The 57671-nt window shown below is 60.7% G+C and carries 45 protein-coding genes, 3 tRNA genes and 3 rRNA genes (1 of these 51 cut by a window edge); 25 read left to right on the plus strand and 26 right to left on the minus strand.

Going from position 1 to position 57671, the window contains the following annotated elements:
- The 3 genes from GWL_RS15740 to GWL_RS15750 form a co-directional block, all read left to right on the plus strand.
- On the plus strand, positions 1 to 363 hold the 3' end of the coding sequence (locus tag GWL_RS15740; protein ID WP_008331986.1) for an SDR family oxidoreductase. The gene continues 402 nt to the left of window position 1, outside the view; the window shows 363 of its 765 coding nt (coding positions 403–765); its start codon lies off the left edge, out of view; it ends in the stop codon at positions 361 to 363.
- A gap of 141 nt (positions 364 to 504) precedes the next feature.
- Positions 505 to 1455 carry an SMP-30/gluconolactonase/LRE family protein gene (locus tag GWL_RS15745; protein ID WP_008331987.1) on the plus strand — a complete coding sequence of 317 codons (951 nt, stop codon included), beginning with the start codon at positions 505 to 507 and terminating at the stop codon, positions 1453 to 1455.
- A gap of 158 nt (positions 1456 to 1613) precedes the next feature.
- On the plus strand, positions 1614 to 2168 hold the full coding sequence (locus GWL_RS15750; RefSeq protein WP_008331988.1) for an acyloxyacyl hydrolase: 555 nt from the start codon (positions 1614 to 1616) through the stop codon (positions 2166 to 2168).
- Between the two features lie 459 nt (positions 2169 to 2627).
- Here the strand turns inward: GWL_RS15750 and rrf are convergent.
- The 6 genes from rrf to GWL_RS15780 form a co-directional block, all read right to left on the minus strand.
- A 5S ribosomal RNA gene (gene rrf, locus GWL_RS15755) occupies positions 2628 to 2740 on the minus strand.
- Between the two features lie 139 nt (positions 2741 to 2879).
- Positions 2880 to 5751: ribosomal RNA gene (locus tag GWL_RS15760) — 23S ribosomal RNA — on the minus strand.
- A gap of 283 nt (positions 5752 to 6034) precedes the next feature.
- Positions 6035 to 6110 (minus strand) — tRNA-Ala (locus GWL_RS15765).
- A gap of 7 nt (positions 6111 to 6117) precedes the next feature.
- Positions 6118 to 6194 (minus strand) — tRNA-Ile (locus tag GWL_RS15770).
- A gap of 121 nt (positions 6195 to 6315) precedes the next feature.
- A 16S ribosomal RNA gene (locus GWL_RS15775) occupies positions 6316 to 7848 on the minus strand.
- Together the 16S, 23S and 5S rRNA genes with 2 tRNA genes alongside form the textbook arrangement of a ribosomal RNA operon.
- Before the next feature lie 660 nt (positions 7849 to 8508).
- Entirely contained in the window at positions 8509 to 9285 is a 777-nt protein-coding gene (locus tag GWL_RS15780) for an enoyl-CoA hydratase (RefSeq protein ID WP_008331990.1), read from the minus strand.
- A 214-nt stretch (positions 9286 to 9499) separates the two neighbouring features.
- Between GWL_RS15780 and GWL_RS15785 the strand changes: the two genes are divergently transcribed.
- Positions 9500 to 9937: a universal stress protein gene (locus GWL_RS15785; protein WP_008331991.1), complete on the plus strand. Its 438-nt coding sequence runs from the start codon at positions 9500 to 9502 to the stop codon at positions 9935 to 9937.
- A gap of 86 nt (positions 9938 to 10023) precedes the next feature.
- On the opposite strand, the gene GWL_RS15790 is transcribed toward GWL_RS15785, so the two are convergent.
- The gene (locus GWL_RS15790; RefSeq protein WP_008331993.1) at positions 10024 to 11256 is read right to left on the minus strand and encodes a murein transglycosylase A; all 1233 of its coding nucleotides are present in this window, start codon (positions 11254 to 11256) and stop codon (positions 10024 to 10026) included.
- Between GWL_RS15790 and GWL_RS23690 the strand changes: the two genes are divergently transcribed.
- A complete protein-coding gene (locus GWL_RS23690) occupies positions 11255 to 11428 on the plus strand; it encodes a hypothetical protein (protein ID WP_008331992.1) in 174 nt (57 codons plus the stop codon). The two genes, GWL_RS15790 and GWL_RS23690, sit on opposite strands and share 2 nt — an antisense overlap.
- A gap of 32 nt (positions 11429 to 11460) precedes the next feature.
- Here GWL_RS23690 and apaG read toward each other — a convergent pair whose 3' ends face one another.
- The gene (gene apaG / locus GWL_RS15795; protein ID WP_008331995.1) at positions 11461 to 11835 is read right to left on the minus strand and encodes a Co2+/Mg2+ efflux protein ApaG; all 375 of its coding nucleotides are present in this window, start codon (positions 11833 to 11835) and stop codon (positions 11461 to 11463) included.
- 260 nt (positions 11836 to 12095) lie between these two features.
- On the opposite strand from apaG, the gene rpe reads away from it, so the two are divergent.
- The 6 genes from rpe to trpC all read left to right on the plus strand — a co-directional run bounded on the left by rpe (position 12096) and on the right by trpC (position 17779).
- Positions 12096 to 12761 (plus strand): ribulose-phosphate 3-epimerase, encoded by a 666-nt coding sequence (gene rpe / locus GWL_RS15800; RefSeq protein WP_006465098.1) that lies wholly within the window; start codon positions 12096 to 12098, stop codon positions 12759 to 12761.
- Between the two features lie 48 nt (positions 12762 to 12809).
- On the plus strand, positions 12810 to 13490 hold the full coding sequence (locus GWL_RS15805) for a phosphoglycolate phosphatase (RefSeq protein ID WP_008332004.1): 681 nt from the start codon (positions 12810 to 12812) through the stop codon (positions 13488 to 13490).
- 334 nt (positions 13491 to 13824) lie between these two features.
- Complete coding sequence (trpE, locus tag GWL_RS15810) at positions 13825 to 15321, plus strand: anthranilate synthase component I (protein ID WP_008332005.1); 1497 nt, start codon at positions 13825 to 13827, stop codon at positions 15319 to 15321.
- Entirely contained in the window at positions 15322 to 15897 is a 576-nt protein-coding gene (locus GWL_RS15815) for an aminodeoxychorismate/anthranilate synthase component II (protein WP_008332006.1), read from the plus strand.
- Positions 15898 to 15923: 26 nt separating this feature from the next.
- The gene (trpD, locus tag GWL_RS15820; RefSeq protein ID WP_008332008.1) at positions 15924 to 16961 is read left to right on the plus strand and encodes an anthranilate phosphoribosyltransferase; all 1038 of its coding nucleotides are present in this window, start codon (positions 15924 to 15926) and stop codon (positions 16959 to 16961) included.
- Positions 16962 to 16978: 17 nt separating this feature from the next.
- The gene (gene trpC, locus GWL_RS15825) at positions 16979 to 17779 is read left to right on the plus strand and encodes an indole-3-glycerol phosphate synthase TrpC (RefSeq protein ID WP_008332010.1); all 801 of its coding nucleotides are present in this window, start codon (positions 16979 to 16981) and stop codon (positions 17777 to 17779) included.
- Positions 17780 to 17849: 70 nt separating this feature from the next.
- Here the strand turns inward: trpC and GWL_RS15830 are convergent, their stop codons facing one another.
- The 8 genes from GWL_RS15830 to GWL_RS15865 all read right to left on the minus strand — a co-directional run bounded on the left by GWL_RS15830 (position 17850) and on the right by GWL_RS15865 (position 28646).
- Positions 17850 to 19256: an MFS transporter gene (locus GWL_RS15830; protein ID WP_192811588.1), complete on the minus strand. Its 1407-nt coding sequence runs from the start codon at positions 19254 to 19256 to the stop codon at positions 17850 to 17852.
- 130 nt (positions 19257 to 19386) lie between these two features.
- On the minus strand, positions 19387 to 20961 hold the full coding sequence (gene ubiB / locus GWL_RS15835; protein ID WP_008332012.1) for a ubiquinone biosynthesis regulatory protein kinase UbiB: 1575 nt from the start codon (positions 20959 to 20961) through the stop codon (positions 19387 to 19389).
- Positions 20962 to 21576, minus strand: coding sequence for an SCP2 domain-containing protein (locus GWL_RS15840; protein ID WP_008332013.1), 615 nt, complete (start codon positions 21574 to 21576; stop codon positions 20962 to 20964).
- Positions 21577 to 21765: 189 nt separating this feature from the next.
- Positions 21766 to 22722, minus strand: a complete 957-nt coding sequence (locus GWL_RS15845) for a Tim44 domain-containing protein (protein WP_008332014.1) — start codon at positions 22720 to 22722, stop codon at positions 21766 to 21768.
- A gap of 127 nt (positions 22723 to 22849) precedes the next feature.
- Positions 22850 to 23584 carry a bifunctional demethylmenaquinone methyltransferase/2-methoxy-6-polyprenyl-1,4-benzoquinol methylase UbiE gene (gene ubiE, locus GWL_RS15850; protein ID WP_008332016.1) on the minus strand — a complete coding sequence of 245 codons (735 nt, stop codon included), beginning with the start codon at positions 23582 to 23584 and terminating at the stop codon, positions 22850 to 22852.
- A 94-nt stretch (positions 23585 to 23678) separates the two neighbouring features.
- Complete coding sequence (locus GWL_RS15855; protein WP_008332017.1) at positions 23679 to 24101, minus strand: gamma-butyrobetaine hydroxylase-like domain-containing protein; 423 nt, start codon at positions 24099 to 24101, stop codon at positions 23679 to 23681.
- 81 nt (positions 24102 to 24182) lie between these two features.
- Positions 24183 to 24629, minus strand: a complete 447-nt coding sequence (locus tag GWL_RS15860) for an HIT family protein (protein WP_008332019.1) — start codon at positions 24627 to 24629, stop codon at positions 24183 to 24185.
- 15 nt (positions 24630 to 24644) lie between these two features.
- Positions 24645 to 28646: an FAD/FMN-binding oxidoreductase gene (locus tag GWL_RS15865; protein WP_008332021.1), complete on the minus strand. Its 4002-nt coding sequence runs from the start codon at positions 28644 to 28646 to the stop codon at positions 24645 to 24647.
- 345 nt (positions 28647 to 28991) lie between these two features.
- Here GWL_RS15865 and GWL_RS23695 point away from each other — a divergent pair, with 345 nt between their 5' ends.
- Entirely contained in the window at positions 28992 to 29129 is a 138-nt protein-coding gene (locus GWL_RS23695; RefSeq protein ID WP_008332023.1) for a hypothetical protein, read from the plus strand.
- Between the two features lie 69 nt (positions 29130 to 29198).
- Here GWL_RS23695 and GWL_RS15870 read toward each other — a convergent pair whose 3' ends face one another.
- A complete protein-coding gene (locus GWL_RS15870; RefSeq protein ID WP_008332025.1) occupies positions 29199 to 29690 on the minus strand; it encodes a YqaA family protein in 492 nt (163 codons plus the stop codon).
- Positions 29691 to 30035: 345 nt separating this feature from the next.
- Here GWL_RS15870 and ilvA point away from each other — a divergent pair, with 345 nt between their 5' ends.
- The 6 genes from ilvA (at position 30036) to rapZ (ending at position 36159) form a co-directional block, all read left to right on the plus strand.
- Positions 30036 to 31571, plus strand: coding sequence for a threonine ammonia-lyase, biosynthetic (ilvA, locus tag GWL_RS15875; protein ID WP_008332027.1), 1536 nt, complete (start codon positions 30036 to 30038; stop codon positions 31569 to 31571).
- Positions 31572 to 31655: 84 nt separating this feature from the next.
- The gene (queF, locus tag GWL_RS15880) at positions 31656 to 32531 is read left to right on the plus strand and encodes an NADPH-dependent 7-cyano-7-deazaguanine reductase QueF (RefSeq protein ID WP_008332029.1); all 876 of its coding nucleotides are present in this window, start codon (positions 31656 to 31658) and stop codon (positions 32529 to 32531) included.
- A 289-nt stretch (positions 32532 to 32820) separates the two neighbouring features.
- A complete protein-coding gene (locus tag GWL_RS15885; protein WP_008332031.1) occupies positions 32821 to 33435 on the plus strand; it encodes a hypothetical protein in 615 nt (204 codons plus the stop codon).
- A gap of 256 nt (positions 33436 to 33691) precedes the next feature.
- Complete coding sequence (locus GWL_RS15890) at positions 33692 to 34165, plus strand: PTS sugar transporter subunit IIA (protein WP_008332033.1); 474 nt, start codon at positions 33692 to 33694, stop codon at positions 34163 to 34165.
- 72 nt (positions 34166 to 34237) lie between these two features.
- Positions 34238 to 35176 (plus strand): HPr(Ser) kinase/phosphatase, encoded by a 939-nt coding sequence (gene hprK / locus GWL_RS15895; RefSeq protein WP_008332035.1) that lies wholly within the window; start codon positions 34238 to 34240, stop codon positions 35174 to 35176.
- A gap of 119 nt (positions 35177 to 35295) precedes the next feature.
- Complete coding sequence (gene rapZ, locus GWL_RS15900; protein WP_034351259.1) at positions 35296 to 36159, plus strand: RNase adapter RapZ; 864 nt, start codon at positions 35296 to 35298, stop codon at positions 36157 to 36159.
- 78 nt (positions 36160 to 36237) lie between these two features.
- On the opposite strand, the gene mutY is transcribed toward rapZ, so the two are convergent.
- Together mutY and mutM are read right to left on the minus strand one after the other, a co-directional pair.
- Positions 36238 to 37380: an A/G-specific adenine glycosylase gene (gene mutY / locus GWL_RS15905; protein WP_008332037.1), complete on the minus strand. Its 1143-nt coding sequence runs from the start codon at positions 37378 to 37380 to the stop codon at positions 36238 to 36240.
- On the minus strand, positions 37377 to 38198 hold the full coding sequence (gene mutM, locus GWL_RS15910) for a bifunctional DNA-formamidopyrimidine glycosylase/DNA-(apurinic or apyrimidinic site) lyase (RefSeq protein WP_034350996.1): 822 nt from the start codon (positions 38196 to 38198) through the stop codon (positions 37377 to 37379). Before mutM ends, mutY begins: the two co-directional genes overlap by 4 nt.
- A gap of 215 nt (positions 38199 to 38413) precedes the next feature.
- On the opposite strand from mutM, the gene GWL_RS15915 reads away from it, so the two are divergent.
- From GWL_RS15915 to GWL_RS15940, 6 genes are all read left to right on the plus strand, one after another.
- On the plus strand, positions 38414 to 40216 hold the full coding sequence (locus GWL_RS15915; RefSeq protein ID WP_008332039.1) for a tetratricopeptide repeat protein: 1803 nt from the start codon (positions 38414 to 38416) through the stop codon (positions 40214 to 40216).
- Positions 40213 to 40836: a lipoprotein insertase outer membrane protein LolB gene (gene lolB / locus GWL_RS15920; RefSeq protein WP_008332041.1), complete on the plus strand. Its 624-nt coding sequence runs from the start codon at positions 40213 to 40215 to the stop codon at positions 40834 to 40836. Before GWL_RS15915 ends, lolB begins: the two co-directional genes overlap by 4 nt.
- Before the next feature lie 60 nt (positions 40837 to 40896).
- Entirely contained in the window at positions 40897 to 41766 is an 870-nt protein-coding gene (ispE, locus tag GWL_RS15925) for a 4-(cytidine 5'-diphospho)-2-C-methyl-D-erythritol kinase (RefSeq protein WP_008332042.1), read from the plus strand.
- 84 nt (positions 41767 to 41850) lie between these two features.
- Positions 41851 to 41927 (plus strand) — tRNA-Gln (locus GWL_RS15930).
- A gap of 128 nt (positions 41928 to 42055) precedes the next feature.
- A complete protein-coding gene (locus tag GWL_RS15935) occupies positions 42056 to 43006 on the plus strand; it encodes a ribose-phosphate pyrophosphokinase (RefSeq protein WP_008332043.1) in 951 nt (316 codons plus the stop codon).
- A gap of 137 nt (positions 43007 to 43143) precedes the next feature.
- The gene (locus tag GWL_RS15940) at positions 43144 to 43752 is read left to right on the plus strand and encodes a 50S ribosomal protein L25/general stress protein Ctc (RefSeq protein WP_008332044.1); all 609 of its coding nucleotides are present in this window, start codon (positions 43144 to 43146) and stop codon (positions 43750 to 43752) included.
- A gap of 168 nt (positions 43753 to 43920) precedes the next feature.
- Here the strand turns inward: GWL_RS15940 and GWL_RS15945 are convergent, their stop codons facing one another.
- From GWL_RS15945 to GWL_RS15975, 7 genes are all read right to left on the minus strand, one after another.
- Positions 43921 to 45381: an SPFH domain-containing protein gene (locus GWL_RS15945; protein WP_008332045.1), complete on the minus strand. Its 1461-nt coding sequence runs from the start codon at positions 45379 to 45381 to the stop codon at positions 43921 to 43923.
- A gap of 223 nt (positions 45382 to 45604) precedes the next feature.
- Positions 45605 to 47401 (minus strand): M61 family metallopeptidase, encoded by a 1797-nt coding sequence (locus tag GWL_RS15950; protein WP_008332048.1) that lies wholly within the window; start codon positions 47399 to 47401, stop codon positions 45605 to 45607.
- A gap of 230 nt (positions 47402 to 47631) precedes the next feature.
- On the minus strand, positions 47632 to 49095 hold the full coding sequence (locus tag GWL_RS15955) for a glutamate synthase subunit beta (RefSeq protein ID WP_008332051.1): 1464 nt from the start codon (positions 49093 to 49095) through the stop codon (positions 47632 to 47634).
- Positions 49096 to 49205: 110 nt separating this feature from the next.
- Positions 49206 to 53882 carry a glutamate synthase-related protein gene (locus GWL_RS15960; protein WP_008332058.1) on the minus strand — a complete coding sequence of 1559 codons (4677 nt, stop codon included), beginning with the start codon at positions 53880 to 53882 and terminating at the stop codon, positions 49206 to 49208.
- A gap of 185 nt (positions 53883 to 54067) precedes the next feature.
- Positions 54068 to 54799: a transposase gene (locus tag GWL_RS15965; RefSeq protein ID WP_034351001.1), complete on the minus strand. Its 732-nt coding sequence runs from the start codon at positions 54797 to 54799 to the stop codon at positions 54068 to 54070.
- A gap of 171 nt (positions 54800 to 54970) precedes the next feature.
- Entirely contained in the window at positions 54971 to 55948 is a 978-nt protein-coding gene (locus tag GWL_RS15970; RefSeq protein ID WP_034351003.1) for a TerC family protein, read from the minus strand.
- 67 nt (positions 55949 to 56015) lie between these two features.
- Complete coding sequence (locus tag GWL_RS15975) at positions 56016 to 56312, minus strand: zf-TFIIB domain-containing protein (RefSeq protein ID WP_008332064.1); 297 nt, start codon at positions 56310 to 56312, stop codon at positions 56016 to 56018.
- Positions 56313 to 56488: 176 nt separating this feature from the next.
- Between GWL_RS15975 and nhaR the strand changes: the two genes are divergently transcribed.
- Positions 56489 to 57433, plus strand: coding sequence for a transcriptional activator NhaR (gene nhaR / locus GWL_RS15980; protein ID WP_008332066.1), 945 nt, complete (start codon positions 56489 to 56491; stop codon positions 57431 to 57433).
- The last annotated feature ends 238 nt before the right edge of the window (positions 57434 to 57671 follow it).

The raw sequence follows: 57671 nt of genomic DNA on the forward strand, positions 1-57671 counted from the left end.
ATCGCCTCGGCTGCATCGAGCGTGAAGGGGGTGGCCAATCGCTTCGCCTATGGCGCTTCCAAGGCTGCGGTGGTGGGATTGACCAAGTCGGTGGCGGCTGACTTCGTCTCGCAGGGCATCCGTTGCAATGCGATCTGCCCGGGCACCATCGAATCGCCCTCGCTGAACCAGCGCATCAGCACCCAGGCCAAGGAAACCGGCAAGAGCGAGGACGAAGTACGCGCCGCCTTCGTGGCCCGCCAACCCATGGGCCGCATCGGCAAGGCCGAGGAAGTGGCGGCGCTGGCGCTTTACCTGGCATCGGACGAGTCCAACTTCACCACGGGTTCGATTCACATGATCGATGGGGGCTGGTCCAACTAGGCAGGGAGCTGATGATCAGACAGATCAGACAGGTGATGTAGATCAGGACGGCATGCTTCGCGCATGCCGTTTTTTCTTTGGGGGTGTCCGGTGCTGACAGTGTTGTGGATCAGGTTTATCAATCCAGATCCTCGCGGCATAATGGGCGCTTCCTCACTCAAGCTGACAGGCAAGCCCATGTCCCTGGCCTCCCCCGTGTTTTCCGCAGACACCTTCACGACCGTCTCTCCGAAACCCATGCTGCTGGGCGAATCGCCTTTGTGGCATGCCGAGGAAGGTGCGCTGTACTGGATCGACATTCCCGGCAAGGCGGTCCACAAACGCGTTCTGGCGACCTGGCAGCATCAGCGCTGGGACATGCCGGAAGAACCGGGCAGCATCGTCAAGCACGCGCAAGGCGGACTGGTGGTGGCTTTGCGTACCGGCATGTTCCATCTCAATACGGGCAATGGTGCGCTGTCGCTGCTGCTGGAGGCGCCTTACGATACGACACGGATCCGTTTCAACGACGGCCGCTGCGACGCCTCCGGCCGCTTCTGGTGCGGCACCATCTATGAGCCGCGCGATCGTGACGGCGGTACGCTGTACTGCTTCGAACGCAATGCACTGCGCGACGCGCATCATGCGGTGGTGACCTCCAATGGCGTGGCGTTCAGCGCGGACCAGCGCCTGATGTATCACGCCAATACGCCAGCGCACCGCATCCATGTGTATGACTATGACCTGGCCACCGGTCATACCAGCCATTGCCGTCTGCTGCGCCAGTTCGACAGCGACAAGAGCGCGCCTGATTATGGCGGCCGTCCGGACGGGGCGGCTGTCGATAGCGAGGGGGCTTACTGGTGTGCCATGTTTGAAGGGGGCCGGGTGTTGCGGTTGTCCCCGCAGGGCGAGATCCTTCAGGAGATCCAGCTGCCGGCGCGGTGTCCGACCATGGTGGCCTTCGGCGGCGAAGATCTGCGCACCCTCTTCATCACGACCGGGCGCAATGGTCGCAGCCAAGCGGAGCTGGCGCAGTATCCTCTGTCTGGCGAGGTGCTGGCCATACGTGTGGACGTGCCGGGCAGACTCGAGTACAGCTATCGTCCCTGAGCCAGCGCCCGCTCTGTGGTAAGGACGCGGCAGAATCTTTCACGCGAGTATGCTTTAGTGATGATTATGAGAGAATACTGCGTCCCGCGGATGCCCTGGCGCCGCGCCGAAAACAAGCAAAGATCCTTCAAAACACTTTACGCGCTGAAAGAGAATCCATGACTAAATTGAAGAGCCTGGTCGCCAAGATCGCTTTTGCTGGCGTCGCCGCCGTTGCCATCCAGTCGCCCAGCTATGCCATCGACGGCATGTCGCTCGAATACGGCACCGGCAACAGCACGCAGCTGGCCCGTATCGGTGCCCAGTTCAACTGGGGTCCAAACTGGAATTTCTGGCAGTCCAATGGCACCCATATCGGAGGCTACTGGGATCTGTCCTTGGCCAACTGGCGCATGAACCACTACAACAACACCAGCGACAGCGGCAACCTGATCGACCTGGGCCTGACACCGGTGCTGCGCTTCCAGCGCGATGACGGCAAGGGTTTCTATGGTGAAGCAGGCATCGGTGTACACCTGTTCTCCAAGCTCTACCGCAACAATGACAAGGTCTTGTCGACGGCATTCCAGTTCGGCGACCATATCGGCGCCGGCTACGTCTTCGGCAATGGTCTGGACCTGGGCATCCGCCTGCAGCACTTCTCCAACGGCGGCATCAAGGAACCCAACGGCGGCGTGAACTTTGCCGTTGCGCGCGTGGCTTACAAGTTCTGATGATTGCAGACTGAAGTGCTGAAAATGAAGAAGCCGGCTCTGCCGGCTTTTTTATTGTCTGTCGTTTGGGTATGTTTGCCGGGTGCTTGCGGTGCCCGGCATGCGTGCGGGGATTCGGGTGGAATCTTAGATTTTTACCTGTGCATAAATTAACAGCCGTGGTGCGCAGTCAATCCGGCTGTGTATAAATCTAAGTTCCTGTTTTTCAGCAACCGCCTGGGCCAAGGGTTGACGGCCGACTGGACGCACCAAAACCAAAGATCCTGTCTGTCAATTGATGCACAAGCGTTTGCCGGTGGCCTGCGGGTCTGTGCATAACACTAAGAGAACGTGTGTACCTGATCGTCGCGTATGGGCGAGATGTCGGCTCTCGCCAGGGCCAACTGGCATCAATACAAACCGGCCGCCCAAAGCAAAAACCCTCGCTACTTTCGTAACGAGGGTTCCTGGGAGTAACAAGCCTGACGATGACCTACTTTCACACTGGTTGCAGCACTATCATCGGCGCGAAGTCGTTTCACGGTCCTGTTCGGGATGGGAAGGGGTGGTACCAACTTGCTATAGTCATCAGGCATAACTTGTAAAGTCAGTTGCTCTCACTGGAGCAGCAACTAACCCAAACTGGAAGAAGTATTTATTAGATTCTTGGGTGTGATGCACTAGGGCAAACACAATATATGCTCAACTTGTCTATAACAGAGCTAATGTTATAGGAACAAGCCGCACGGGCAATTAGTATCAGTTAGCTTAACGCATTACTGCGCTTCCACACCTGACCTATCAACGTCCTGGTCTCGAACGACCCTTTAGGGGAATCTAGTTCCCGGGAAGTCTCATCTCAAGGCGAGTTTCCCGCTTAGATGCTTTCAGCGGTTATCTCTTCCGAACTTAGCTACTCGGCAATGCCACTGGCGTGACAACCGATACACCAGAGGTTCGTCCACTCCGGTCCTCTCGTACTAGGAGCAGCCCCCTTCAAACTTCCAACGCCCACGGCAGATAGGGACCAAACTGTCTCACGACGTTTTAAACCCAGCTCACGTACCACTTTAAATGGCGAACAGCCATACCCTTGGGACCGGCTACAGCCCCAGGATGTGATGAGCCGACATCGAGGTGCCAAACTCCCCCGTCGATATGAACTCTTGGGAGGAATCAGCCTGTTATCCCCAGAGTACCTTTTATCCGTTGAGCGATGGCCCTTCCATACAGAACCACCGGATCACTATGTCCTACTTTCGTACCTGCTCGACTTGTCAGTCTCGCAGTTAAGCACGCTTATGCCATTGCACTATTAGCACGATGTCCGACCGTACCTAGCGTACCTTCGAACTCCTCCGTTACACTTTGGGAGGAGACCGCCCCAGTCAAACTGCCTACCATGCACTGTCCCCGATCCGGATAACGGACCAAGGTTAGAACCTCAAACAAACCAGGGTGGTATTTCAAGGTCGGCTCCACAGAAACTAGCGTTCCTGCTTCAAAGCCTCCCACCTATCCTACACAGATTGGTTCAAAGTCCAATGCAAAGCTACAGTAAAGGTTCATGGGGTCTTTCCGTCTAGCCGCGGGTAGATTGCATCATCACAAACATTTCAACTTCGCTGAGTCTCGGGAGGAGACAGTGTGGCCATCGTTACGCCATTCGTGCAGGTCGGAACTTACCCGACAAGGAATTTCGCTACCTTAGGACCGTTATAGTTACGGCCGCCGTTTACTGGGACTTCAATCAAGAGCTTGCACCCCATCATTTAATCTTCCAGCACCGGGCAGGCGTCACACCCTATACGTCCACTTTCGTGTTTGCAGAGTGCTGTGTTTTTATTAAACAGTCGCAGCCACCATTTTATTGCAACCCTTTTGTCCTTCTGGCGCAGGCCAGTCAAACTACTTGGGCGTACCTTATCCCGAAGTTACGGTACCAATTTGCCGAGTTCCTTCTCCCGAGTTCTCTCAAGCGCCTTAGAATACTCATCTCGCCCACCTGTGTCGGTTTGCGGTACGGTCTCGTTAGACTGAAGCTTAGAGGCTTTTCTTGGAACCACTTCCGATTGCTTCGCGAACAAGTTCGCTCGTCTCACACCCTTGAATTACGCTGCCGGATTTGCCTAACAGCCTTCTTCGATGCAAAAACCGACTATTCCAACAGTCGGACAACCTTCCGCGATCCGTCCCCCCATCGCATCTAACGACGGTGCAGGAATATTAACCTGCTTCCCATCAGCTACGCATCTCTGCCTCGCCTTAGGGGCCGACTCACCCTGCTCCGATGAACGTTGAACAGGAAACCTTGGGCTTACGGCGTGCGGGCTTTTCACCCGCATTATCGCTACTCATGTCAGCATTCGCACTTCTGATACCTCCAGCATCCTTTACAAGACACCTTCACAGGCTTACAGAACGCTCTCCTACCATATCCTTACGGATATCCGCAGCTTCGGTGACTGGCTTAGCCCCGTTACATCTTCCGCGCAGGACGACTCGATCAGTGAGCTATTACGCTTTCTTTAAAGGATGGCTGCTTCTAAGCCAACCTCCTGACTGTTTTAGCCTTCCCACTTCGTTTTCCACTTAGCCAATCTTTGGGACCTTAGCTGGCGGTCTGGGTTGTTTCCCTCTTGACGTCGGACGTTAGCACCCGGCGTCTGTCTCCCAAGCTCGCACTCATCGGTATTCGGAGTTTGCAATGGTTTGGTAAGTCGCGATGACCCCCTAGCCATAACAGTGCTCTACCCCCGATGGTGATACTTGAGGCACTACCTAAATAGTTTTCGGAGAGAACCAGCTATTTCCAGATTTGTTTAGCCTTTCACCCCTATCCACAGCTCATCCCCTAATTTTTCAACATTAGTGGGTTCGGTCCTCCAGTGCGTGTTACCGCACCTTCAACCTGGCCATGGATAGATCATCTGGTTTCGGGTCTACACCCAGCGACTGAACGCCCTATTCGGACTCGATTTCTCTACGCCTTCCCTATTCGGTTAAGCTTGCCACTGAATGTAAGTCGCTGACCCATTATACAAAAGGTACGCAGTCACCCCTTACAGGGCTCCTACTGTTTGTATGCACACGGTTTCAGGATCTATTTCACTCCCCTTCCGGGGTTCTTTTCGCCTTTCCCTCACGGTACTGGTTCACTATCGGTCGATTACGAGTATTTAGCCTTGGAGGATGGTCCCCCCATGTTCAGACAGGATTTCACGTGTCCCGCCCTACTTGTCGCAAGCCTAGTTCCACACCATCGATTTCGCATACGGGGCTATCACCCACTATGGCCGGACTTTCCATTCCGTTCTACTATCGTTGATGCTAAATCTTGCAGGCTGATCCCATTTCGCTCGCCACTACTTTGGGAATCTCGGTTGATTTCTTTTCCTGTAGCTACTTAGATGTTTCAGTTCGCCACGTTCGCTTCGTTACCCTATGTATTCAGATAACGATGACCTTACGGCCGGGTTTCCCCATTCGGAAATCTGCGGATCAAAGCTTGTTTGCCAGCTCCCCGCAGCTTATCGCAAGCTACTACGTCCTTCATCGCCTGTAATCGCCAAGGCATCCACCATGTGCACTTATTCGCTTGTTCCTATAACGTTAGCCTCTTTTGCAAGAGCGTTATAAAGAAGCGTTGAGTTTTAGCGTTTGCCGTATTCCAAAGTAAGTCTTCTAATTGCTAAGATCACTTCGTAATACTTTGATTGATACAATCACACCCATTTTTACTTTCGCAAGAACCGAAGTCCTGGCGATCGTTTAAATGAATCTTTACTTCTTCCAGATTGTTAAAGAACAAAAACAGCCATTGATCGTAAAAGATCAAACCTAAATCACTACGCCAACTTGAACGCTGACTTAGGTTTGACATTTCTTGGTGGAGGTTGACGGGATCGAACCGACGACCCCCTGCTTGCAAAGCAGGTGCTCTCCCAGCTGAGCTAAACCCCCGAAACCTTGGTGGGTCTGGTTGGGCTCGAACCAACGACCCCCGCGTTATCAACACGGTGCTCTAACCAGCTGAGCTACAGACCCGCTTGGATCAGTATCAGTAGCAAGTCATCACAGCGTTGTGCTGCAGACCGTGCTTCACCAAATAACTGTTCTTTGAATTACAGCCGATAAGTGTGGACGCTTAACTTCGTGCGCACTCTAGAAAGGAGGTGATCCAGCCGCACCTTCCGATACGGCTACCTTGTTACGACTTCACCCCAGTCACGAATCCTACCGTGGTGAGCGCCCTCCTTGCGGTTAGGCTACCCACTTCTGGTAAAACCCGCTCCCATGGTGTGACGGGCGGTGTGTACAAGACCCGGGAACGTATTCACCGCGACATGCTGATCCGCGATTACTAGCGATTCCAACTTCATGGAGTCGAGTTGCAGACTCCAATCCGGACTACGATACACTTTCTGGGATTAGCTCCCCCTCGCGGGTTGGCGGCCCTCTGTATGTACCATTGTATGACGTGTGAAGCCCTACCCATAAGGGCCATGAGGACTTGACGTCATCCCCACCTTCCTCCGGTTTGTCACCGGCAGTCTCATTAGAGTGCCCTTTCGTAGCAACTAATGACAAGGGTTGCGCTCGTTGCGGGACTTAACCCAACATCTCACGACACGAGCTGACGACAGCCATGCAGCACCTGTGTGATGGTTCTCTTTCGAGCACTCCCAAATCTCTTCGGGATTCCATCCATGTCAAGGGTAGGTAAGGTTTTTCGCGTTGCATCGAATTAATCCACATCATCCACCGCTTGTGCGGGTCCCCGTCAATTCCTTTGAGTTTTAATCTTGCGACCGTACTCCCCAGGCGGTCTACTTCACGCGTTAGCTGCGTTACCAAGTCAATTAAGACCCGACAACTAGTAGACATCGTTTAGGGCGTGGACTACCAGGGTATCTAATCCTGTTTGCTCCCCACGCTTTCGTGCATGAGCGTCAGTGTTATCCCAGGGGGCTGCCTTCGCCATCGGTATTCCTCCACATATCTACGCATTTCACTGCTACACGTGGAATTCTACCCCCCTCTGACACACTCTAGCCGTGCAGTCTCAAATGCAATTCCCAGGTTGAGCCCGGGGATTTCACATCTGACTTACACAACCGCCTGCGCACGCTTTACGCCCAGTAATTCCGATTAACGCTTGCACCCTACGTATTACCGCGGCTGCTGGCACGTAGTTAGCCGGTGCTTATTCTTCAGGTACCGTCATTAGTAGTAGATATTAGCTACCACCGTTTCTTCCCTGACAAAAGAGCTTTACAACCCGAAGGCCTTCTTCACTCACGCGGCATTGCTGGATCAGGGTTGCCCCCATTGTCCAAAATTCCCCACTGCTGCCTCCCGTAGGAGTCTGGGCCGTGTCTCAGTCCCAGTGTGGCTGGTCGTCCTCTCAGACCAGCTACTGATCGTTGCCTTGGTAGGCTTTTACCCCACCAACTAGCTAATCAGATATCGGCCGCTCCAGGAGCATGAGGTCTTGCGATCCCCCACTTTCATCCGTAGATCGTATGCGGTATTAGCTAATCTTTCGACTAGTTATCCCCCACTCTAGGGCACGTTCCGATATATTACTCACCCGTTCGCCACTCGCCATCAGGAGCAAGCTCCTATGCTGCCGTTCGACTTGCATGTGTAAGGCATGCCGCCAGCGTTCAATCTGAGCCAGGATCAAACTCTTTAGTTTAATCTCTGTTTTGTGCCATTTCTGGCTACCCCGAAGGGCATCGCTCTCTCAAAATACTGACAGGTAATTTCTTGCGAACTTACCTATATTTCTTGTGAGCATTTAATATTTAAAGTTTCCAGAACCGAAGTTCTGTCGCACTTCATTAAACGCCCACGCTTATCGGCTGTTAATTTTTAAAGATCTTGTCTGCCGCAAACGCTCTGTGCGCTGTTTGCATCGCTGCGAATCGTTTTGTTCGTCAGCAGCAGAGAAACGAGATTATGTAGCAGTTTGTTTATCGCGTCAACTACTTTTTTGCGATTCGTTTTAAATTTTTTCGTCTCGCTTAACTTTCGCTTTGACTACTTCCAATTTAAAACGCCCTACAACCTGCTTCACACCTCCTTGCTTCGCCGACCTCCGTCGCTCTGTTTTTCAACTTCGCTTCGTGTGTCGCGTCAGCAGGGGGCGAACTATAGCAATGCCCTCCACACCACGCAAGCACTTTTTGAAAAATAATTGAAAATAATTTAGCAAGAGCGCTCCACGCGCTTTCACGATCCGCTCAAGACCCTTTATTGGCGCAGGTTTCCAGCCGATATGAAGAAATGCGAAATCATTCAGAAAAAAGGGCCGCCCTGACGGGCGGCCCTTTTTACAACCTCAAAAGAGAAGTGATCAAGCGTTCTTGAACACCGCTGGTCGCTTTTCCAGGAAAGCTTTCATGCCCTCCTTCTGATCTTCGGTCGCAAAGCAACTATAGAAGAGCGCCCTTTCATACTTCATCCCCTCCGACAAGGTGGTCTCATAGGCCCGGTTGACCGAGTCCTTCACCATCATGGCCACCTGCCGCGGCATTTCGGTAATGGTCACCGCTGCGGCCATGGCTTCATCCATCAGCTTGTCGGCCGGGACGATGCGCGAAACCAGCCCGGCGCGCTCAGCCTCCTGGGCATCCATCATCCGGGCAGTCAGCGCCAGGTCCATGGCCTTGGACTTGGACACCGCCCGCGGCAGGCGCTGCGTACCGCCCGCCCCCGGGATGATCCCCAGCTTGATCTCCGGTTGGCCGAACTTGGCATTGTCGGCAGCGATGATGAAATCGCACATCATCGCCAGCTCGCAGCCGCCACCCAGCGCATAACCCGCCACCGCCGCAATGACCGGCTTGCGGATGCGACGCAGGGTTTCCCAGTTGCGGGTGATGAATTCGCCGTTGAAGACATCCATATAGTCAAACCCGGCCATCACGCTGATATCGGCCCCTGCCGCAAAGGCCTTTTCGCTGCCGGTCACGATGATGCAGCCGATCTCGTCCTGAGCATCAAAGGCCAGCAAGGCCGTACCGAGCTCGCTCATCAGGTCGTCGCTGAGCGCATTGAGCGCCTTGGGACGGTTCAGGCGAATCAGGCCAACCTTGTCATGGGTCTCGACCAGGATGTTCTCAAAGCTCATAGTGGGTCTCCTTCTTATGAATGAATCGGCAATCCGTCCGGGCGTGGCAACCACGGCACGGCAAAGCGCAAGAATAAGCCAAAAATAATGTGTCGGTCCGACCTGGCGCAATGACTGGCAAGAATTTCATGCGGGCAAGGCACCACGGGGCTATATTGGAGTCATCCCCTTGGCGCCACCGGCGCCTTCCCTATGTCTATAAAAGGAGGCCTTCATGTTCAAGACCATACTCGTGCCCACCGACGGCTCGGACCGCTCGGAAAAGGCCATTGCCACCGCCATCGACTACGCCAGGAACAGCGGTGCCCGCATCATCGGCATCTCGGTGGCCGAGCCCTACCCCTTCTCGCCGCTGGCCGAAAGCTCGATGGCCATCGATCCCGCCTTGTATGAAGAAAACGTCAAGACCCTGGCCGCACAGCACATCAAGCGCATCGAGGACGCCGCAGCGGCCGCTGGCGTACCCTGCCAGACCGAGATCGTGATGTCCTTCAATCCCGATGAAGAGATCATCAAGGCCGCGCAGCTCCATGGCTGCGACGCCATCTTCATGGCCTCCCATGGTCGCAGCGGACTGTCGCGCATCTTCCTGGGCAGCAAGACCCAAAAGGTACTGACCCACTCGACCATTCCGGTGCTGGTGCTGCGCTGATCCGGCCTCCCTCAGCAAGAAAAGCCTGATCCCTCGACAGGATCAGGCTTTTCTTTTGCTTTCTTGCCGAAGAGAAACCAGAAAAATCAGTTACCCCCGCGCGGCACCATGCCCTTGGGCAGCAACACCCACATCATGCCGCGCTGCTTCATGGCGCCGGCGCGATCCTCGGCTTCGTCGCCAAAGCCCCAGAAATAGTCGGCCCGCACCACGCCACGGATGGCACCGCCCGTATCCTGGGCCACCACCAGGCGCTGCAACGGACGGTCACTGTTGGGCAAGGTGGTCGAGAGGAATACCGGCGCACCCAGCGGCACATGCTGCGGATCGATCGCAATCGAGCGCTGCGGCGTCAGCGGGATGCCTTGCGCGCCCTTGGGCCCCTTGGAGGGGTCCGGCAACTTCTCTTCCTTGAAGAAAACGTAGCTGGGGTTGGCATTGAGCAACTCTTCCTTGCGCGAGGGATTGGCGCGCACCCAGGCCTTGATGTTCTGGGCCGATGCCTGCGACAGCTCCATCTCGCCCTTGTCCACCAGATAGCGTCCGATCGACTTGTAGGGACGGCCATTCTGGTCCGCGTAAGCCAGGCGGATGGTCTCGCGCGACTCCGGCAGATAGACGCGGCCGGAACCTTGCACCTGCAGGAAGAAGGCCTCTACCGGGTCATCCACCCAGACGATTTCCTTGCCGGCCAGACTATTGCCCTGCATCAACTCGGCGCGGGTCGGGTAAGGCACGACCTTGCGTCCGACCACCTTGCCGCGCAGCCGCAGGTTCTTCAGTTCGGGATAGACGCCGGCCATGTCGATGGTCAGCAGGTCGTCCGGCGCCTGGTACAGCGGGGTCTGATAAGGTCCGCTACGACGACGCGAACCACGCAGCAGCGGCTCGTAATAGCCGGTCACCAGTCCGGTATCGGTGCCATCGGGATTGAACAGTTGCCAGGGGGTGAAATAGGTCTCGAAATACTGGCGCAGGAAACCCAGGTCATTGGCATTGACCTGCTGGGCTGCGGCACAGGCTGCGCGCCACTCAGGCTTGCGGATCATCACCGAGCAAGAGGACTGCACCGCCGGCCAGGCTTCGCGCAGGTCGTCGTTGTTCCAGCCGGGCAATTGTTCGAAGGTCGCGGCGCGCATGGCGGGACCTGGCTGAGCGACCGGCCTGGGCGCAGGCTGGCCGGGGGTTGGCGTGGTCAGCGGGGTGGTCTGGCAGGCTGCCAGCAGGACGGCGACCGAGACCGCCATTGCGGGTACACTGAGGCGCCGCAGCGCCGAAAGTTTGGCAAAACGATTCAATGACATCGGAGACAAATTCATGTTGTGGTTGATCCTGGAGGCTTGCGCCGCCTTCTTCGCCCTGGTTTTCATCGTCTGGTGGACCATGTTCTCAGGTCGCAAGGAACACAATGGCCGCCCCGTCAGCGCCAGACAGAAAGAGCAGCAGAAACGACAGCAAGCGCGAGAGACGACAGACAACGACCCGCGCTGAAAAATCCGCCGCCCGGTTTCAGGAAGGAAAATTCAGTGCAAAGTGCGCGGCAGCGACAGCACGAACTCGGGAATGCGCACGTCGAACTGCTCGCCGTCCTCGGCCACGCAAAAATATTCACCATACATGCTGCCCTGGGGGGTCTTGAGCGAGGTCCCGCTGGTGTATTCGAACTGCTCCCCCGGCTGCAGGAAGGGCTGGTGCCCGACCACGCCCAGCCCGCGCACTTCCTGCACGTGGTTGTTGGCGTCGGTGATGACCCAGTGGCGCGAGATCAGTTGTGCCGGGACGGTACCGCTGTTGACGATGCTGATCGCATAGGCGAACACGTAGTGCGAACGCGATGGATCGGATTGTTCCTCCAGGTACTGGGTCTTGACCGTCACCGTGAACTCATACGCTGCCATGGGATTTCCTGTGTTGTTGCCGTGTTGTGAAGGGAGCTGCCGCCGTGCCTGCCCCTGGGGCATCCGCGCGACCACCCCGGATTGCACACGAATTCAGCAAGCAGCGCAAGCCGATGCGTTTCGTGTGATCCCCGGGGACTGGATCGCCAGCTCATCGGCCGGTCCGGTGCGCAGCACAGCAAGGTAGAATAGCGGTTTTGCCGCCTCCGCGCCTGTGCCCGGAGGGCAAGCGTCGATTCAGCCATCCTTTCTTTACAGCCATGCCGACCTACCGTATCGCTCCCAGCATTCTCTCCGCCGATTTTGCCCGCCTGGGTGAAGAAGTGCGCAATGTCGTCGCCGCCGGCGCCGATTTCATCCACTTCGACGTGATGGACAACCACTACGTCCCCAACCTGACCATCGGCCCGCTGGTCTGCGAAGCCATCCGTCCGCACGTGCAGGTGCCCATCGATGTGCACCTGATGGTCAAGCCCGTGGACCGCATCATCCCCGACTTCGCCAAGGCCGGCGCCAACCTCATCACCTTCCACCCGGAAGCCTCCGAGCACATCGACCGCTCCCTGCAACTGATCCGCGACAACGGCTGCAAGGCCGGCCTGGTGTTCAACCCCGGCACACCGCTGCACTACCTGGACCACGTGATGGACAAGCTGGACATGGTCCTGATCATGTCCGTCAACCCCGGTTTCGGCGGCCAGTCCTTCATTCCGGAAGCCTTGAAGAAGATCGCCGAAGTGCGCCGTCGCATCGATGAATCCGGCCGCGACATCCTGCTGGAAGTCGATGGCGGCATCAAGGTCGAGAACATCGCCGCCGCCGCCCGCGCCGGTGCAGACACCTTTGTCGCCGGTTCGGCCATCTTCGGCAAACCGGACTACAAGGCCGTCATCGACGCCATGCGCGCCGAACTGGCCCAAGTCTGATCTCCCACCCCTTCGCCAGACGCACAAACTACGAGGTTTCCAGGGCATATGAAGAATCTGACCAATATCAAGGCCGCCATCATCGACCTCGACGGTACCATGCTGGATACGGCGGCCGACTTCCATGTAGCGGTCAACCGCATGCGTGAAGAATTGGGACTGACGCCCCTGTCCCAGGAAACCATCGTCAACTTCGTCGGCAAGGGCACCGAGAACCTGATCCGCCGCGTGCTGGCCGTGGATTATGCCGAGGATGAGGCGGCGCAGTACTTCCAGCAGGCGCTCGATAGCTATACCGAGCACTACCTGGCCATCAACGGTGACTATTCCTCGCTCTACCCGGGCGTGGTCGAGGGCCTGCAAGCCCTGCGCGGCAAGGGCCTGCGCCTGGCCTGCGTGACCAACAAACCGCTGGCCTTCGCCTTGCCGCTGCTGCAGAAGAAGGGCCTGCGCGACTTCTTCGAGATCGTCTATGGCGGCGATTCCTTCCCCAAGAAGAAGCCCGATCCCATGCCCCTGCTGCAGGTCTGCCAGGATTTCGCCCTGGAAGCGGCCCAGGTGGTGGCCATCGGCGACTCCAGCAACGATGCCCAGGCTGCCCGCGCGGCGGGATGCCGTGTCCTGAATGTTCCGTATGGATACAACCACGGTGAATCTATACACGACGTCGATTCGGATGGTATAGTTTCGACGCTTGTAGAAGCAGCGCAGCAAATCTCGGTGGACTGACACCCTGTCAGCTCACCGGTCGATAGACCGAAGATCCAACCGCGACCCCACATCAATGTTTCGCAACAACAAACGTACCGCTCAACCGACAGCCGCCCCTGAGGCCTGGCTGTGGCGACGCTGGCAATTCCAGGCTCTGTAAATGACGCCTGGACCTGGCCGCCCCTGCGTGCCGGGTCGTTTGTTGTAGTACCCGCATCCCCCGTATTTCCCTTAACGACACCGCTGACGAGAGTCCGCAGCTGTCCACGGTCATCGTGTGCATCGCGCATTGCGCCTGCGCACCGCCGGTGGGCAGGCCTGGGTACCCTACAATGGCGGTCTGGAGTGAAACATGACCGAACTCGAATTCAAATCGCTGGCCGCCGAAGGCTATAACCGCATCCCCCTGATCGCCGAAGCCTTCGCCGACCTGGAAACGCCGCTCACGCTCTATCTCAAGCTGGCCCAGAGCCACAACACCGGCAAGAACACCTTCCTGCTGGAATCAGTCGTGGGAGGCGAGCGCTTCGGCCGCTATTCCTTCATCGGCCTGCCTGCTTCGACCAAGATCCGCTGCAGCGGCAAGCAGATCGAAGTGCTGAAGAATGACGTGGTGATCGAAACCGCCGAAGGCAATGCGCTGGAATTCATCGCCCAGTACCAGTCCCGCTTCAAGGTCGCCATCCGCCCCGGCATGCCGCGCTTCTGCGGCGGCCTGGCCGGCTACTTCGGCTATGACGCCGTGCGCTACATCGAAAAGCGCCTGGAAGACAGCGCGCCCAAGGACACCCTGGGCCTGCCCGACATCCAGTTGCTGCTGACCGAAGAGCTGGCCGTCATCGACAATCTCTCGGGCAAGCTCTACCTGATCGTCTACGCCGACCCCAGCCAGCCGGAAGCCTTCTCCCGTGGCCGCCAGCGCCTGCGCGACCTGCGCGCCATGCTGCGACGACCGGCCGATGCGCCCGTCACCACCGGTTCGGTGCGTACCGAGACCATCCGCGAATTCCCCAAGGACGAATATCTGAAAGCCGTGGCCCGCGCCAAGGAATACGTGATGGCCGGCGACCTGATGCAGGTGCAGATCGGCCAGCGTCTGAAGAAATCCTATGTGGATTCGCCGCTGATGCTGTACCGCGCACTGCGCTCGCTGAACCCCTCGCCTTACATGTACTTCTACAACTTCGGCGACATGCAGATCGTCGGCGCCTCGCCCGAAATTCTGGTGCGCAACGAATCCATCGGCGAAGGCCAGAAGAAGATCACCATCCGCCCGCTGGCCGGTACCCGCCCGCGCGGCTCCACCATCGAGCGCGATGAACAGCTGGCCCGCGAACTGCTGGCCGATCCCAAGGAAATCGCCGAACACGTGATGCTCATCGACCTGGCCCGCAACGACATCGGCCGCATCGCTACCACCGGCAGCGTCAAGGTCACCGACCAGATGGTGATCGAAAAATATTCCCACGTGCAGCACATCGTCTCCAACGTCGAGGGCATCCTGAAACCCGGCATGTCCAACCTCGATGTATTGAAGGCCACCTTCCCCGCCGGCACGCTCTCGGGCGCCCCCAAGGTGCGCGCGATGGAAATCATCGATGAACTGGAACCGACCAAGCGCGGCATCTATGGTGGCGCCTGCGGCTATCTCTCCTTCGGAGGCGAGATGGACGTGGCCATTGCGATTCGTACCGGCGTCATCAAGGATGGCACGCTGTATGTGCAGGCCGCCGCCGGCATCGTGGCCGACTCGGTGCCGGAAATGGAATGGGAAGAAACCGAAAACAAGGCGCGTGCCGTGCTGCGCGCTGCTGAACAAGTGCAAGATGGCCTGGACGGAGAAATCTAAATGCTGCTGATGATCGACAACTACGACTCCTTCACCTACAACCTGGTGCAATACTTCGGCGAGCTGGGCGAAGAGGTGCTGACCATCCGCAATGACGAGATCACGCTGGATGACATCAAGACACTGAACCCCGAGCGCATCTGCCTCTCCCCCGGCCCCTGCAGCCCGAAGGAAGCCGGCATCTGCGTGGATCTGCTCAAGGAATTCTCGGGCAAGCTGCCCATCCTGGGCGTCTGCCTGGGCCACCAGGCCATCGGTGAAGCCTTCGGCGGCAACATCATCCGCGCCAAGCAGGTCATGCACGGCAAGACTTCCAGGATCGCGCACACTGGTGTGGGCGTCTTCAAGGACCTGCCCACGCCTTACACGGTGATCCGCTACCACTCGCTGGCCATCGAACGCGCCACTCTGCCGGATTGTCTGGAAGTGACCGCCTGGACTGACGATGGCGAGATCATGGGCGTGCGCCACAAGGAGTTCGATCTGCAAGGCGTGCAGTTCCATCCCGAGTCCATCCTCTCCGAGCACGGCCACGCCCTGCTCAAGAACTTCCTGAGCGGCAGCGCCCACGGCTGAGACCATCACACAAGACGAGACACAACATGCCCATCACTCCGCAAGAAGCGCTGCTGCGCTGTATCGAACATCGCGAAATCTTCCACGATGAAATGCTGACCCTGTTCCGCCAGATCATGAGCGGCGAGATGTCGCCGGTGATGATCGCGGCCCTCACCATGGGCCTGCGCGTGAAGAAGGAAAGCATCGGCGAGATCGCCGCCGCCGCGCAAGTCATGCGCGAATTCGCTACCAAGGTGCCGATGGCCGACACCACCGGCCTGCTCGACATCGTCGGCACCGGCGGCGATGGCGCGCATACCTTCAATATCTCCACGGCTTCCATGTTCGTGGCCGCTGCCGCCGGTGCGCGCGTGGCCAAGCATGGCGGGCGCAGCGTATCGTCCTCGTCCGGCAGCGCCGACGTGCTCGAAGCCCTGGGAGCAGACATCAACCTGCAACCCGAGCAGGTGGCGCAATCGATCGCCCAGTCCGGTATCGGCTTCATGTTCGCCCCCAACCACCACGCCGCCATGAAGCACGCCGCGCCGGTGCGCAAGGAGCTGGGCGTGCGCACCATCTTCAACATCCTCGGTCCGCTGACCAATCCGGCCGGCGCACCCAATATCCTCATGGGCGTGTTCCACCCCGATCTGGTGGGCATCCAGGTACGCGTGCTGCAACGCCTGGGCGCACAGCATGCCATCGTGGTCTGGGGTCGAGACAACCTCGACGAAGTCACGCTGGGCGGCGCCACCATGGTGGGCGAACTGGTCAACGGCGAGATCCGCGAATATGAGATCCATCCGGAGGACTTTGGCCTGTCCATGTTTGCCAGCCGCAACTTGCAGGTCGGCAATGCCACCGAATCGAAGGAGAAGATCTTCGAAGCCCTGCGCGGGGAACCCGGTCCGGTGCACGACATCGTAGTCATCAATGCTGCCACGGCCCTGTACGCGGCAGGTGTGGCAACCTCGATTGCCGAGGGGCTGGCCACTGCGCGCGCCACCATCGCCTCGGGCGCTGCCCGTGCCAAGCTGGACCAGTTCGTGCAGGTCACGCGCCAGCTCGGCGGCAAACACTGAAACCGACAAGGAGCCCCATGTCCGACATTCTCAACAAGATCCTCGACGTCAAGGCCGAGGAAGTGCGCCTGGCCAAGAAGCAGCGCGACCTCGCCAGCCTGCGCCGCGATGTGGAAACCGACAGCGAATTGCGCTCCGAACTGCGCAATTTCGAAGAGAGCCTGCGCGGCAAGATCGCCAGCGGTCAGGCCGGCGTGATTGCCGAAGTCAAGAAGGCCTCGCCCTCCAAGGGTGTGATCCGTCCCGACTTCAAGCCGGCCGAGATCGCCGTGAGCTATGCCGAACATGGCGCGGCCTGCCTGTCGGTACTGACCGATGAACAATTCTTCCAGGGCTCGCCGGACTACCTCAAGGCGGCGCGCGCCGCGTGCGCCCTGCCGGTGCTGCGCAAGGATTTCATGATGGATCATTACCAGATCTATCAGGCCCGCTCCTGGGGGGCGGACGCCATCCTGCTGATCGTGGCCGCACTGGACCATGGCCTGATGGCCGACCTGGAAGCCTGCGCCCATGAACTGGGCATGAGCGTGCTGGTGGAAGTCCATGACCAGGCCGAACTGGAAGCCGCCTTGAAACTGAAGACACGTCTGTTGGGCATCAACAACCGCAACCTGCGCACCTTCGAGACCACGCTGGACACCACCCTGAACCTGCTGCCGCGCATCCCCCCGGAAAAGCTGGTGGTCACCGAATCGGCCATCGCCACCCCGGATGACGTCAAGCGCATGCGCGATGCCGACGTCCATGCTTTCCTGGTTGGTGAAGCTTTCATGCGCGCCCCCGAACCGGGGGTGGAACTGGCGCGGCTGTTCGCCTGATTGCATCGCTCAAGAAAAAACCTCGCCCGGCATGTGCCGGCGCGAGGTTTTTTTCATGCGGGCCCGGCGCTTAACGCTTGCCTTGCGCAGCGCGCATGCCGCCACCGATATTGCTGCCGGCGTCCCGTGCCAAGCCGCGATAGCCCATCACCGAGATCAATGTCACTACACCGGCCATCGCAAAGGCCCACTGGAAATCGCCCAACGTGAAATGCGCGCCGCTGGCATCGATCTCCTCGCCCCGCAGCGCCGCCGCGATCCGCAAGGCCAGCGCACCGAAGGCGATGCCCATCCCGATGGTCATCTGCTGCGCCACGCTCCAGAGCGTGCTGGCCGAGGATTTGCGGGCATCGCTGATATCCGCATAGGCCAGCGTGGCCAAGGTAGAGAACTGCATCGAACGCGACAGGCCATAACAGAAGATCACCCCCAGGATCACCGGCAGCGGCGCGCCTGGCGTGAGCAAGCCGCAGGCAATGATGAGGCAGCCGGCGATGGCCGCATTGTTGACCGCGACGCTACGGAAACCGAAGCGCTGCAGGATGCGCGTGGTGAACGCCTTCATGCCAAGGTTGCCGAGCGCAGTGGCCAGCAGCAGCAAACCCGACTGGAAGGCGGTCAGGCCGAAACCGATCTGGAACATCAGCGGCATCAGGTAAGGCACCGCATCCACGCCGATACGCGTGAGCGAACCGGTCAGCACCGTCACCGAATAGGTCGGGATACGCAGACTGGAAAAATCCAGCAGCGGATGTTCGATGCGCTGCATGTGGCGCCACGCACAGTAGCCGAGCACCACGCCCAGCGCCACGAAGCCGAGCGCCACCTTGATGTTGGATTCCATATGGCTGGCGATCTCGGTACCATACAGCAGCGAAGTCAGCGCCGCCCCCGAGAGCAGGAAACCGATCACATCCAGCGGCCGCTTGCTGTGACCATGTTCATTGCGCACCACCCGCATCACGGCAATGAAGGCAGCAATCCCGAACGGGACGTTCATCAGGAAGATCCAGTGCCACGACGCATAGGTGGTGATGAAGCCACCGATGGAAGGCCCCACTACCGGTGCCACGATGGCCGGCCAGGTGATGGTGGCGATGGCTTTCATCAGCCTGTCCTTGCCGGTGCTGCGCACCACGATCATGCGCCCGACCGGCACCATCATTGCTCCACCCAACCCTTGCAGCACACGCGCGGCGGTGAACTGCCACACATTCTGCGAGTAACCGCACAGCACGGATGCCAGCGTGAAGATGGCAATGGCCATGCCGAATACGGTGCGCGAACCGAAGCGATCGGCCACCCAGCCACTGATGGGAATGAAGACGGCCAGGGTCAGCATGTAAGCCGTCATGCCCAGGCTCAGTTCATTGGGTCCGACCCCGAAGGATTGCGCCATCTGCGGCAAGGCAGTGGCGATGATGGTGGTATCGAGATACTCCATGAAGAAGGTCGCCGCCACGATATAGGGCAGCATGCGCACACGTGCGTCGGACAGCTTGTTGTCGTTGGTTCCCACGTTCTCTGCCTCTGCTTTTCTGGTCACCCATGCGAAACGCCGGCATGTGCCGGCGCTTTGCTTGGAGAAATGATTTAACCCATTTATATCAATAGAATCTCAGCAGGTGCATCAACAACTGCACCACGATGATGCCGCCGATCAGCCCGCCACCGAAATACACGATCACGCCCAGCAGCATGTTGGTGCGGCGCTGTTCAGTCAGGAGCTTGCGGATCAGTTCGGTATTGTGCGACTGGCCTTCGCCTTCGGTATAGCGCGTCAGTGCCTGGTGCGCCAGGCGCGGCAGTTCGGGCAGCAGGCGGCTGTAGCGCGGCACTTCCACCTTGAGCTGTTCGACGAACCCGCGCCAGCCGATCTGCTCGCTCATCCAGCGTTCGAGATACGGCTTGGCGGTCTTCCACAGATCCAGGTCGGGATCGAGCTGGCGCCCCAGTCCTTCGACATTGAGCAGGGTCTTCTGCAGCAGCACCAGCTGCGGCTGCACTTCCACGTTGAAACGGCGCGAGGTCTGGAACAGGCGCAGCAACACCTGGCCGAAGGAAATGTCCTTCAGGGGACGATCGAAGATCGGTTCGCAGCAAGCACGTACTGCCGCTTCCAGCTCATCGACGCGGGTATCCTTGGGGGCCCAGCCGGATTCGATGTGGGCCTCGGCCACGCGCTTGTAGTCGCGACGGAAGAAGGCCAGGAAATTCTGCGACAGGTAATCCTTGTCGAAATCATTGAGCGTGCCGACGATGCCGAAGTCCAGCGCGATATAGCGACCAAAGCTCTCCGGGGCCACCGACACCAGGATGTTGCCGGGGTGCATGTCGGCATGGAAGAAGCCATCGCGAAACACCTGGGTGAAGAAAATCTCCACGCCATCGCGCGAGAGCTTGGACAGATCGACCCCTTCGGCGCGCAGGCGCTCGGTCTGCGAAATGGGGATGCCAACCATGCGCTCCATGACGATGACCGAAGGTGAACAATAATCCCAATACATCTCCGGCACCATCAACAACGTCGACTCGGCGAAGTTGCGGCGCAGCTGGCTGGCGTTGGCGGCCTCGCGCATGAGGTCCAGTTCATCGTGCAGGTACTTGTCGAACTCACCCACCACTTCCTTGGCCTTCAGGCGGCGGCCATCGGCCCACAGGCGCTCCAGCCAGTCGGCGGCCACGTGCATCAGGCCGATGTCATGGTCGATGATGTCGCGCATGCCGGGGCGCAGCACCTTGACGGCCACATGCTTGCCATCCTTCAAGGTGGCGAAGTGGACCTGGGCAATCGAGGCCGAGGCCACCGGAGTGCGCTCGAAGCTGGCGAAGAGCTGGTCCGGATGCGCACCCAGCGACTTCTCGATCTGCTTGATCGCCAGTTCCGAATCGAAGGGCGGCACGCGGTCCTGCAACAGGGTCAGCTCATTGGCGATGTCGGGCGGCATCAGGTCGCGCCGGGTCGAGAGCACCTGGCCGAACTTGATGAAGATGGGGCCGAGGTCTTCCAGCGCACGGCGCAAACGCTCACCGCGCGGCGCAGACAGATCGCGCCAGAAAAAGATGCGGTTGGTGATGCGGGCGATGCGCGGCGGCGCGAATTCGGAGGCGATGATTTCATCCAGACCATAGAGAATGGCCACACGGATGATCTTGAGCAGACGCAGGGAACGCAGCAGCATTTAACGACGCTCCAGTTTCTCGATGCGCTTGGACAAGCGTTCCAGGTCGTCACGCAGGCGCACGACATCGGCGGAAAAGTCCTGCAACTGGCGGGGGCGGATCAGCATCGGTTGTTCTTCCAGGAAATACTCGGCAAGGTTTTCGGTCAGCTTGCGGCCGCTGGTGCGGGCGGTCTCGAACAGGTCGCGCGCACCGGAGACGATGCGGGTGGCGGCGACATCGCCGAGCACGCGGGAGAGATCATCCTCGGCATCCCAGCGCAGCTTCTGGCTCAGTTGAGAAATCGCATTGGCGAAGTCGGCATCGCCTTCCAGCTTGACGTAGGAAACCGCGCGCTCGCGGTTGGCGGCAATGAGCGGCAGGTCGGAGAGCTTCAGGCGGATGGTGACATCGGCCACGGCAGCAGCCGGCACCTCCTGCAGGTAGCCGTCAGCGGTGACGCTCAAGCGCAGCTGCATGACACCGGTATCGATGCAGGCCACCTTGCCGGCATGGGTGATGAGCGTCTCGCGCGCCCACGGTTCCTGTGCCAGCAGGTGGTTGATCACTGCCGCGGCAGGTTTCATCGGATCGAGGTCGGAGGCAAGAGTGGACGGATCGGGCAGCACGGACATGGATTCCAGAATCGGGGTGGATCAGAGCGGGTCGAACTGACCCGGTTGACTGCGTTGGAGGGCAAGCAATTCCCCTCCACAAAAACAAAACCGCCCGCAAAAACCGGGCGGTTTCAAGTGTACCAGCTTGGCGCCCCGGCAAGGTCCGGGCACTGCAGCTTGCTTGATCCAGCGCGCCTTCGGCACGCCTCAAACCTGCTGGATACCGGCCAGCACCCAACCACCGCTGCCGTTGAGCGGCTTGGAGAGGTTCCAGATCTCGGCGAAGGGTTCGGCCGAGGCATCCGGCGCTTCCTTGATGAGGCCCTGGAAGCGGACCGTGGCCAGGTAATCGAAGGCCATGGTCTCGATGCCCAGCAGTTGCGCATCGAGCTGCACGACATCGGTGGCATTGGGCGCGGCCCCCCGTTCGGTCAACTGCATGCGCAGTTCGGCGAACATCTCGGGCGTGGTGAACTCGCGGATATCGTTGACATCGGCGCGGTCCCAGGCGGCCTGCAGGCGAATGAAATAGGTCTTGGCATTGCGCACGAAGCCGGCCGTATCGAAGCCTTCCGGAATACCCCACTGCTGGATCTGTACCGGCTGGGCCGTCGCGCCGTAGCCGCTGCCTTGCAGGGCGGTGGGCGGCGGGTTGATGTCGCGCAGGCCGGAACCGATTTCCGGGGTGGCCCCGGCAGCGCTGCCGATGGGACTGACGCGCGGCATCGGTGCGGCATAAGCCGGATTGTTGTTCTGCGCCTCACGACCACGGGCGAACAGGCGGATCAGGAAGATCACCGCCGCGCACAGCAGCGCGATCGTCAAGAGCGAGCCCAACATGCCGCCGAGCGCACCACCAATACCGAAGTGCGACATCAGCGCACCGAGACCGAAGCCCAGCAACGCACCGCCCAGCATGTTGCGCCAGGGACTGGCGGGCCTGGGCATGGGCGCGCTTTGCGGTGTGGCGGCAGGCGCCGAGGGACGATAGGGTGTGGCTGACGGCTGGTTGTAGGAGGGAGAGGACGGCGCCGCCTGGCGCGAGTAATGGGAGGATTGCTTGCCGAAGGAACCGCCACCGCCCAGGCGCCGCGCCTCGGCGGGCGACATGATGAGCGACAGCGATGTGATCGACAACAGCAGTGCGAGCAGTATTTTTTTCATGGCCTTGCCTCTTGTGGATGATGCCGGAGCAACGGGCCGTCGAGGGAGAACGTATCCGCAGATCCGGAGCAATCATTGTCGCCGGGCAGAATTAAGCCAGCCTTAATGCTGCTGCGCCCAGCATTCATTACATCTTAATGCCCGTATGCAGCGCGGCCACACCGGCAGTCAGGTTGAAGTACTGCACGCGGTCCAGTCCGGCCTGTTCCATCATCTGCTTCAGGGTTTCCTGGTCGGGGTGCATGCGGATCGATTCAGCCAGGTAGCGATAGCTGTCGGCATCGTTGGCGACCTTCTTGCCCAGCCACGGCAGGACCGAGAAGGAATAGACGTCATAGGGTTTCTTGAGCGGCTCCCAGACCTTGGAGAATTCCAGCACCAGCAGCTTGCCGCCAGGTTTCAGTACGCGGCGCATTTCAGCCAGGGCGGCATCCTTGTGGGTCATGTTGCGCAGGCCGAAGGCCACCGAGACGCGGTCGAAATAATTGTCCGGGAAGGGCAGCTTCTCCGCATCGCACAGCATGGTGGGCGTGACGATGCCCTTGTTGAGCAGACGATCACGGCCCACGCGCAACATGGATTCATTGATGTCGGTGAGCCAGACTTCGCCGCTCGGACCGGCCTGCCTGGCGAAGACCTTGGAGAGGTCACCGGTGCCACCGGCGATGTCGAGCACCTTGAAGCCCGGACGCACGCCGGCCTGGGCGATGGTGAAGGCTTTCCAGATGCGGTGCAGGCCCGCCGACATGAAGTCGTTCATCACATCGTACTTGGCAGCGACGGAGTGGAACACTTCCGCGACCTTGCGGACCTTCTCTTCTTCTTTGACGGTTTCGTAACCGAAATGGGTGGTGTTGGTCATGGCTGGGCCTGTAACAATGAAGACGACATTATAAGAGACGGGCCCGCGCAGAGCTTGCCCTGGATCAGCAGGAGGCGCTACGGATCAGCGCAGTTCAGTGCGCATGGCCACAAGCATGGCCACCGCTGGCCTCGGGCTGATGATCGCGCCCGCTGTCGCGCGTGAAGCCGGCCGCTTCCAGCTTTTGCAGATAGGCTTCCCACATCGCGGCCTGGTCACGGCCGAGCTGGTAGAGGTAATCCCAGGTGAAGATGCCGCTGGCATGGCCGTCCGAGAACAGCGGTTTGACGCCGTAGTTGCCGACCGGTTCGATGCCGTGGATCTCGACATCGCGCTTGCCGGTCTGCAGCACTTCCTGACCCGGCCCGTGGCCGCGCACTTCGGCCGAAGGCGAATAGACGCGCATCAGTTCGAAGGGCAGGGAAAACATCACGCCATCATCGAACTCGACTTCGACCACGCGCGAGCGCTTGCGCACCTTGAAGGACACCGGAACCGGAGAAGACGGGGCGCTCATGGGCTCTCCCTTGAAATTCGTAAGAAGAAATGCAAACCCGGCCGGAGCTGTCCAGGCCGGGCTTGCGCAGTAGCTTGCAGATCAGGCCGTCAGACCTGCTGCATCGAGCTGCTGGCGCACCGCTTCGCGCAATTGCGGCAGCAGCGCGCGACGCGCGTCGAGGCTGGCAGCATCGGCCGCACGGCGTGGCTCGGCCCAGACCGGGCTGGGGAAATGACGATCATCGGTAAAGCGCGGAATCACGTGCCAGTGCACGTGCGGCGTCATGTTGCCCAGCGTGGCCAGGTTGACCTTCTCGGGCTGCATCACTTCGCGCTGTGCGGCCTCGACCGCCCACACCGCATTGGCCATGCGGGTGCACTGCGCCGGGGCGAGGTCGGTCATTTCCTTGACGTGCTCGTTGCAGATCACACGGCAGAAGCCCGGGTAATCCGGCTCATCGACCAGCACCACCCGGAACTCGGGATGGCGCCACAGCACTTCGCCGCCGTCACCGGCACACAATTCGCAGGCAGGAATCTGGCTCATCGTCAGCGCCTCCGCTTACACCAGGATGCGTTCGATGCCGCCATTGTTGGCGCGCTCGACGTATTCAGGCATCCAGTTCTCGCCCAGCAGGTGGCGCGCCATTTCCACGACGATATAGTCGGCAGTGGTGCCGGCATCCTCGTTGTAGCGCGACAGGCCCTGGAAGCAGGACGGGCAGGAGGTCAAAATCTTGACGTCGCCGGTGAAGCCATCGGCGCGCACCTTGTCGCTGCCCTTCTTCATTTCCTCTTCCTTGCGGAAGCGGACCTGGGTCGAGACATCCGGACGCGAGACACCGAAGGTGCCCGACTCGCCGCAGCAGCGATCGTTCTTCTCGATCTTCTGCGCGTCCACCGTGGTGATGAGCGAGTTGACGGTCTTCAGCGGATCCTGCTGTTTCATCGGGCTGTGGCAGGGATCGTGGTACATGTAGCGGGTACCGGTCACGCCTTCGAGCTTGACGCCCTTCTCCAGCAGATATTCGTGGATGTCGATGATGCGGCAGCCGGGGAAGATCTTCTCGAATTCATAGCCCTGCAGCTGGTCGTAGCAGGTGCCGCAGGAGACCACGACGGTCTTGATGTCGAGGTAGTTCAGCGTATTGGCCATGCGATGGAACAGCACGCGGTTGTCGGTGATGATCTTCTCGCCCTTTTCGAAGTCGCCGGTCCCGCGTTGCGGATAACCGCAGCACAGGTAGCCCGGCGGCAGCACCGTTTGCACGCCGACATTCCACAGCATCGCTTGCGTGGCCAGGCCGACCTGCGAGAACAGGCGCTCCGAACCGCAGCCCGGGAAATAGAACACCGCTTCCGTATCGGCCGTGGTGGTCTTGGGATTGCGGATGATGGGGACGATCTTGTCGTCCTCGATATCCAGCAGCGCACGCGCCGTCTTCTTGGGCAGGTTGCCCGGCATCTTCTTGTTGATGAAGTGGATGACCTGCTCCTTGACCGGCGGCTTGCCGACGGTGGCGGGCGGTTTCTGGGTCTGCTTCTTGGCAAACTTCTTCATCAGGTCGTTGCCCAGGCGCTGCGCCTTGAAGCCCCACTGCGTCATCACCTTGCGGGTGGCGTTGATGGTGGCCGGGTCGGTGGCGTTCAAGAAGAACATGGCCGCATTGGTGCCGGCATTGAAGGACTTCTTGCCCATCTTGCGCAAGAGGTTGCGCATGTTCATCGAGACATCGCCGAAGTCGATATCGACCGGGCAAGGCGTGACGCACTTGTGGCACACCGTGCAGTGGTCGGCCACGTCCTCGAATTCTTCCCAATGCTTGATGGAGACACCACGGCGGGTCTGCTCTTCATAAAGGAAGGCTTCCACCAGCAGCGAAGTCGCCAGGATCTTGTTGCGCGGCGAGTACAGCAGGTTGGCGCGCGGCACGTGGGTCGAACAGACCGGCTTGCACTTGCCGCAGCGCAGGCAGTCCTTGACGCTGCTGGCAATCGCGCCAATGTCGCTCTGCTGCATGATCAGCGACTCGTGGCCCATCAGGCCGAACGACGGCGTATAGGCGTTGGACAGGTCGGCTTCCATGCCGGGCAGGTTCAGCAGCTTGCCCTTGTTGAAGCGGCCTTCGGGGTCCACGCGCTTCTTGTATTCGCGGAATTCGCCGATCTCGTCTTCGGTCAGGAATTCCAGCTTGGTGATGCCGATGCCGTGCTCGCCCGAGATCACGCCATTGAGCGAGCGGGCCAGCTTCATGATGCGCGCCACGGCGACGTGGGCATCCTGCAGCATTTCGTAGTGGTCGGAATTGACCGGGATGTTGGTGTGCACGTTGCCATCCCCCGCGTGCATGTGCAGCGCCACGAAGACGCGGCCGCGCAGCACGCGCTTGTGGATGGCCTGGCATTCTTCCAGGATCAGCTTGAAGGCCGCGCCCGAGAAGATCTGGCGCAATTGCGCGCGCACTTCCTGCTTCCAGGAGATGCGCACGGTGCGGTCCTGCACCACATGGAAGACGGCGGCGTCGGGCTGGTCGATCAGGCGCTGCTCGAACACCGGCAGCATCTTTTCCAGGCCCAGCGCGGCCAGTTCGCCCTTGGCGTCGCCCAGCGGCTTGTCCAGGTTGGCCAGCAGGTAGGACCAGCGTGCGTGGGTCTGTTCCAGCAGGCTTTCGGCCTGGTGGACGCGGTCTTCCAGCATTTCGGCGGCGGGGATGTCGTCACCCTCGGCGTCATCGCTCTTGCCCAGCGGCAGGTTGCCCTTGACGAAGAAGCTGTCCAGTTCGGCCAGCAGTTGCAGCTTGTTCTTGATCGACAGTTCGATGTTGATGCGCTCGATGCCGTCGGTGTATTCGCCCATGCAGTTCAGCGGAATCACCACGTCTTCGTTGATCTTGAAGGCGTTGGTGTGCTTGGCGATGGCGGCGGTACGCGAGCGGTCCAGCCAGAATTTCTTGCGCGCTTCCGGGCTCACGGCGATGAAGCCTTCACCCACTCGATTGTTGGCCATGCGGATCACTTCCGAGGCGGCAGCAGCCACGGCGTTTTCGTCGTCACCGACGATGTCGCCGATCAGCACCATCTTGGGCAGCACGCCGCGCTTGGACTTGGTGGCATAGCCGACCGCGCGCAGGTAGCGCTCGTCCAGGTGTTCCAGGCCGGCCAGGATGGCGCCGCCCTTTTTGGTTTCGGCGTCCAGGTAATCCTTGATCTCGACGATCGAGGGAATCGCATCGCGCGCCTGGCCGAAGAATTCCAGGCAGACCGTGCGGGTCTGCTTGGGCATCTTGTGCAGGATCCAGCGGGCCGAGGTGATCAGGCCATCGCAGCCTTCCTTCTGCACGCCCGGCAGGCCCGAGAGGAACTTGTCGGTGACGTCCTTGCCCAGGCCTTCCTTGCGGAATTTCTTGCCGGAGATTTCCAGGATCTCGGTCTTGAAGACTTCGGTCTTCTGGCCCTTCTCGCCGGGATGCGACCACTCCAGCTTGAAGCGCGCCACTTCCACGTCGTGGATCTTGCCCAGGTTGTGGTCCAGGCGGGTCACTTCCAGCCAGTCGCCTTGCGGATCGACCATGCGCCAGCTGGCCAGGTTGTCCAGGGCGGTGCCCCACAGCACGGCCTTCTTGCCGCCGGCGTTCATGGCGACGTTGCCGCCGATGCACGAGGCTTCAGCAGACGTCGGGTCCACGGCGAAGACGAAACCGGCTTTTTCAGCCGCATCCGAGACGCGCTTGGTGACCACGCCCGCGCCCGAATAGATCGTGGCGTAGGGCTTGTCCACGCCGGGCAGCATGGTCATTTCGACCGCGCCCAGCTGTTCCAGCTTTTCGGTATTGATGACAGCCGACAGGGGCGTGAGCGGAATGGCGCCGCCGGTATAACCGGTGCCGCCGCCGCGCGGGATGATGGTCAGGCCCAGTTCGATACAGGCCTTGACCAGGCCGGCCATCTCGTCTTCGCTGTCCGGGGTCAGCACCACGAAGGGGTACTCGACGCGCCAGTCGGTGGCGTCGGTCACGTGCGAGACGCGCGAGAGGCCGTCGAACTTGATGTTGTCGCGGGCGGTATAGCGGCCCAGCACCTTGGTGGCGCGGCGGCGCAAATCGTAGGTCTGGCGGAATTCTTCGGCGAAGTCGCCAATGGCCTTCTTGGCCGCCTTGAGCAAGGCTTCCACGCTGGCGCTGCGGCGCTGGGCCTCGGCGTCGCCGGATTCGGCCAGGTCGGTGGCCAGGCGGCGCTTGTCGACTTCGTTGATGCGATGGTTCAGCGCCTCGATCAGGGCGGCGCGGCGCTTGGGGTTGTCCAGCAGGTCGTCCTGCAGGTAGGGATTGCGGCGGACCACCCAGATGTCGCCCAATACTTCATACAGCATGCGCGCCGAGCGACCGGTCTGGCGCTTGCCGCGCAGCTCGTCCAGCAGGGACCAGGAGGCTTCGCCCAACAACCGGATCACGATCTCGCGATCGGAGAAGGAAGTGTAGTTGTACGGAATTTCGCGCAAGCGCGGGGGCGTGGCGCCATGCGGCGCGTCTGTAAGCAAAGCCTGGATCTGTGCGGGGGCGTTCATCGATGTATGAGGTAAATCTGCTGCCGGAGGTGCATTTTAGCCTATTGGCAAAACTCGCGATGCCCGGCCCCGGGTTTCGGCCAGGTCTGCAAAGCCTCGGGCGGCGATAGGCTCCCCCAATTGAATTTATAAATACAATCAATTTCTATAATTTGATTGTAAAAATCTATAATTCATCTCATCCACACAGCCATCAGGGACATGCCCTGACCCCATCCCCTCAAGGAGGACCCCATGTTGCAGACCCTGATGACCGAATTCCTGGAAAACCTGGCCCTCACCCTGGCCGACTATGCCCAATGCAAGGCCTGACCCGGGCCTGGACGACTTAGCAAGGAGATCACCATGCACACTGCCATTTTCAACGAAGATACCGGCCTGGCCATGAAGCTCAAGACCCGCCACCTGGCCGTGCTGGGCGTGACGGCGACCTTCCTGGCCATTCGCCTGATCGAGAGCCTGGTCCCGACTTTGGCAGGATGATTCACCTGCCTGTCTGAAAACCGGCCGGGGCGCCCTTGCGGCGCCTTTTCCTTCATCTTTCTCGAAAATCTACGCCAACCAGGCCCCCAGCTTGTGCCAGAACCCGTCCGGCACGTTCAGCAGCAGCCAGGTCATGAGCACATAGCGGATGAACTTGCCGATGGCCATATAGAACACCGAAGGCCAGAATGGCAGGCGCAGCCAGCCGGCCAGGGTGCAGATGGGGTCGCCGATGCCGGGCAGCCAGGCCAGCAGCATGGTCTTGGCGCCGAAGCGTTCCAGCCAGTGGAACCAGCGCGAGGCGCGCTCCTTGGCGAAAGCCTGCTTGGCCCCATACCCCATCCAGTAATCGACGATGCCGCCCAGGGTGTTGCCGAAGGTTGCCACCAGAATCACCGGCCAGAACATCTCCGGACTGGCCTTGATGACGGCAAAGACCGCCGGTTCCGAACCCAGTGGCAGCAAGGTGGCCGAAATGAAGCTGATCAGGAATACCGAGGTCAGGCCCACAGTGGGAATGGCGAGGATGTTGAGCAGCCAGAGAACGGCGGATTCGATCATGCAGATGGCAGGTAGGTGGAGAACTGGCCGCAGCCAGGGAGGAAACTTGCCATCCGTCAAGCCCGGTTGAATGGCGCAGGGTGCATTCTAGCTGGTGCCGCAGTGCTTGATTTCAAGAATGGGAGAAACATTCATATCTCTCCTCGAATCTCCCCTTGACCTTGCACGCTTGGCCTTGCCTGGCCCGGCTCCCTTATAATGCCCAGTTCCCCTGGCCCGGACCGGCGACCAGCCAGCCTGGCCCACGGGGAACCCCAAGCGGCTTACCCAGCCTTTATTTCCTTTACCTGATTGCGATATGACCGCGCCTGAACCCGCTGCTGCTCGCCTGACTTCACTTCACTGATGACCAACATGAGTAACGATTATCTGAAAAAGATCCTGACCGCCCGCGTCTACGACGTCGCCCAAGAAACCCCGCTGGAACTGGCGAATACGCTGTCGCAAAGGATTGATAATCGAATTTACTTCAAGCGTGAAGACATGCAGAGCGTGTTCAGCTTCAAGCTGCGCGGCGCCTACAACAAGATGGCCCACCTGAGTCCGCCGCAACTGAAGCGCGGCGTCATCTGCGCCTCGGCCGGCAACCACGCCCAGGGTGTGGCCCTTTCCGCAGCGCGCCTGGGTTGCCGGGCGGTGATCGTCATGCCCACCACCACCCCGCAGGTGAAGATCGATGCCGTCAAGGCGCGCGGCGGCGAAGTGGTGCTCTTCGGTGATTCCTTCACGGATGCCTACGAACACGCGCTGACGCTGGAAAAGAAACAGAAACTGACCTTCGTGCACCCCTTCGACGATCCCTACGTGATCGCCGGTCAGGGCACGGTGGGCATGGAAATCCTGCGCCAGCACCCGGAACCGATCCACGCCATCTTCGTGGCCATCGGCGGGGGCGGTCTGATCGCGGGCGTGGCCTCCTACGTCAAGGCGGTGCGCCCGGACATCAAGATCATCGGCGTGCAGACCACCGACTCCGACGCCATGGCCCGCAGCCTCAAGGCCGGCCGCCGGGTGGCGCTGCCGGACGTGGGCCTGTTCTCGGACGGCACGGCCGTCAAGCTGGTGGGTGAAGAAACCTTCCGCATCGCCAGGGAGCTGGTGGACGAGATCATCATCGTCGACACCGATGCCGTCTGCACCGCCATCAAGGACATCTTCCAGGATACCCGCAGCATCGTCGAACCCGCCGGTGCACTGGCCGTGGCCGGTGCCAAGGCGTACGTGGAGCGCGCAAAGGCCAGCAAGAAGCCGATCAAGGGCGAATCCTTGATCACCATCGCCTGCGGCGCCAACATGAACTTCGACCGCCTGCGCTTCGTGGCCGAAATGGCCGACAACGGCGAGGCCCGTGAAGCCGTCTTCGCCGTCACCATTCCGGAAGAACGCGGCAGCTTCCGCCGCTTCTGCGAAACCGTGGGACCGCGCAACGTCACCGAGTTCAACTACCGCATCAGCGATGCCAGGGCAGCGCACGTCTTCGTCGGTATCCAGGTCTCGGCAGCGGACGAGGCCGGCAAGATCGCGCGCAATTTCGAGAAGGCCGGTTTTGGCGTGCTCGATCTGACCCATGATGAGCTGGCCAAGGTCCACATCCGTCACCTGGTGGGCGGCAAGAGTGAACTGGCGGGCGACGAGTTGCTTTATCGCTTCGAATTCCCGGAGCGTCCGGGCGCGCTGATGAAGTTCCTCTCCAGCATGAACCCGGGCTGGAACATCAGCCTGTTCCACTACCGCAACCAGGGCGGCGATGTCGGCCGCATCCTGATCGGCCTGCAAGTGCCGAAGAAGGAAATGAAGGAATTCCGCGCCTTCCTGGCCCAGTTGGGCTATCGCCACTGGGACGAAACCAAGAACCCGCTGTACAAGCTCTTCCTCGGCTGATCAACGCCGACGCCGCGCGCCCTGTCAACGGCGCGCGGCGGCAACATCACAGAACGTCACCCGCAGCACCGCAGGAGTATTCACATGGACCATACCACCCCGTCCGCATCCATCGTCGGCCATACGCCGGAAAGCTCGCCCCTGGGCAAGAGCTCGGCATATCCGACCCATTACGATCCCAGCCTGCTGTTTCCGATTGCGCGCGCGCCCAAGCGCGCCGAATTGCAGATCAGCGGTACCCTGCCCTTCTTCGGTGCCGACTTCTGGACCGCCTATGAGATCTCCTGGCTGAACCTGCGCGGCAAACCCCAGATTGCCATCGCCACTTTCATGGTGCCGGCCGATTCGCCCAACATCATCGAATCGAAGTCCTTCAAGCTCTATCTGAATTCATTCAATCAGGAACGTCTGGAAAGCGCCCAGCAGCTGGTTGAAAAGCTGCGCACCGATCTCTCGGCCGCCGCGGGTGCCAGCGTGCAGGTGACGCTGACGGAATCGTCGCAGTTCGGCCAGTTGCAGTTCGGCGAACTCTCGGGCCTGCTGCTGGACCGCCTCGATGTGGAAATCGAACCGACCACTACGGGCGCCCATCCCGATGGCAGCCTGCTGCGCGCCAATACGGAGGAAGCCACGGTGGAAGAGACCCTGGTGTCGCACCTGCTCAAGTCCAACTGTCCGGTGACCAGCCAGCCCGACTGGGGCAGCGTGCAGATCCAGTACGTGGGCGCGCCCATCGACCAGGAGCGGCTGCTGAAATACATCATCGGCTTCCGCGAGCACAATGAATTCCACGAGCAATGCGTGGAACGCATCTTCACCGACATCCTGCGCCACTGCAAACCGCAGAAGCTGGCCGTCTATGCCCGCTATACCCGGCGCGGCGGACTGGACATCAACCCCTGGCGCAGCAATTTCTCCAGCGCCAAGCCGCCTTCGCAATTGCGCAACGCGCGCCAGTAAGGCCCCTGCTCGCAGCGGCCCGCACGCCGCACAGCGTCAGCAAATTGTTACCAGATCCTACCCGAGGCCAGATCGTCGTCTTTCGGCGATAGCGATGGCTCTTGTGATTTGGTAACATTTTGCTTTTCAGCAAGACGCATTTTGCGGGATATTTTTGCCATCCTGTCTGTCCATCCTTTGCGGATGAGCTGGTGAGCGACTCGCCTTTCCGGTCGCCCAGACTCGTCTTCATCCGTTCCTGCGTCATTTCCCGGTCGCCGCGTTTTTTGCATTTCCGTTCATCACAATCATGAAAATCACCCCCCAGCCCCGGCGCCAGGCCGCTTCCTTCACTTTTGGCGCGAAGCTGCGTCAAGCGACGCTCCTGTGTGCCGCCACCCTGGCCGTGGCGCCTGCCGCCCACGCCGAAGGCAACAAGGACAGCCTCTGGCAACAAACCAAGGACCACGCCGCCAACATCTGGGACCAGGGCGATGGCGCCATCTACCTGTCCGGCGTGGCCCATCATGGCCGCAGCACCTATACCCGCGAGAAGCTCAATGAGCTCAACGAGCACGCCTGGGGCCTGGGCTATGGCAAGACCCTGCGCAACGAGCAGGGCAATGATGAATCCCTGTACGGCTTCGTCCTCAAGGATTCGCACCGTCATCCGCAATACATGGCCGGCTACGCCTATGAATGGGTGTTTCCGATCGCCAAGACCGGGCTGGAACTGGGCCTGGGCGGTACCGCCATGCTGATGAGCCGCCAGGATTACTTCCACAGCGTGCCCTTCCCGGTGCCGCTGCCGCTGGCTTCCATCGGCACCCGCAAGGGCAAGATCATGTTCGCCTACGTGCCGCGCCTGTCGGCCAACAAGAACAACGGCGACGTGCTGCTGATCTTCGGCCGCATCGAAATGTAAAGTCAGCATGTGCCACCTGCGCGCCGGACCGCCTCATCGCAGCCCCGGCGCGCACTTCGTCACCAAGCATCACGGCATCCTGTCCATTGAGGCAGGTGTTGCCAACAATCATCGACCTTCAGTCAACAACTCGCGGCAATTCACGGTTCTCTGCCCGAAATCCCCTCCTGTTCAGCGCTTTCAAAGCCTTACGCCATCGGCAAAGAAGCCTATAATCCTGCTCAAAGCTTCAGTCCGTAGCAATTCCTTGAGCGTCATGACTAATCTCGCAAAAATCCTGTCTCCAGAAAACGTGGTTCTGGATCTGGAAGTCTCCAGCAAAAAAAGAGCTTTCGAACAAGCCGGCCTGACCTTCGAAAACAACAGCGGCATCGCCCGCTCCACCGTTTCCGAAAACCTGTTCGCACGAGAGCGTCTCGGTTCGACCGGACTGGGTCATGGCGTGGCCGTGCCGCACGGTCGCATCAAGGGCCTGAAGGCACCGCTGGCGTTGTTCATGCGCCTGGCCGCGCCGATTCCCTTCGAGTCGCCCGATGGCCAACCGGTCAAGCTGCTGGTGTTCCTGCTCATTCCTGACAATGTGACGCAGCAACATCTGGAAATCCTCTCGGAAATCGCCGAGATGTTTTCCGATGATGCCTTCCGCAACGAACTGACCATCGAGTCCGATCCCGCCGTGGTGCATGCCCGCATCGTGACCTGGCAGACTTCGATGGAAAAAGCCGGCTGAGGTCGACGCAGCCCCGCTGCATCCCCCCGGCGGCCTTGCCGCATCCCACCCTGTCTGCAGATCCGGATCTCCATGCCCAACTATTCCGCGTTGTCGATTCAGCAGTTGTACGAAGAAAACCGAGAGTCCCTGCAACTGGGCTGGTTTGCCGGCTTCCCCGGCGGCGAACGGCTGATCTCGGGCGATGCCGTCTCGGCCTCGGACCAGGTCGGCCACCTGAACCTGATCCACCCGGGTCGCCTGCAAGTCTTCGGCCATCAGGAAATCGAGTACTACAACCGTCTGTCCAACACCTCGCGCGCCTACCAGACGGCCGAGCTGGTGGCCGGCGAACCGCCTGCCTTCATCATCGCGCAGGGCCTGTCGACCCCGCCCGATATCCTGGCGGTATGCGACGAAAAGAGCATCCCGCTGTTTTCCACGCCGCTGCCCGCGGCACAGGTGATCGACTACCTGCGCGTGTATCTGTCCAAGAAACTGGCGCAGCAGATCACCATGCACGGCGTGTTCATGGATGTGCTCGGTGTGGGCGTGCTCATCACCGGGGAATCCGGACTGGGCAAGAGCGAACTGGGGCTGGAACTGATTTCACGCAGCCATGGCCTGGTGGCCGATGATGCGGTGGAGTTCGCCCGCATCGCCCCCAACATGATCGAGGGTCGTTGTCCACCGTTGCTGGCCAATCTGCTGGAAGTGCGCGGTCTGGGCCTCCTGGACATCAAGGCCATCTTTGGCGAGACCGCCGTGCGTCGCAAGATGCGCCTGAAGTTGATCGTGCACCTGGTCCGCCGCAGCACGCTGGAAGAAAACTACGAACGCCTGCCGCTGGATGCGCAATACGAAGAAGTGCTGGGCCTGCCCATCCGCAAGGTGGTCATTCCGGTTGCGGCCGGCCGCAACATCGCGGTGCTGCTGGAAGCTGCCGTGCGCAATACCATCCTGCAACTGCGCGGCATCGATACCTTGAAGGAATTCATCGAACGCCAGCGCCGCGCCATGAACGGCGAATAAGCCGCCCCCCGGAAATGCCCGCCCGACGGGATTTTCCCGCCAACCGAGAAAAATTGTCCGGCGCGTTTGTCATCTTCCTGTCGCCACGCATGCACGGACGATGCGTTATGATGGGCGCCATGCGAATCGTTCTTATCACCGGCATTTCCGGCTCCGGCAAATCGGTAGCACTGCACGTGCTGGAAGACGCCGGCTATTTCTGTGTCGACAACCTGCCGCCCTCGCTGCTGTGCGACCTGGTGCGCACCCGCATCCGGGAAGGCGCCAGCATGCTGGCCGTGGCCACCGATGCGCGCAGTGCCGATTCCCTGGCCACCCTGCGCACTGACATCGAGCAGTTGCGCGCCGATGGTCACGATGTCAAGGTGGTCTTCCTGACCGCCTCCGACGAAACCCTCATCACCCGCTTCTCCGAGACCCGCCGCAGCCATCCGCTGTCGCATCGCCTGCTGCCGGGCCGCAATCCGGCCGATCGCCTGACTCTGACCGAGTGCATCGCGGTGGAAAAGGAAATGCTGGGCGACCTGCAAAACATCGGCCTGGTGATGGATACCTCGCAGCTCAGTTCCAACAAGCTGCGCCGCTGGATCAAGGAACTGGTGGATCTGGAACGCTCGCCGCTGACGCTGTTGATCGAATCCTTCGCCTTCAAGCACGGCCTGCCGCTGGATGCCGACCTGGTCTTCGACGTGCGCATGCTGCCCAACCCGCACTACGACGCCGAGCTGCGCCCGCTGACCGGGCGCGATGCACCGGTGATCGACTTCCTGGCCGCCGACCCGGAGGTGGCCGACATGTTCAACGACATCCGCGGCTTCGTCGAAAAGTGGCTGCCCTCCTTCAAGAATGACAACCGCAGCTATCTCACGGTCGCCATCGGCTGTACCGGTGGCCAGCATCGCTCGGTCTATCTGGCCGAACAACTGGCCAGTCACTTCCGCGCCACTGAACAGGTGGTGTGCAGGCATCGGCAACTGAACTGACAGGCGCGCGCTGCTGAACTGTCAGCAGCTCGACACTGAAGTGTCAGGTAGCGGGAGCACGACTGTCAGGTGAACTGTTCAGGTAGTGGCCAGGAGATCATCCGACCGCAAGACCCCCAGCAAGAGTTTCTTGACCGGCGCCGGCAAGGGCGCACCGGCCAGCTTGCGCGCCGGGTACCACACCAGGCCGCGCTCGGCGATGCCATGGCTACGGTGCTTCAGAGCCACCTGGAAGGGTGCGACATGCAGCTTGAAGTGCGTGAAGACGTGCGAGAACGGTTGCAGCTTGCGGCAGCCGTCCAGTTCACCGTAGGGCGCCACCAGCGTGCGCACGGCGGTGTCGAAGTGTTCGGCATTGCCCACGCCGATTTCCGGCAGGGACAGCAGTCCGCCCCAGATACCGCTGTCGGGGCGCTGCTCCAGCAACACGTCTTCTCCCTGGGTGATGACCAGCATCACCGTTTCCTTTTCCGGCACGGCCTTCTTCGGTTTGCTCACCGGCAGTTCGCTCACGCGGTCCTCGGCCAGCGCCACGCAGCGTGTGGCCAGCGGGCAGCGCGGGCAGGCCGGCTTGCCGCGCACGCACAGGGTCGCGCCCAGGTCCATCAGACCCTGGGTGTAGGACTCGATATGCTCATCGGGCAGCAGTGCCACGGCACGCAGCCAGAGCTGGTCTTCGATGGGCTTGGCACCGGGATAGCCATCGATGCCGAACACCCGCGCAAAGACGCGCTTGACGTTGCCATCGAGGATGGCCGCGCGCCGACCATAGGAAAAGGCAGCGATGGCCGCCGCCGTCGAGCGACCGATGCCGGGCAGGTCGGCCAGCAGGTCGGGATCGTCGGGAAAGCGTCCACCGTATTCGGCCACCACGCGCTGCGCACACTTGTGCAAGTTGCGCGCGCGGGTGTAGTAGCCCAGGCCGCTCCAGAGCGCCATCACGTCTTCGGACGGTGCGGCAGCCAGTGTGAAGACATCCGGGCAGCGTTCCAGGAACCGCTGGTAATAGGCAATGACGGCAGCCACCTGGGTCTGCTGCAACATGATCTCGGAGAGCCACACGCGATAGGCATCGCGCGTGTTCTGCCAGGGCAGCTTGTGACGGCCATGCTGCTTCTGCCAGGCGATGACTGCCGCCGAAAAGGAGGGGTCTTCATATTCTGCGGCGGCGGATTGGCCGGCAGCCGCCTGCTTGCGGCGCGGTTGGACGAGTCCCTTCATTTCTGGCAACTCACGCAATAAAAGGTGGAGCGCTGGCCCTGCTTGATCTGGCGGATCGGCGCAGCGCAGATGCGGCAGGGTTCGCCGGTACGGTTGTAGACGAAATAATTCTGCTGGAAGTAACCCGACTGCCCGTTGACCGCGATGAAGTCGCGCAGCGTGCTGCCGCCCTGCTCGATGGCCGCCGCCAGCGTCTCGCGGATGGCCTCGGCCAAGCGTTCGTAGCGCACCAGGCTGATCTTGCCGGCAGGCGTCTTGGGATGGATGCGCGCCTTGAAGAGACTTTCGGAGGCGTAGATATTGCCCACGCCGACCACGATGTCGCCGGCCAGCAGCACCTGCTTGATGGGGGCGCTGCGTGCGCGCGTCTGATTGAACAGTGCGCGGGCGCTGAACTGCTCTTCCAGCGGCTCCACACCCAGGCCGCGCAGCAGCAGGTGCTCCTCGATGTCGCCCTCGGCCAGGTCGTGCCAGAGGATGGCGCCGAAGCGGCGCGGATCGGTCATGCGCATGACCTGGCCGCCGACTTCGAGATCGAAGTGGTCATGCTTTTGCGGTGCGATGCCCGGCGGCAGGATGCGCAGATGGCCGGACATGCCCAGATGCACGATGAGCGTGCCATGGTCGAAATGGATCAGCAGATACTTGCCGCGCCGGCCGGTACTGCGGATCACGCGCCCGGCCAGGAGGGCATGCAGTCCCGCAGGGAAGGGCCAGCGCAGGCCGGTATGGCGCAGCACGACGCCGCTGACGGTCCGCCCCTCCAGATGGGGGGCGACCCCGCGGCGGGTGACTTCGACTTCTGGTAATTCAGGCATGGGCTTGCGGATCGCGGTGATCCCGAGGACGAGCAGGAAGCTGCATATGATAATGCACTTGTCGAAATCAAGACCTGAAGCCTCCTGTGCAATCTGCGTGCAAGCTGTGTGCAGAAGCTTGTCAAAGATGGATTACACTGCGCTATCGGCGCGGTCAGCAACGCCACGGTTGTTGCGCGTAAAATCGAACCTCTTCGAATCGTCAGGATGACATCTTGAAAAAAACCATCGCCCTCCTCACCAGTTCCCTGCTGCTGACTGCCTGTTCAAGCTTCCAGCAGCCCGGCGACAAGGAGAACCCCCAGGCGGCCCAGGACCAGAAGACGGCTTCGGCCAAGGCTGCCCATCGCAAGAAGGCGGCCAAGGCCAAGGTCCAGCCGCAGGAAGACGCGCTGCCCGCCGTAGCGCTGAGCGAGGACATCCTCTACAAAGTGCTGACCGCCGAGATCGCCTTCCAGCGCGGTCAGTGGCAATCGGCCTACGTGACCATGCTGGCGGCCGCCCAGCAGACGCGCGACCCGCGCCTGGCCAAGCGCGCCGCCGAAATGGCCGTGGCCGCGCGCCAGCCCAGCGAAGCCCTGGTGGCCGTGCGCCTGTGGACCGAACTGGCCCCGCATTCGGATGAAGCCCTGCAGAATTACCTGGGTCTGATCATGCTCTCGGACAGCATCGACGAGATCGAGCCGCTGCTGAACCAGCGCCTGGCCGACGCCGCCCCGCAGGCGCGCGGCCCGATGCTGCTACAGATCCAGCGCCTGCTGTCCCGCGCCAAGGACAAACAGGCCGGTTACACCATCCTGCAAAATATCAGCAAGCCCTACGGCGATCTGATGGAAACCCATTTGGCCCTGGCCCAGGGCGCCTTCAGCATGGGCGATGGCAGCACCGCCCAGCGCGAAGCCGCTGCCGCCATGAAGATCAAGCCCGATTCGGAACTGGCCGTGCTCACCGCCGCCCAGGTCGCCTCCAACAACAAGGATGCGACCAGGCTGGTGACGGACTTCCTGCGCAAGTATCCCGATGCCCGCGAAGTGCGGGTCGCCTATGCGCGCAGCCTGGTCGAGCAGAAGGACTACAAGAAGGCCCGCAGCCAGTTCGAGACCCTGTTGAAGGAAGACAGCGAAGACGCCACCACCCTGTTCGCCCTGGGTGTGCTCTCGGCCCAGACCGATCAGTTGAAGGATGCCGAATACTATCTGCAGCGCTACCTGCAGGTACTCTCGGCCCAGCCCGAGGAAGACCGCGACCCCAGCCAGGCGCTGCTGCTGCTCTCGCGCATCGCCGAGGAGCGGCGTGACCTGGATTCGGCCCTGCGCTATCTGGACCAGGCCGAACCGGGAACCGATGGCTATGTCAACATCCAGGTGCGACGCGCCCAGTTGCTGGCCCGCAAGAACGACATCGAAGGCGCCCGCAAGGCGCTGGAAGATGCCCAGGCCGAATCGACCAACGACGGCGAGCAATTGCAGCTGATGCTGGCCGAGTCCAGCCTCTTGCGCGATGCCAACCGCAACCAGGAAGCGGCCGACGTGCTCAAGGCCGGCCTGCAGCGCTTTCCCAACAATACCGACCTGCTCTATGACTATTCCATGGTCCTGGAAAAGCTGGGCCAGTACGACGAGATGGAAAAGCAGCTGCGCCGCGTCATGCAGCTGGCACCGGGCAACCAGCATGCCTACAACGCCCTGGGCTACTCGCTGGCCGATCGCAACATCCGTCTGCCCGAAGCGCTGGAGCTGATCCAGAAGGCCGCCGACCTGGCACCGGACGATGCCTTCATCGCCGACAGCCTGGGCTGGGTGCTGTTCCGCCTGGGCCGCATGCAGGAGGCCGAGACCCAGATGCGCCACGCCTATGCCTTGCGGGCGGATGTGGAGATCGGCGTGCACCTGGGTGAAGTCCTGTGGACCAATGGCAAGCAGGACGAAGCGCGCAAGATTTGGCGCGAAGTCAGCCTCAAGGAACCTGGCAATGAAGTCCTGAAAAGCACGCTGGCGCGTCTGAATGTGAAGTTATGAGCAAAACACGCGCTTTCCAGAGGGGGGCTGCCCTCTGTCTGGTCGCTCTGCTGGGCGGTTGCGCCACGGCATCACGGAATGCGGTCTCCCCTGGCGCGACCGCACCGGCCTACCAGAGCAGCATCGAGATCGATGGCCGTATCTCGGTACAGTACGAACAGGATGAGCGTCCGCAATCCCTGCATGGCAGCTTCTTCTGGAAGCAGACCCCGCAGGAGCTGAACCTGGAGATGTTCTCGCCGCTGGGCCAGACGGTGGCCACCATCAACGTCAAGCCCGGCATCGCCACGCTGGTGCAGTCGGGCCGAGCACCGCAGGTGGCCGCCGATGTGGATGCGCTGGCCGCGCAATCGCTGGGCTGGCCGCTGCCGGTCTCCGGCATGCGCCAGTGGCTGCAGGGCAGCGGCATCGATGCCAACGGCAAGCCCTTCGTGGCCAGGGCGGGCGAGAACGACGCCAGCTTCACCACCCGTGATGGCTGGCGCGTCACCTATGCCAACTGGGAAAGCGATGCCGCCAGCGGCCAGACGCGGCCCAAGCGCATCGACCTGACCCGCAATACCACGCAGGCCGGCAAGGTGGCGATCCGCATCGCCATAGACGGCTGGAAGAAACCCTGAGAGCCCTGAGCCCCAGCCCTTCATCCAGCCCGCTCCTCAACTGAAGAATCCGTACCAAGCATGACCACCACCCTCACCGCCTGCCCGGCGCCGGCCAAGCTCAACCTGTTCCTGCACGTGACCGGTCGTCGTGCGGACGGCTATCACCTGCTGCAATCGGCCTTCCAGCTCATCGACCGTTGCGACACGCTCGACTTCAGTCTGCGTGAGGATGGGCAGATCCGCCGTACCAATGAGGTCGCCGGCGTGCCCGAGCAATCCGACCTGGTCATCCGCGCCGCGCACCTGCTGCGCCAGGCCAGCGGCCAGCAGCACCTGGGCGCCGACATCACGGTGCACAAGCTGCTGCCCATGGGCGGCGGTGTCGGTGGCGGTTCTTCCGATGCGGCCACGACGCTGCTGGTCTTGAATCATCTATGGAAATGCGGCTACAATCGCGCCTCGCTGATGGAGATGGGCTTGAAGCTGGGTGCCGATGTTCCCTTCTTCCTGTTCGGTCGCAATGCTTTCGCCGAAGGTGTGGGCGAAGAATTGTCGGCACTGCGTACGGCAGATTGCTGGTATGTGGTGATCGAACCGGGCGTATCTGTTCCAACTTCGATAATTTTTTCTTCAAAGTTGTTGACAAGGGATACGCAACCCGTCAGAATAACGGACTTTCCTGATGCGACGAAACAAGTTGCTTCCAGCTTCGGGAAGAACGATCTGGAAATGGTGGCAAGTGCACATTTCCCCGAAGTGGCAGCGGCAGTCGAGTGGCTGGGCAAATTCGGGAGTGCAAGGATGACCGGATCTGGCGCCTGTGTGTTTTGTGCATTCGAACACGAACATGAGGCAGACGAAGTGCTCAAGCAGTTGCCTTCGCGCTGGATCGGCTGGAAAGCCAAAGCGATGCAGGAACATCCTCTCGCCCATTTAGTGCAGTCGTGATAAAGAATTGAAATTGAGAATTGGTTTGACGAAGACGCAGCGCCTGATGATGAGCGCGCCGGCACGGCAAACAGCAAGTTGCGTAGGGGAATCGCCAAGCTGGTTAAGGCACCGGATTTTGATTCCGGCATTCCAAGGTTCGAATCCTTGTTCCCCTGCCATTTAATTCGGACAGGCCTTTCATTGAGGCCCGGGTCCAGTCAGAAAAATAAGCCGTCAATGTGAGACCGAACAAGTCAAGCATTGTCGGCTTTTCGACTTTTTAACGATTGCATTCAGGGATACCCACATGGCACTTGAGAACCTGATGGTTTTTACGGGCAACGCCAACCCCGAACTGGCGCGCGGCGTCGCTGAGAAACTCGGTATCCCGCTGGGCAAGGCCAACGTTTCCAAGTTCTCCGACGGCGAAGTCATGGTCGAGATCAATGAAAACGTTCGCGGCAAGGACGTCTTCGTGTTGCAGTCCACCTGCGCACCGACCAATGACAATCTGATGGAAATCATGATCATGGTCGACGCCTTGAAGCGCGCATCGGCCGGTCGCATCACCGCCGCCATCCCCTACTTCGGCTATGCCCGCCAGGACCGCCGCCCGCGTTCGGCGCGGGTTGCCATCTCGGCCAAGGTCGTGGCCAACATGCTGCAGGAAGCCGGCGTCGAACGCGTCCTGATCATGGATCTGCACGCAGACCAGATCCAGGGTTTCTTCGATATCCCGGTGGACAACATCTACGCCTCGCCGATCCTGCTGGGTGACCTGGTCAACAAGAACTACGACGACCTGCTGGTCGTGTCGCCCGACGTCGGCGGCGTGGTGCGCGCCCGTGCGCTGGCCAAGCGCCTGAACTGCGACCTGGCCATCATCGACAAGCGCCGTCCGAAGGCCAACGTCTCCGAAGTGATGAACATCATCGGTGAAGTCGAAGGCCGCAACTGCGTCATCATGGATGACATGGTCGATACCGCCGGCACCCTGACCAAGGCAGCTGAAGTGTTGAAGGAACGTGGCGCCAAGAAGGTCGTGGCTTACTGTACGCACCCGGTGCTGTCGGGTCCGGCCATCGATCGCATCGCCAATTCGCCGCTGGATGAACTGGTCGTTACCGACACCATCCCGCTCTCGCCTGCTGCACGCGGCTGCCCGAAGGTGCGTCAGCTGACCTGCGCCGACCTGCTGGCCGAGACCTTCAAGCGCATCACCAAGGGTGACTCGGTGATGTCGCTGTTTGCTGAATAAGATTTTGCATTCGCCTCGCTGCGTTTTTTCGTAGCGAGGTTTTTTCGTATTCCCTGGTCGCGGGGAATATTTATCTCACGGGGCAACCGTCCATGGAATGATTCCACGACGAGCCCCGCCAACATTGGAGTTATCACATGAAAGTCATCGCCTTTCCGCGTAATGAACAGGGCACCGGAGCGAGCCGCCGCCTGCGTCGCGCGGGTCAAACCCCGGGTATCGTCTACGGTGGCACCGCTGCACCGACCAACATCGCTGTTGACCACAACGCGCTGTACCACGCCCTGAAGAAGGAAACCTTCCACTCGTCCATCCTGGACCTGGAAATCGACGGCAAGGTCGAGCAAGTGCTGCTGCGTGACTTCCAAGTCCACGCGTTCAAGCAACTGGTCCTGCACGTTGACTTCCAACGCGTGGATGCTTCCCAGAAGCTGCACACCAAGGTGCCCCTGCACTTCGTGAACGCTGAAGTCTCGCCGGCCGTCAAGCTGCACGGCGGCATCATCAGCCACGTGGCTGCTGAACTGGACGTGACCTGCCTGCCGAAGAACCTGCCTGAGTTCATCGAAGTCGACCTGGCCAAGCTGGATGTCGGTCAATCGATCCACCTGGCTGACCTGAAGCTGCCCAACGGCGTGACCGCCGTGACCCAGGAAAACCTGACCATCGCCACCGCCACCGTGCCGGCTGGTCAAGTGGCTGCTGAAGGTGAAGCTGCTGCAGGCGGCGCTGAAGAAGCCAAGTAATTCGCTTTTTCCGCTGCAAGAAAAAACCCGCCAATTTGCGTTGGCGGGTTTTTTCGTTAACGGGCTCTGATGCTAGAACCCATTTCATAAATAGGCGTGAGATGCGTTCTAGATGGGGGAGATGAGCTGACTCGATATCAAGCTTCTCTTCTCTCCACTTCTTTCCCTTCATTTTTCTGCGGCCTCACCGGCCAATGCTGCCGCCGCAGGATTCCGGGTCGCGGCCCCGACCAGCGCGCCGGTAGTGCCCCCCTTGGCCAGCAGCGGCGCCACGTGATCGAGGAACTGCTTGCCCTCCGGCGTCTGGCTCAGGGCGGCGAGCATACCGGTCAGCTTGGTGCCGCCGGCAGGCGTAAAGAGGTCGCCCAACTTGGCCACGCCCTGCTGCATGTCGCCGGCATTGGCGATCACCTTCAGGTCCGCGTGCTGCATGGCGCGTGCCATTTCGATACCGACGTCACGTCCCACTTCGACCTGCTTGATAGTGATCAGGTATTGCTGGTAACCGGCATTGGCACCGATCTCCTTGGCCAGCTGGATCTGCGTGGTCACGGGCGCCATCAGCATGGCCTGCTCGGCGGCGGCGGCGGCCTCACCACGTGCGCGCACACCATCGGCTTCCTTGAGCGCAGCGGCGAGGTCACCCTCGGCCCGGGTGGTGACCGCCTGCTTCTGGGCGTCAGCATTGATGACCTGCACCTGCTTCTGGGCATCCGCATTGACCACCGCCACCTGCTTCTCCTGCTCGGCCCGCACCGCCGCCACATCGCGTGCGATTTCGGCGCCGCGTACTTCCTGCACCTTCTTCACATCCATGTCGCGCTCGGTGGTGGTCTTGGCAGCGGCCTTGATTTCCTGCTGGGCCTGCTCGTTGGCGATACCGACCTGCTTTTCCTTTTCCGCCGTACGCAAGCCAATCTGCTGGGCCGCATCCTGACGCTGCACTTCCACGGTCCGCTTGGCATCAATCTCGGCCAGCTCTGCCTGACGCTGGTTTTCGGCGACCTTGACCCGGCTTTCCATCTCGATGCGCGACTTTTCCTTGGCCATCACGTTGTTGATGACGGTGCTGCCATTGGCGTCGCGCAGGTCCATGAATTCAATGGTCTTCACCGGCAGCACGCCCCATTGCGAGATTTGCTCCTGTACCTCCATCGTGAATTGCGCGCCCAGTTCGGCGCGCGACTGCATGATGTCTTCCAGCGCATTGGTGGCCAGCACGCGACGCACCGCGCCCTGCAGCACAGCCTTGAGATCGGTGTGCAAGGCATCGAAGGTAGCTACGCGTTGCGCCGCCGTCTCGGCATTGTCGACGCGGAAGAAGGCCACGGCATCGATGACGAAGGGCAGACGCTCCTTGTCATAGGCTTCGTAGTTGTTCAGCGCGACCTGGAAAATGCTCTCGGGGAATTCGGTCACCGTGATGCCTAGTTTGGGCACCCAACTGGGCCAAGCGTAGTAGGTATTGCCGGCGGGCTTGCCGCGTCCGTAGGGGGTGCTTGAATGCGAGGTCTGCACGATGTGGACCATGTTGGTCGGCACCACGCGGCGCAGCGTGATGGCGATGATTAGAACCAGCAGCAGAATGGCCGCGACGGCCACGATCAGACTTAACTCCAGGATACTCATACCTCTCCTTGTGGATGAAATGACGGGCCGTCGTGGGTCAGCCCGAAAAACAGAGAAGGCGTGCAGCCTGTGCCTGATTGGCCAGTGGTCTTATGCGCAACGCAAGCTCTGCGGGATTCTCATCTTACAGGAGATTTTCCTCAACGCAACTTTTCAAAACAAGCGGAAATGGCAGGACGCCAAAAGTGCGCCGCCCGATGCGGACCGGCGCAACATCAGCAAATTATTTACTACTGTTGAGCCAGGCCTTGCGCAGACGCAGCACCGCCACCGGCTTGGCCAGCGCCTTGAGCGTGACCTGCGGTGCGGTATCGGACTTGAGCCTGAGGCTGAATTCCATCAGCTCATCGCGGCGGAAGGCGTGGATGCGCACGGTGTCGTTGATGCGATAGCGTGCCAGCAGACCGTCGGGGCCCGAGGCCGGTACGCGCAGGCCATCGATGGCCACCAGTTTGTCGCCCGCCGACAGCCCCGCCAGCATCGCCGGGCCACCCTCATACACCGCAGCCAGCTTGGCATCGCCACCTTCCTTGCCGATGCGCGCGCCGAGCCAGGGCTTGGCATCGGCCGGCAGGCTGGCTTCATAGGCCACGCCGAAGGCAGGCAGCAGATCCTCCAGCGGCACGTCCTCGGTGCCACGGATGTGACGGTCATGGAAGCGCCTCAGATCGGCACCGCTCAATTGCTCCATCAGGGCCAGAATCTCATCTTCCGGAACACCCTGCGCCTTGCCGTTGTAGAAGTCGCGCCCATAGCGCGCCCACAGGCCGCGCATCACATCATCCAGCGAGCGTCGCCCACGGGTCTGGGCGCGGATGGTCAGGTCCAGTCCCAGCGCCACCAGCGAACCCTTGGTGTAGTAGCTGACGATGGCATTGCTGGCATTCTCATCCTGGCGGTAATACTTCACCCAGGCATCGAAACTGGACTCGGCCACGCTCTGCTTCTTGCGCCCGGTCCCGCGCAACACGCCGGTGACGGTCTTGCCGAGCAGCTTGAGGTAATTGTCGATATCGATGACACCGGTGCGCACCAGGAACAGATCGTCGTAATAACTGGTGAAACCCTCGAAGAGCCACAGCAGCGAAGTATAGTTTTCCTGGCGCAGGTCGTAGGGAGCGAACACTGCGGGCTTGATGCGCTTGACGTTCCAGGTGTGGAAATACTCATGGCTGCACAGGCCCAGGTAAGTGCGGTAGCCATCGGTCTGCTCCGGCTTGCCCTTGACCGGCAGGTCGGCGCGCGAGCAGATCAGCGCGGTCGAGGCGCGATGCTCCAGGCCGCCATAGCCATCGCCCACGGCCAGCGTCATGAAGACGTAGCGATCCATGGGCGCACGCTTGCTGCGCGGCTCGAAGAAGGCGATCTGGGCCTCGCAGATCTTCTTGAGGTCGTCGCACAGGCGAGCCATGTCGAGATTGGGGACGCGGCCCGTGATGACCACATCATGTGGCACGCCATGGGCCTGGAAGGTGGCCAATGCGAAGTCACCGATTTCTACCGGATGATCGATCAGTGCATCGTAGTTCGGTGCGACGTAAGTCCCGAAACCATAGCGCTTGGCCTTGAGTTCCGGCATGGCCGTGGCCACGCGCCAGCGCTTGAAGTCCTCCCCTTCCGGACGGACGATATCGACCACCTGCTCACCATCCTCGAAACCATGCGCGGCCAGGAAGACGCTGGTGCCATTGAAGAAGCCATGCGTACGGTCCAGGTGGGCCGTGCGCACCGACAAGTCCCAGGCATACACCTGATAGTGCAGCGTGAGCGCGCCCTTGCAGGGCGCGGCTTGCCAGGTGTGCTTGTCCAGCTTCTTCACTGCCACCTTGCGGCCATTGGATTGACCACGCAGTTGCACAATGTTCTTGCCGAACTCGCGGATCATGTAGCTGCCCGGAATCCAGGCCGGCAGCGAGAACAGCTGCCCGTCGGCGGCCGGCGGATCGACCGTGATGCTGACGTCGTAAAGGTGGGAAGCTGGATCGAGGGACGTGATGCTATAACGGATCGGAGTTGCCATTGCGATGTGCGTAGGAGTGGTGCCGACGTGCGGCGATGGGCCATTTTACACGCGCCGCCGCACCGCATGGGACGCTGGCCGGGGGACGAAAAAAAACCCGGACCGACTTGCGTCGTTCCGGGTCCAGAGTCACACAAACTTTCTGCACTACTTTTTAAACCATATAAATCATATAAAACATATAAATCATATGAAACATCCGGCGCACATCGCCGGGGCAGCCAAGCGCATCAGCGCGGCAGCAGCGAAGAACCCATCAGGAACTCATCGACTGCACGTGCGCACTGGCGACCTTCGCGGATCGCCCACACCACCAGCGACTGGCCACGACGCATGTCACCGGCCGCAAAGACCTTGTCCACCGAAGTCTTGTAGCAGCCTTCGCCATCGGTAGTGGCCTTGGCATTGCCGCGCGCATCCTTCTCGACGCCGAAGGCATCCAGTACCTGCTGCACCGGCGAGACGAAGCCCATGGCCAGCAGCACTAGGTCAGCCTTGATCTCGAATTCCGAATCGGGCACTTCGACCATCTTGCCGTCCTTGAACTCGACGCGCGCAGCGATGAGCTTCTCGACCTTGCCGCCCTTGCCTTCCAGTCGCTTGGTGGTCACTGCGAAGTCACGTGCGCAACCCTCCTCGTGGGAGGAAGAGGTGCGCAGCTTGATCGGCCAGTATGGCCAGACCAGCGGCTTGTTTTCGGACTCCGGCGGTTGCGGCATCAGTTCGAACTGGGTCACCGAAGCCGCACCATGACGGTTGGAGGTACCGACGCAGTCGGAGCCGGTGTCGCCACCGCCGATGACGACCACGTTCTTGCCGGTGGCCATGATCTGGTTCTTCAGTTTGTCGCCGGCATTGACCTTGTTCTGCAGCGGCAGGAAATCCATGGCGAAATGCACGCCCTTGAGTTCGCGGCCCGGCACCGGCAGGTCACGCGGGGACTCGGCGCCACCGGCGATGACGACGGCATCGAATTCCTTCTTCAGTTCTTCGGGAGTGACGGTTTCCTTGGACCAGTTGTTGACGGTCTCGGGGAATTCCTTGCCGACGAAAACGCCGGTGCGGAAGCTCACGCCTTCGGCCTTCATCTGTTCCACGCGCAGGTCGATGTGCGACTTTTCCATCTTGAAGTCGGGGATGCCATAACGCAGCAGGCCGCCGACGCGGTCATTCTTCTCGAACACGGTCACGTCGTGACCGGCGCGCGCCAGCTGCTGGGCAGCGGCCAGGCCGGCAGGACCGGAGCCGACCACGGCGACCTTCTTGCCGGTCTTGACCGCAGCAGGTTGCGGCACGACCCAGCCGTTTTCCCAGCCCTTGTCGATGATGAAGTGCTCGATCGACTTGATGCCCACGGCGTCATTGTTGATGCCCAGGGTGCAGGCAGCTTCGCAGGGTGCCGGGCAGATGCGACCGGTGAACTCGGGGAAGTTGTCGGTCTGGTGCAGGGTGTCCAGGGCTTCCTTGTAGTTGCCGCGATAGACCAGATCATTCCAGTCGGGAATGATGTTGTTGACCGGGCAGCCGTTGTTGCAGAAGGGGATGCCGCAGTCCATGCAGCGCGCGCCCTGAATCTTGGCGTCGGCGTCGCTGAGGTGCAGGACGAATTCCTTGTAATGCTTGGTACGCGCGGCAGGTGCCTCGCTGGCCTCTTTCAGGCGCTGGTACTCCATGAAACCGGTTGCTTTTCCCATTTTCCTCTCACATTCTCGCTAAGGATGCGGCGGGCTGCGCTCTCACTCTCGGTGGCGCCACGCCCGCCGGCGTGCTTGATTGATTAGTCCGATCGATGCCTGGCTGAAGATCAGGCGGCGACCTTTTCCTTCTTCGTTTCGGCAGCGGCGGCCAGTTCGGCCAGCGCACGCTTGTACTCGGTCGGGAACACCTTGACGAACTTGGCGCGCGACGCCGCCCAGTTATCCAGCAGGTAGCGCGCACGCGTGCTGCCGGTGTACTTGAAGTGGCGTTCAATCAAGCCGCGCAGGATGGCTTCGTCGGTCTGGCGTTCGCCACCACGCAGCAGGCTGTGCCAGATGTTGCGGCCCAGGGTCTGCTCCTGTTCGGTGTCGGACAAGACCTTCTCCAGGCTGACCATCGAGGTATTGCACTTGCCGGCGAAATCACCTTCCGGGTCATACACGTAGGCGATACCACCCGACATACCGGCAGCGAAGTTGCGGCCGGTATTGCCCAGCACCACCACGGTGCCACCGGTCATGTATTCGCAACCGTGGTCGCCCGTGCCTTCCACCACCGCAGTGGCGCCGGAGTTGCGCACGGCGAAACGCTCGCCGGCCACGCCGTTGATGAAGGCTTCACCGCTGATGGCACCGTACAGGACGGTATTGCCGGAGATCATGTTGTCCACGGCACGGCCACGGAACTCGGTGTTGGGGCGCACGATGATGCGGCCGCCCGACAAGCCCTTGCCGACGTAGTCGTTGCCTTCGCCGACCAGGTCCAGGGTCACGCCCTTGGCCAGGAAGGCGCCAGCGGACTGGCCTGCCGTGCCTTGCAGCTGGATGTGGATGGTGTCGTCCGGCAGGCCTTCGTCGCCGTAACGCTTGGCCACTTCACCCGAGAGCATGGCGCCGACGGTGCGGTTGAGGTTCTTGATCGGGGAGATGAAGGAGACCTTCTCGCCCTTCTCCAGCGCGATCTTCGCTTGTGCGATCAGCTTGTGGTCCAGCGCCTTGTCCAGGCCGTGGTCTTGCACGTCGGTGTGGTACACCGGCAGCTTCGACTCGGGCTGATGGAAGATGCGGCTGAAGTCCAGGCCCTTGGCCTTCCAGTGCGCGATTGCCTTGGAACGGTCCAGCAGGTCGGCACGGCCGATCAGGTCATCGAACTTGCGGATGCCCAGTTGCGCCATGATCTGGCGTGCTTCTTCGGCGATGAAGAAGAAGAAGTTGACCACGTGTTCCGGCTTGCCGGAGAACTTGGCGCGCAGCACCGGATCTTGCGTGGCCACGCCCACCGGGCAGGTGTTCAGGTGGCACTTGCGCATCATGATGCAGCCTTCGACCACCAGCGGTGCGGTGGCGAAACCGAATTCGTCCGCGCCCAGCATGGCGCCGATGACGACGTCGCGGCCGGTCTTCATCTGGCCGTCAGCCTGCACGCGGATACGGTTGCGCAGGCCATTCAGGACCAGGGTCTGCTGGGTTTCAGCCAGGCCCAGTTCCCACGGGGAACCGGCATGCTTGATCGAGGACAGCGGCGAAGCACCGGTACCGCCATCGTGACCGGCGATGACCACGTGATCCGACTTGGCCTTGGCCACGCCGGCAGCGACGGTACCGACACCCACTTCGGAGACCAGCTTGACCGAGATGGATGCGCGCGGGTTGACGTTCTTCAGGTCGTGGATCAGCTGGGCCAGATCCTCGATGGAGTAGATGTCATGGTGCGGCGGCGGCGAGATCAGACCCACGCCCGGCACCGACACGCGCAGCTTGGCGATGTATTCCGAGACCTTGTGGCCGGGCAGCTGGCCGCCTTCGCCTGGCTTGGCGCCCTGGGCCATCTTGATCTGGATCTGGTCGGCCGAGATCAGGTATTCGGCGGAAACGCCGAAACGGCCCGACGCCACCTGCTTGATGCGCGAACGCAGCGAGTCGCCTTCCAGCAGGGGAATGTCGACTTCGATGTGTTCCTTGCCGATTTCCGAAGCCAGGGTCGCACCTTGCTTGATGGGGATGCCCTTCAACTCGTTGCGATAACGGTTGACGTCTTCACCACCTTCGCCGGTGTTGGACTTGCCACCGATACGGTTCATGGCGATGGCCAGCGTGGCGTGGGCTTCGGTCGAGATCGAGCCCAGCGACATGGCGCCGGTGGCAAAACGCTTGACGATTTCCTTGGCCGGTTCCACTTCATCGATCGAGATCGCCTTGGACGGGTCGATCTTGAATTCGAACAGGCCGCGCAGCGTCATGTGGCGCTTGGACTGGTCGTTGATGATCTGGGCGTATTCCTTGTAGGTGTTGTAGCTGTTCGAACGGGTCGAGTGCTGCAGTTTGGCGATCGCATCCGGAGTCCACATGTGCTCTTCGCCACGGATACGGAAGGCGTATTCGCCACCGGCATCCAGTGCGTTGGCCAGCACCGGGTCGGCGCTGAAGGCAGCGGTATGCAGGCGCAGCGCTTCTTCGGCCACTTCGAACACGCCGATGCCTTCGACGTTGGAGGCGGTACCCTTGAAGTACTTGTCCACCAGGGCCTTGGACAGGCCGATGGCTTCGAAGATCTGCGCGCCGCAATAGGACATGTAGGTCGAGATGCCCATCTTGGACATGACCTTCAGCAAGCCCTTGCCGACTGCCTTCTGGAAGTTGTAGATGGCCTTCTCAGGCGAGAGGTCGCCCGGCAGACCCTTGGCCAGATCGGCCAGCGTATCCATCGCCAGGTACGGGTGAATCGCTTCGGCGCCATAACCTGCCAGCAGGGCGAAGTGGTGCGTTTCGCGGGCCGAGCCGGTTTCCACCACCAGGCCGGTGGAGGTGCGCAGGCCCTTGCTGACCAGGTGCTGGTGGATGGCCGAAGTGGCCAGCAGTGCCGGGATCGGCAACTGGTCGGCATCGACCTTGCGGTCCGAGATGATCAGGATGTTGTGACCCGACTTGACCGCATCCACTGCCTTGGCGCACAGCGAAGCCAGGCGGGCTTCGATGCCTTCCTTGCCCCAGGCGACGGGGTAGCAGATGTTCAGTTCGTAGGACTTGAACTTGCCGCCGCTGTGCGCGCTGATGTTGCGCAGCTTGGCGATGTCGTCATAGTCCAGCACCGGCTGCGACACTTCCAGGCGCATCGGCGGGTTGATGTTGTTGGTGTCCAGCAGGTTGGGCTTGGGACCGATGAAGGACACCAGCGACATGACCAGCGCTTCGCGGATCGGGTCGATGGGCGGGTTGGTCACCTGCGCGAACAGCTGGCGGAAGTAGTTGTACAGCGGCTTGTTCTTGTTGGACATGACCGCCAGCGGCGAGTCATTGCCCATGGAGCCGATGGCTTCCTCGCCACCGCTGGCCATGGGGGCCATCAGGAACTTGACGTCTTCCTGGGTGTAGCCGAAGACCTGCTGCAGGTCCAGCAGCTTCAGGGACGAGGACGGCTGGCGCGGCTCTTCCTTCAACTCGTCCAGCTTGACGCGCACCGAGTTGATCCACTGCTTGTAGGGCTTGGCGTTGGCGTAGGTGTCCTTCAATTCCTTGTCGTCGATGATGCGGCCGGCGTCCAGGTCGATCAGGAACATCTTGCCCGGCTGCAGGCGCCACTTCTGGATGATCTTGGATTCGGGAATCGGCAGCACGCCGGATTCGGAAGCCATCACCACCAGGTCGTCATCGGTGACGATGTAGCGCGCCGGACGCAGGCCGTTGCGGTCCAGCGTGCCGCCGATGTGACGACCGTCGGTGAAGGCCAGCGCAGCGGGGCCGTCCCACGGTTCCATCATGGCGGCGTGGTATTCGTAGAAGGCGCGGCGGTTGTCGTCCATCGAGGTGTGGTTTTCCCAGGCTTCGGGGACCATCATCATCATCGCCTGCGGCAGCGGATAGCCGGCCATGACCAGCAGTTCCAGCGCGTTGTCGAAGCTGGCGGTGTCGGACTGGCCTTCATAGATCAGCGGGAACAGCTTCTTCAGGTCCGAACCCAGCACGGCAGACTGCATCACGCCTTCGCGGGCGCGCATCCAGTTGAAGTTGCCCTTGACGGTGTTGATTTCACCGTTGTGGGCGATCAGGCGGTACGGGTGGGCCAGCGGCCATTCCGGGAAGGTGTTGGTGGAGAAGCGCTGGTGCACCAGGGCCAGCGCGGAGACGCAGCGCTCGTCCTGCAGGTCCTTGTAGTACACGCCAACCTGGTCGGCCAGCAGCAGGCCCTTGTAGACCACGGTGCGGGCCGACATCGAGGGCACGAAGAATTCCTTGCCGTGCAAGAGGTTCAGCGCCTGGATGGCGTGGCCGGACGACTTGCGGATCACGTAGAGCTTGCGTTCCAGCGCATCGGTGACCATCACGTCCGGACCACGGCCGATGAAGATCTGGCGGATCACCGGCTCTTTTTCACGCACGGTGGGCGACATCGGCATGTCGCGGTCCACCGGGACATCGCGCCAGCCCAGCACGATCTGGCCTTCGGCCAGCACCGCGCGTTCGATTTCCTGTTCACAGGCAATGCGGGAAGCGTTTTCCTTGGGCAGGAAGATCATGCCCACGCCGTATTCACCGGGCGGCGGCAGGTCCACGCCCTGCCTGGCCATCTCTTCACGGTAATACTGGTCGGGGATCTGGATCAGGATACCGGCACCGTCACCCATCAACGGGTCGGCACCGACAGCACCCCGGTGGTCCAGGTTCTTCAGAATGAGCAAACCCTGGTCAACGATGGAATGGGTTTTCTTGCCCTTGATGTGGGCGATGAAACCGACGCCACAGGCGTCATGTTCATTTGCTGGGTCGTAAAGGCCTTGCGCGTGCATAACGGAACTCCACCACATTGACAGTAAGGATTTGAAGAATAGTGCACTGCACCCAATAGTTCAATGAAAATAATTAGGGTCTGAGTGCAATTTAAATCCACAATATTTTCAGGATTTTTAAATTGGGGACATAGTAAAGGAAAGCGAATTCAAGTCATTGATTTAAAAGACTTATTTTTTAAAGTTCACGATTCTTGCTGTGCGGATACTTCATCTGTCTCACCCGCAATACGAACAGTGGCGGGACGTCCCCGCTTGGCCGGGCTGACGCGCCGGTGTGTCTGGCGCTCCAGGGACTGCTTGAAATCCTCCGATCCCAGCGCCCAACCCTTGAGCGTGGCATCGGTGATGCGCTCCACTTCGGCGCGCGCCAGTCCCTCTTCGGTGAGCTGGCGATAGGCGATCTCGCGATCGAAGGGGGTGTTGCCAATCGACCAATATTGAGGATGATCGGTGATCAACCCATCCTGCCTGGCGCCGATATGGTGCATGTAGCTGGACCACGGATACTCCCCGGGACTGGCCACCAGGCCCTTGCGCACGGGGTTGAGCTCGATGTAGCGGCAGACCGCCAGCAGGTAGAGCTCGGCATCGATGACGGTGGCGCGGTAACGCCCCTGCCACAGCGTGCCGCTGCGTCCATGCTTCTGGTTGAAATACGGGACGTAGTGGCGCCCTATCCATTGCATCATCCGTGCCAGCCCCTGGTCATCGGAGGGCGTCGCCAGCAGGTGCAGGTGGTCGGGCATGAGCACATAGGCGTGCACCGCCACCTTGAATTGCCTGGCGGCCTCCTTGAGCCAGCCCAGGAAGGCCACATGGTCATCCGCATCGCGGAAGACCACCAGGCCATCATGGCCGCGCTGGATGATGTGATGGGGTTGGTGCGGAACGACGAGTCGGGGAAGGCGGGCCATGGCAGACGCTGCAAACCGGTGAATGGAGCGGACATTCTAATGCACTCCGTCCCCAATAAACGCATGATGCTCAATTGGCATCGATGGAAGAATGCTTCATGCGCGCATAAAAAAACCGGCCAGATTGCTCCAGCCGGTCAAGCCCCACGTTGAATTTCTTGCAAGACGCAATCAGTTCGCGATCTTTTCCTTGCCCTTGTCCTTGCTCAGGACCAGGCTGGCGATGATGGAAACCACCAGGATGGCACCGACGATGGACAGCGACACCAGCACCGGCACGTGGAACCAGTAGGAGGCCAGCATCTTGCCGCCGACGAACAACAGCACCAGGGCCAGGCCGTACTTGAGCAGGTGGAAGCGCTCTGCCGAATCGGCCAGCAGGAAGTACAGCGCCCGCAAGCCCATGATGGCGAACATGTTCGAGGTGAAGACGATGAACGGATCCTTGGTGATGGCGAAGATGGCCGGGATACTGTCGACAGCAAAGATCACATCGGAAATTTCGATCAGCAGCAGCACCAGCATCAGCGGGGTGAAATAGCGCACGCCATTGATGCGGGTGGTGAAGTTTTCGCCGTCATAGTTGTCACTGATCTTCATGTGGCCACGCAGCCAGCGCAGCAGCGGGTTGTCGCCCAGGTCAGCTTCCTTGTCGGCAAAGATCAGCATCTTCACGCCGGTAAAGACCAGGAAGGCACCGAACACATACAGGATCCAGCTGAACTGCGCGATCATCCAGGCACCCAGCAGGATCATCACGGCGCGCATGACGATGGCACCGATCACACCGTAGAGCAGCACGCGACGCTGCATTTCAGGCGGCACGGCGAAATAGCTGAAGATCATCAGGAACACGAAGATGTTGTCCACCGACAGCGCCTTCTCGATCAGGTAGCCGGAGAGGAACTCGGCGCCCTTCTGGTTGGCAAACTCGCGGCCCACGTTGGCATCGAGATACCACCACATCAGGCCGGCGAAGATGAAGGCCAGCGACACCCATACCACCGACCAGCCCAGCGCCTCCCTGGGGGAAACCCGGTGGGCATTGCGCCCGCCCAGGGCGAACATGTCCACCGCCAGCATCCCCAGCACGAAGACGATGAAACCTATCCACATGGGCAGGCTTGCGAAACTTTCTACACCGTTCACGTCAGACCTCTCTCTTCTTGTTCACCGCCCGATGGCGGCTTCGGTTATCGGTTTCGGGAAAAAATCTTCAATCAAAGTCGAAGATTTCGCCCAGGAAGCCCTTTTTCTTGCGCTTGTATTCATATCCATGCCCGCCGTGCCCGAAGCGGGCATCGTGGGCGGGCGGCGGCGGCGTGTGCATCGGCGCCCGCGCAGCCGGCTGGGCAAGCGCTGCGCCGGCCTGGCTGGCAGCGGAACGCTCGATCAGCTTGTCCAGCTCGCCGCGGTCCAGCCACACGCCCCGGCATTGCGGGCAGTAATCGATCTCGATGCCCTGACGTTCCGAAATCAGCAGGTTGTGAGATGTACAGACGGGACATTTCATCAGGCTTCTCCTTCTTCCAGTGTTGGCAACGATGCCCGGCACGGCGACAACTCCCAACCGCACCTGACAAGGCGCTACTTTAGGCCAAACCGGAATGAATGAAAATTCGAATATTTTGAGATAATCCTTCGGAAAAACCGAAGTATCGACAACACCCCGGAACCAGGACGCATCCCATGGCCAGCCTCAACTACAAGCATCTCCACTACTTCTGGACCGTCGCCAAGACCGGCGGTGTAGCGCGCGCCAGCGAGCGCCTGCACCTGACGGCGCAGACCATCAGCGGCCAGATCAGCCTGTTCGAGCAATCGCTGGGCTACAAGCTCTTCAAGCGGGTCGGACGGCGGCTGGAACTCAATGACGAAGGCCGCATGGTGTTCGATTACGCCGAACGCATCTTCAGCCTGGGCGAGGAGCTGGAAGAAGCGCTGCGCCTGCGCCCCGGTGGACGCACCCTGCAATTGCGCGTGGGCGTGGCCGATGCGGTCCCCAAGGCGATCGCCTACCTGCTGCTGGAAAGTGCGCTGGCGATGCAGGATCCGATCCGCATCATCTGCCGCGAAGGCAAGCTCGACGTCCTGCTGGCCGACCTGGCCATCCACAAGCTGGACATCATCATCGCCGACAGTCCCATGCCGCCCAATGTGGACGTGCGCGGCTACCATCACCTGCTGGGCGAATGCGATACCAGCTTCTTCGCCACACCCGAGCTGGCGCGGCGCTACCGCAAGGGCTTTCCGCGCAGCCTGGAGGGTGCGCCCTTCCTGATGCCGGGCGAAGATGCAGCGGTACGGCCGCGCCTGCTGCGCTGGTTCGAAAAGGAAGGCATACGCCCCCAGATCACGGGTGAATTTGACGATGGCGCCCTGCTGCTGGCCTTCGGCGACGCCGGTGCGGGCATCTTCGCCGCCCCCACGGCCATCGCCGGGCAGATCCGCAAGCAGTACGGACTGCTGGAAATCGGCAAGACCGAGGCCATCCGCGAACAGTTCTATGCGATCTCGGTCGAGCGCAGGCTGAGCCATCCCGCCGTGCTGGCGATCCAGTCGGCGGCACGCGGCAACCTGATCGTGGGCAGCACCCCGCCTCGCCCCACCGGCAGGCGCAAGAACGATCCATGATGCCGCCCGGCATCATGGACAATACGACGACGGACAGAGAGCAAAATATATGCACCATAGTGCATATCAAAACCCTCCCGCTTGCCGAGCTAAAGTTCAGGCTGGCGATGTCGTAAATGACGGGAAATGCAGTGTTCGGAATGGGAGAAAAAGCGCGGGGACAAAAGAAAAACCCCACGTCCCTTGCGAGCCGTGGGGTAAATCCCATTCTCGGGGGGGAGAATGGAGGGGGAACTTC

It is taken from the genome of Herbaspirillum sp. GW103 (genome assembly GCF_000261365.1).
In the GTDB taxonomy this organism is placed as follows: domain Bacteria; phylum Pseudomonadota; class Gammaproteobacteria; order Burkholderiales; family Burkholderiaceae_D; genus Herbaspirillum.

Excerpts from the sequence above, each read along its gene's own strand:
- GWL_RS15745 (WP_008331987.1), top strand. The coding sequence starts at position 505 with ATGGGCGCTTCCTCACTCAAGCTGACAGGCAAGCCCATGTCCCTGGCC.
- GWL_RS15750 (WP_008331988.1), top strand. The coding sequence starts at position 1,614 with ATGACTAAATTGAAGAGCCTGGTCGCCAAGATCGCTTTTGCTGGCGTC.
- GWL_RS15780 (WP_008331990.1), bottom strand. The coding sequence starts at position 9,285 with ATGAGCTTTGAGAACATCCTGGTCGAGACCCATGACAAGGTTGGCCTG.
- GWL_RS15785 (WP_008331991.1), top strand. The coding sequence starts at position 9,500 with ATGTTCAAGACCATACTCGTGCCCACCGACGGCTCGGACCGCTCGGAA.
- GWL_RS23690 (WP_008331992.1), top strand. The coding sequence starts at position 11,255 with ATGTTGTGGTTGATCCTGGAGGCTTGCGCCGCCTTCTTCGCCCTGGTT.
- GWL_RS15790 (WP_008331993.1), bottom strand. The coding sequence starts at position 11,256 with ATGAATTTGTCTCCGATGTCATTGAATCGTTTTGCCAAACTTTCGGCG.
- apaG (WP_008331995.1), bottom strand. The coding sequence starts at position 11,835 with ATGGCAGCGTATGAGTTCACGGTGACGGTCAAGACCCAGTACCTGGAG.
- rpe (WP_006465098.1), top strand. The coding sequence starts at position 12,096 with ATGCCGACCTACCGTATCGCTCCCAGCATTCTCTCCGCCGATTTTGCC.
- GWL_RS15805 (WP_008332004.1), top strand. The coding sequence starts at position 12,810 with ATGAAGAATCTGACCAATATCAAGGCCGCCATCATCGACCTCGACGGT.
- trpE (WP_008332005.1), top strand. The coding sequence starts at position 13,825 with ATGACCGAACTCGAATTCAAATCGCTGGCCGCCGAAGGCTATAACCGC.
- GWL_RS15815 (WP_008332006.1), top strand. The coding sequence starts at position 15,322 with ATGCTGCTGATGATCGACAACTACGACTCCTTCACCTACAACCTGGTG.
- trpD (WP_008332008.1), top strand. The coding sequence starts at position 15,924 with ATGCCCATCACTCCGCAAGAAGCGCTGCTGCGCTGTATCGAACATCGC.
- trpC (WP_008332010.1), top strand. The coding sequence starts at position 16,979 with ATGTCCGACATTCTCAACAAGATCCTCGACGTCAAGGCCGAGGAAGTG.
- GWL_RS15830 (WP_192811588.1), bottom strand. The coding sequence starts at position 19,256 with ATGCTGCCCTATATCGTGGCGGCGACCTTCTTCATGGAGTATCTCGAT.
- ubiB (WP_008332012.1), bottom strand. The coding sequence starts at position 20,961 with ATGCTGCTGCGTTCCCTGCGTCTGCTCAAGATCATCCGTGTGGCCATT.
- GWL_RS15840 (WP_008332013.1), bottom strand. The coding sequence starts at position 21,576 with ATGTCCGTGCTGCCCGATCCGTCCACTCTTGCCTCCGACCTCGATCCG.
- GWL_RS15845 (WP_008332014.1), bottom strand. The coding sequence starts at position 22,722 with ATGAAAAAAATACTGCTCGCACTGCTGTTGTCGATCACATCGCTGTCG.
- ubiE (WP_008332016.1), bottom strand. The coding sequence starts at position 23,584 with ATGACCAACACCACCCATTTCGGTTACGAAACCGTCAAAGAAGAAGAG.
- GWL_RS15855 (WP_008332017.1), bottom strand. The coding sequence starts at position 24,101 with ATGAGCGCCCCGTCTTCTCCGGTTCCGGTGTCCTTCAAGGTGCGCAAG.
- GWL_RS15860 (WP_008332019.1), bottom strand. The coding sequence starts at position 24,629 with ATGAGCCAGATTCCTGCCTGCGAATTGTGTGCCGGTGACGGCGGCGAA.
- GWL_RS15865 (WP_008332021.1), bottom strand. The coding sequence starts at position 28,646 with ATGAACGCCCCCGCACAGATCCAGGCTTTGCTTACAGACGCGCCGCAT.
- GWL_RS23695 (WP_008332023.1), top strand. The coding sequence starts at position 28,992 with ATGCACACTGCCATTTTCAACGAAGATACCGGCCTGGCCATGAAGCTC.
- GWL_RS15870 (WP_008332025.1), bottom strand. The coding sequence starts at position 29,690 with ATGATCGAATCCGCCGTTCTCTGGCTGCTCAACATCCTCGCCATTCCC.
- ilvA (WP_008332027.1), top strand. The coding sequence starts at position 30,036 with ATGACCAACATGAGTAACGATTATCTGAAAAAGATCCTGACCGCCCGC.
- queF (WP_008332029.1), top strand. The coding sequence starts at position 31,656 with ATGGACCATACCACCCCGTCCGCATCCATCGTCGGCCATACGCCGGAA.
- GWL_RS15885 (WP_008332031.1), top strand. The coding sequence starts at position 32,821 with ATGAAAATCACCCCCCAGCCCCGGCGCCAGGCCGCTTCCTTCACTTTT.
- GWL_RS15890 (WP_008332033.1), top strand. The coding sequence starts at position 33,692 with ATGACTAATCTCGCAAAAATCCTGTCTCCAGAAAACGTGGTTCTGGAT.
- hprK (WP_008332035.1), top strand. The coding sequence starts at position 34,238 with ATGCCCAACTATTCCGCGTTGTCGATTCAGCAGTTGTACGAAGAAAAC.
- rapZ (WP_034351259.1), top strand. The coding sequence starts at position 35,296 with ATGCGAATCGTTCTTATCACCGGCATTTCCGGCTCCGGCAAATCGGTA.
- mutY (WP_008332037.1), bottom strand. The coding sequence starts at position 37,380 with ATGAAGGGACTCGTCCAACCGCGCCGCAAGCAGGCGGCTGCCGGCCAA.
- mutM (WP_034350996.1), bottom strand. The coding sequence starts at position 38,198 with ATGCCTGAATTACCAGAAGTCGAAGTCACCCGCCGCGGGGTCGCCCCC.
- lolB (WP_008332041.1), top strand. The coding sequence starts at position 40,213 with ATGAGCAAAACACGCGCTTTCCAGAGGGGGGCTGCCCTCTGTCTGGTC.
- ispE (WP_008332042.1), top strand. The coding sequence starts at position 40,897 with ATGACCACCACCCTCACCGCCTGCCCGGCGCCGGCCAAGCTCAACCTG.
- GWL_RS15935 (WP_008332043.1), top strand. The coding sequence starts at position 42,056 with ATGGCACTTGAGAACCTGATGGTTTTTACGGGCAACGCCAACCCCGAA.
- GWL_RS15940 (WP_008332044.1), top strand. The coding sequence starts at position 43,144 with ATGAAAGTCATCGCCTTTCCGCGTAATGAACAGGGCACCGGAGCGAGC.
- GWL_RS15945 (WP_008332045.1), bottom strand. The coding sequence starts at position 45,381 with ATGAGTATCCTGGAGTTAAGTCTGATCGTGGCCGTCGCGGCCATTCTG.
- GWL_RS15950 (WP_008332048.1), bottom strand. The coding sequence starts at position 47,401 with ATGGCAACTCCGATCCGTTATAGCATCACGTCCCTCGATCCAGCTTCC.
- GWL_RS15955 (WP_008332051.1), bottom strand. The coding sequence starts at position 49,095 with ATGGGAAAAGCAACCGGTTTCATGGAGTACCAGCGCCTGAAAGAGGCC.
- GWL_RS15960 (WP_008332058.1), bottom strand. The coding sequence starts at position 53,882 with ATGCACGCGCAAGGCCTTTACGACCCAGCAAATGAACATGACGCCTGT.
- GWL_RS15965 (WP_034351001.1), bottom strand. The coding sequence starts at position 54,799 with ATGGCCCGCCTTCCCCGACTCGTCGTTCCGCACCAACCCCATCACATC.
- GWL_RS15975 (WP_008332064.1), bottom strand. The coding sequence starts at position 56,312 with ATGAAATGTCCCGTCTGTACATCTCACAACCTGCTGATTTCGGAACGT.
- nhaR (WP_008332066.1), top strand. The coding sequence starts at position 56,489 with ATGGCCAGCCTCAACTACAAGCATCTCCACTACTTCTGGACCGTCGCC.